We start from the raw sequence: 56,618 nt of genomic DNA, 5'->3' as shown, positions 1-56,618 counted from the left end.
GGGGGAGGGGGCGACCGGGGGTTGCGTCGGCCGAGAAGAGGGGCGCGCGGGATATGCGCGGCTCAGAGAATACCTCGACTTCGGGCGAACGAGTGGGTAATTCACAGTCACATATGAAACCTATTAAATGGTAGCTGAAGTGTTGCTTGGAGAGGAGGCTTCGTGACTGTCCGTAACATTTACCTACTCCGATCTAGAGCTAGTGACCGAAGTGTGGGTGTGCCGTGACGGAGCGTACTGATTCCCTGATCAGCGGGTTGGGCTGACCCCCCGATGATGGCGCTACCGCACACGATGCCGGTCCGTCGTGGCCGAGCGCAACGGCTCGACGGCCTCCGCATGACGCTCCCCGTCGCCAGCGGCGGCGCGACGTAATTGTCGCTTCACCGGGCGTGTCGGCCCCCGGTGTGGCCGCCCGTCCGCCGCCGGCCCGCACCGACTGACGTTACCCATCAGGCACCACGGTCAGTTACGCGACGTAGTCGGCTTGGAGATAATCCCAGGTCAGGCAATTACCTACGGTGAATCCGTCACCACCATCGGCCCTGGCTTGGCTCATCACCCGCCGCCGTCCGGGCCTCAGACGGGAGAAACACCATGCGTACCACCACACAAGCCCGAGCGTTCGTACTCGTGCTCGGTCTCGTCGCGACCGGGGCGGTGCTCGTCCCGGCGAGCCCGGCGTCCGCCGCGGTCCCCGGCCTGGTCCGGATCGCCGCGACGAGCGTCAGCAGCTCGGCCGACTTCCACTCCGCCACGGCCACCTGCCCGGGCGCCAAGGTGCTGACCGGCACCGGTTACGAGTTGAACGGTGTCACAGGTGAGGGTGTCGTCGACGACCTTCGCCCCAACGGCGGCGTCGCCACCGCCCCGACATCCGTGACCGTGGGCGCCTACGAGACGGAGGCGTTCGCCGGCAACTGGTCGGTCACGGCGTACGCGATCTGCGCCAACCCGATCCCCGGCCTGGTGCGGGTCTCCACGGTCAGCGTCAGCGACTCGGCCGACTTCCACTCCACCACGGCCACCTGTCCGGGCAGCAAGGTGCTGACCGGTACGGGCTACGAGTTGAACGGTGTCACAGGTGAGGGTGTCGTCGACGACCTCCGCCCCAACGGTGGCGTGGCCACCGCGCCAACCGCGGTCACCGTGGGCGCGTACGAGTCGGACGCGACGGCCCTGAGCTGGTCCGCGACCGCGTACGCCATCTGCGCCAACCCGCTGCCCGGCCTGGCCCGCGCGTCGACGATTGGTGCCAGCACCTCACTCGACTTCCGCAGCGTCGTCGCGGGCTGCCCGGTCGGCAAGGTGATGACCGGCGCCGGCTACGAGTTGAACGGTGTCACAGGTGAGGGCATCGTGGACGACTTCCGGCCCAACGGCGGCGTGGCCACCGCGCCGACGACAGTCGACTCGGGTGCCTACGAGGAGGATGCCGTCGCCAGCAACTGGTCCGACACGGCGTACGCCATCTGCGCCACGGCGTAACCAGTCATCAGGTGTTGCCGCCCCGCGAAAACGGGGCGGCAACACCCGTGACCGGTCAGCTCACGATCCGCCCTGGCGTTGGATCCGCCCATCGCCCGAGACCTTGGCTCGACCCAGGTCGCGCTCGGTGCCAGCGGACCCGGTCGCGGTACGGCGGTGACGTTGGTCAGGCGAGTGCTCCACGGTCGAACCCTGACGGCCCGGAGCGCCGCTGCCCGGATGCCGCCGACCTCGCGCCGATTCGCCGCCGCTGTCGTGTTTGTTCTGCTTGTGGCTACCCATGGATCGGGCGTACCCGGTCAGCGAGCGGCCTCACGGATTCCAGTAGACGAGGACGCTGGCCTCGTCGAAGCGCCGTTCCCTCAGGTCGGCACGCTGGATCACCCAGTGGATGCTCGCGCCGCCCTGTCTGCCGCCGTGGAACTCGGCCAGCAACACCCAGTCAGCAGCGTCGGTTGGCCCGTCCTCGCCGGCGTTGCCCGAGCGGTTGGCGCCCAACCAGGCGGGGTTGAAACCGTTGCAGTCAGTGCCGTAGCCGCCCAGCAGCAGCGGCGTCGTATGGCCGCTGTAGGAGAAGGCGCCGTCCGGCACGTCGCCCAGGACGTCCTGCCACACCTTGGTCAGCTCCTCGAACGGAGGATCGCCCGGTAAGGGCGGAGACCACGGCGGCCCGGGGATCGTCTTGACGTAGGGCAGGGAGATGTCGACCGTGAGGTGCAGATCGCCCTCCGGGATCTCCGCGTAGACCTCGGCACACTCCTCGTCGTCTGGAGAGAAGCCCGGCGGATGCCGCTCCCGCTCCTCGACGGCCACGCCCGCCGGCACGTACATCACCTGGCCGTAGCCGTCCTCCTCGGGCCAACCGAACAGCAGCAGGTGGCCGTCGGCCGGTAGCGGAAGGTCGGTCACGTCTGCCGGAAGGGCAGCGCAGTCGATGGTGGCGATCAGGGGGAACGTGGGGTTCTTCGCGTCGGCAGGAAGCAGCACGGGCCCACGGACGACGCCCACGACCGGCCCATCACCCTGCTGCATCAGGAGCACAGACGGGCGGGCGAGCCCCAGCCAGCGCTCCACCTCGACGGCGGGGATGTCGCGGCGCAGCGCCTCGGCACGGACCTGATCGAGAATCTTCTCGTTTCGGGGAAGCACGCGGACACCGTAGATCAACCGTGCGACGTTCTCCGTCCCTGCCGAGATGCGGTGTCGCCAGAAGGCAGGCCCCAGGCAATCGATACCGCGATTTCCCGTCGGCGGGCGGCAGGTGGGAGCGCCGGTCCATAGCGTCCGAACCACGGAGTTCCGCGAGCGCGCGATCTGAGGGAGGCCGCCATGACCGACGTTCTGGTGTTACCGGGTGAGCGGGCACCGGTCACCGTGGACATCAGCCGCTGGCGGGCCGGGCTGCCACCGGACACGTGGCCCGGCGCGCTGCCGGCGAGCGGCGAGGTCTGGCGACGCGACGTCTTCGCGGTGGCCGACGCCTACCGGGCCGGTTCCGCGAGTGCACGCCACCTGCTGACCGCCGTGCTGGTCTGGGCTTACGGACCCATCGGGTACGGCCCGTGGCGCGCCACCAGGTCACTCGACGCCGACCCCAACGGCAAACGCCTGGCGTACGCGCTGGAAGAGGTGTCCACGCCAGCGCCCGACGAGGGCGCGCTGCGCACGGCGTACCGCCGCTTCGGCGACCCCGACCACGCTAGCCTGCCCTGGTTGGGGCCGGGCCTGTTCACGAAGGTCCTCTACTTCGTCGGCTACCGGCGTGGGGTGGGCGGCGTGCAGCCCTTGATCCTCGACCGTGTCGTGGCCGGCCTGCTTCCCGCCGAGGCGGGTGTCGGCCGGCGCAACGGCTGGTCTTGCGAGGAGTGGCTGGCCTATCTGCGGTGGGCTGCCGAGCAGGCCCAGGCGCGAGCAGTCGAGGCGGACGAGGTGGAGATGACGGCTGCCGGCGGCGGTTGAGGTGGATCGCGCCGCGTGGAGGTGGCTATCGCGCGGCGCGGAGGCGGGCGTCGAGCGCGTCGAGGTCGGGGAGAAACCAGATGTGCCCACCCTGGTTCGACTCGTGCACCAGGGCGCGCAACGCGGCACTCTCCGCGAGCTGAGCCGAGATGTCGCCGACGACGGCCAGCCGCAGCCGGTAGTTGACGAACTTCTGCATCACGTCGCCGGCGAAGCGGGTGCCCAGCGAGAAGAAGCGTTCGTCGAGTCGATTGGCCGGCACGGCGACCACCTGGGCGCCGAGGAACGCCGCACCGATCAGGTCCAGCGCGTCCTGCTCGGTGGCCAGGGGTGGGCCGGCCGGGTCGCAGACCAACACCTGCACGCCGGCGCGTTCCTGGATCTCGTCAGGCATCGTGGACCTCCCGGTCGAGCAGGCCGTTGTCGGCGTTGAGGACGGCGTCGAGCAGGTGCAGCAGTTCGGCGGTGTCGGCCGGGGCGCCCAAGATGATGATCTTCATGCGGTGGCGTTGCTCGTCGTGCACCGTCTGCACCCGCAGCGGGTTGGCCTGGTCGTGGGCGGTGTTGGCGCTGGTGAGCACGAGCGTGCCGAGTCGGTCGGCGGCGGCCCGGTCGACACCGTCGATCTGCACGATGCTCGACACCTCCGCTAGCCCGGTGGCCGTGGGAGCGCGGGTCTGCCCGGTGAGCGCGTCGAGGTCCGGGGCGGCGATCCGGTACTGCTTGCCAATTCGGACGGCCCGCAGCCGCCCGGAGCGGATATAGCCGCGCACCGTCCGCACGTGCAACCCGAGCCGGTCGGCGACCTGCTCAACCGAGTACATGTCTTCCTTCATCGTTCCCCATGATACCGGGATAGGGAAGGTTAGGGTGTGATGGGGCCGCCCGGCGGGCGACGCCAGGCGCACCTGGGTTCTGCGCTGCCCGCCGGAGCGGCCGTCTGCCGTGGTCAGGTCGCCACGGACCGGAGGGTGTCCGCGACCGGACGGCGTGCGGCGGCCAGCGCGGGGATGGCGGTGATCAGGGCCACCGCGAGCAGGACTCCGAGTGCCGCGGTGAGGGCCCAGGAAGCGGGCGGATATCGGTCGCCGTCGAAGAACAGGTACAGCCCGGTGCCGACGGGGATCCCGGCGACGACGCCGGGCACTGCGGGTAGGAGCTGCGCCACCGCCATGCCCATACCGGCCTGGGCAGGTGTCGCGCCGAGCGCGCGGGCGACCGCCAGCGGGTGCCGGGTTTCGAGCACTGCCGTCCAGGTGCTCACGATGGCGTTGAGCAGCGCGAGGAAACAGGCCACCCCGGCGACGATGAGCATGGCCTGGAGGGTTCGCTCGTTGCGGGGGTCGGGGAGTTCCGAGTAGCCGAGATTCAGTGGGTCGTCGTCCTGCGCCAGGATCGCGAGGACGGCGGCGATCGCGGTCGTGGTGATCAGGGTGTTCATGGTGACGAGGCGGGCACGGTGCGGCCGTCGCGCGTTGATGCGTACGCCGATCAGGAGCGCGGTGGGCAGCCGGCGCGACAGCCAGATGACCAACCGTCGGCGGCGCGCTGGCGTGGGGGCGTCGGCCAACGCGTGGATGGTGCTGGTGGCCGCGGCGCGGAGCACCGGTCCCAGGGTCGCCGCGACGGCGATCGCGAGAGCGAACGTGGTGGCGGTGACCACCATGCGAAGCGGCGGGTGCACGTCGACGGAGCCGATGAATCCAGGGCTGGGACGAAACAGCAGGGGCGCCGCGAACCATCCGGTGGCCAGGCCGGCCCCGGCGGCGGCGAACCCGAGCACGAGGTATTCGGCCAGGTGCACGGCGGCGATCACGCCCGGCCCGGCGCCTACGGCCTTGAGCAGCCCCACCCGGCGACGCCGGGCGATGACTCGGCCCGCGACGATGCCGGCGACGCCGACGATCGCGAGGCCGGTCAGTAACCAACTGCCGACCGTCAGAGCCGTCTCCGCCTGCCTGTTCTGCCGGCCGCTGCTGGTGGCGATGTCGCCCGCTGACCGGAAGATCCAGCCGCGGAAACGGGGATCGTCGGCTGACCGTCCGACGACCTGGGCGCCGGCCTGTGGGTCGACCAGCTTGAGGTTCAGGGTGTACGACAGCGGCTGGTCGCCGGCGAGGGTGGTGATGTCACGGTGATCGACCCAGACCAGGCCGCCCTTCTCCACCAGGTTCCCGCCCGGAAAGTGCCAGTGGACCTGTGGGTACACGGCACGGGCGGCGGTGACCGCGAAGCCGGTCACCCGCAACGGGTGGCCGTTGATGGTGACCGTGTCGCCGGTGTGCACGTCGAGAGCCTCGGCGAAGGTGCGTTCGATGACGACGCCGCCGGGGCGTACCCAGGTGCCGTCGGTCACCGCGGGCCTGTCGACGGCGGCGGGCGCCTGGTCACGGCCCTCGACGATGACCCGGACGGTGGTGTCGTGGGCGGTCAGTGCCAGGAAGGCCAGCGGGAAGGGGCCGCTGTGCTCGGTGACGCCGGGCAGGGTCGCCAGCGGGGCGAGCGCGTCGAGGGCCTGCGGACCGGTGAAGCCCGGCTCCACCACCAGGTCGGGCCCGGCGGTGGCGGCCTGGGTGCGCTCGTACGGGCGGGTGACGAGTTCGTTGAGGGCGAGGCCGAGAGTCAGCGTCGCGGTCGCGGCGGTGATGGCGACCAGCAGCAGCACGTTCTCGGTCCGGTGCTGACGCAGGCCCCGGATCAGCAGCCGCCAGATGAGCAGCAGACGGCCAGCCACGTCAGCGCACCCCGCCGTAGACGGTGCCGGTGCCGGTGCCGGTGAGGAGGCTGTCGTCGGCGAAGGCTCCGTCCCGCATGGAGATCACCCGGTCGGCGACCGCCGCGATGCGGGCGTCGTGCGTGACCACCACGAGGGTCTGCCCGGTGGTGCGCAACTCCTCGAACAGTCGCAGCACCTCCAGGGTGGCGGCGGTGTCCAGATTGCCGGTCGGCTCGTCGGCCAAGACGACCTGCGGCTCGTTGCTCAGAGCGCGGGCGATGGCGACGCGTTGGCGCTGGCCGCCGGAGAGTGCCGAGGGGAGGTGCGTGGCGCGGTCGGCCAGCCCGACCTGGTCGAGCAGGTGCAGGGCGCGCCGCCGAGCGCGACCCGGCGACCACCCGGCCAGCAGGGCGGCCATCTCGACGTTCTCCACCGCGGTGAGTTCGTCCATGAGGTGGAAGGACTGGAAGACGAGACCGATGGTGTCGCGCCGCAGTCGGGCGAGAGCGCGCTCGCTCATCGTGTCGATCCGGCGGTCGGCCAGCCACACCTCGCCGTCGGTGGGGCGCTGTAGCCCGCCCAGCAGGTGCAGCAGGGTCGACTTACCGCACCCGCTCGGACCCATGATCGCCAACGTCTGGCCGGCGGGCACGTCCAGGTCGACCTCGTCGACCGCGCGTACCAACGCGTTGTCCCAGCCGTACCACCTGCTCAGCCCACGCGTCCGCACGGCCATCGACCCGGTCATGCCCCCGCCTTCCGTCCAGCTCGATCACGTTCGGACCACATGCGCTCACACGCCTCCAGCCACTCCAGATCAGCCCGCAGCCGCAACACGACGCCCTCCAGCAGCAACCCGGCAATCGGATCCACCGACCGCTCCAACGCCGCCCGTTGCGCGTCACGCAGCCGGCGCAGCACCTCACGACGTTGCGCGTCCACCAACGCCACCGGATCGGCCAACCGGGCAGCCGCGGCGGCGACCAGCTTCAGGTGGAACTCGGTGAGGTCCGGCTTGGGCCAGCTCACCTCGGTCAGCCAGCCGGCCACCCGCTGCTGTCCGGCCGGGGTCAACGCGTAGACCCGTCGGTCGGGCCGGTCCGGCAGGCCCTCGGCCTGCTCGGAGGTCACCAGGCCGGCCTTCGCCAACCGGGCCAGCGTCACGTAGACCTGCCCCGCGTTCATCGACTCCCCGAGCGGGCCGAGCGCGTTCCGCATCCGGCTGCGCAGCTCGTACCCGTGCGCCGGCTCCTTGGCCAGCATGGCCAGCACCACGTCCTGCACCCCGGCACACCCCTCGAATAGACCGCTAATAGATAACCGCTAGCTATGGCACTGTCAAATCTCGACGCCCGGTGTCGGAGGGTTCCAGTACCGTCTGGGAACCATGGACGCGCGGCGCGGCGACGCCATCATCGGGCGGGATCACCCCGCGGGTCTGCTGCGCGCCGAGCTGGACCGGGCCGCCACCAGCCACGGCGGCCTCGCCCTGGTCACCGGCGAGCCGGGCATCGGCAAGACGACACTTGTCACGTCGGCGGCGCGGGAGGCCCGGCAACGTGGCGCGCTGGTGCTCGGGGCCGCCTGCTGGGATTCCGACAGCGCCCCCGGCTACTGGCCGTGGGTGCAGGTGCTGCGCGGCCTACGGCGCTCCGCCGACGACTGGGCGGTGGCGCGGCAGGTCGCCGAGCCGGCCCTCACAGCGCTGCTCGGCGAGTCCGACGCCAGCAAGGAGCAGGCCGAGCGCCTGACCGGTTGGGCCAGCGTCGACGCCGGCCCGGGCGTCGCCGACCAGGAGGCGTTCGCCCTGTACGACGGGGTGACCGCCGCACTTGTCGCGGTCTCCCAGCACCGGCCGGTCGTGGTCATCCTCGACGACCTGCACTGGGCCGATCCGGCCTCACTGCGGCTGCTGAGCTTCGCCGCCCAGCACACCTGGTTCGAGCGACTCCTGCTGATCGGCACCTACCGCGACGCCGAGGTCGAGTCGGAGGAGCACCCGCTCCGTCCGCTGCTGATGCCGCTTGTCGCGAAGGCCACCACCATCACCCTCACCGGGCTCTCCCGGGACGAGGTGGCCGCGCTCATGACACGGACCGCCGGGCGGGAGCCGGACGCCGGCCTCGTCGACGAGGTGCACCAGCGCACCGGCGGCAACCCGTTCTTCATCGAGCAGACCGCCCGGCTGTGGCACGCCGACGACGCCGCGGACACGATCGCGCCCGGCGTACGGGAAGCGGTGCGGCGTCGCCTGGCCCAACTGCCGCCGCCCGTGGTCGAGGCGCTCACCGTCGCCGCCGTGCTGGGTCGCGAGTTCCACCGCCAGGTCCTCGCGGCCTGCGTGAGCGCCCCCGTGGCGCAGGTCGACAGGCTGCTCGACCGTGCGGTGACCGCCCGGTTGGTGGTCGCCCGGGGCGGCGGCCGGTTCGCGTTCGCCCACGACCTGGTCCGCGAGACGCTCTACGACGGGCTGACCGACGACGACCGGCAGGCCCGGCACGGCACCGTGGTCCGGGCGGTCGACGACCTGCGGGAGCTCACCGACCTGCTGATCCCGGCCGACCTCGCCCGGCACGCCTACCTCGCCGGCCCGGCGCTCGACCGGGCCCGGGTGGCCACGCTGCTGGTGGCCGCCGGCCGCGAGGCGTTCGCCCGGCTCGCCACCGACGAGGCCGCGGTGCACTACCGCCGGGCGCTCGAGGTCGTCGAGGACCTGCCGCAACGGGTACGGATCCTCGTCGAGTTCGGTGAGGCGCAATACCACCACGCCGGCCGGGAGGAGGCCGGGCGCCTGCTCACCGAGGCCGGGACGCTGGCCCGCACCCTCGATGACCCGGCCCTGCTGGCCCGGGTCGCGCTCATCGTCAACCGCGCCCGTCAGGTGGAGACCGCCGACTCGATCGAGGCGGCCGAGTTGGTCCGCGAGGCGTACCGGCGGCTGATCGGCGAACCGGGCCCCGACGCGTCGGTCGGCGCGCTGATCGCCGACCTGATCACCGCCACCGAGTCGATCGCCCGTCGAGGGCGCGACGACGAGGCGCTGACCTTCAGCCTCTGGGCCCGCCACGACACCACCTGGGGGCTGGGCACCGCGGCGACCCGTGCCGCGCTGACCGCCGAGATCCGCGACGTGGCGCGCCGGACGGGTGACCGCGAGACGGAGTTGTGGGCCACCTCGCTGCGCTGGGTGGCGTTGCTGGAATTGGGCGATCCCCGCTTCAACGAGGAGTTCACCACCTTCGTCAGCGTCGACCGGCGGGGCGACCTCGCCCGGCACCGGATGGCGGCGACCGTCGACAGCGGGATCATCGCGGCTTTCCGAGGGGACTTCGTCGAGGCCGACGAGAGGTTCGCCGACCTCACCGGCCTGGGTGATGCCGAGTTCGGCTTCATGGGCCATCACCTGCGGTGGTCCCGGCTGCTGCTGCAGGGCCGGCACGACGAGGCCGACACCCTGCTGGACGGCCTGGCCCCGGTCGACTACCCCTACCGGGAGTTGCTGCGGGCGATCACCGCGGCGGAGCGTGGCGACGACGAGACGGCGGTCCGGCTGACCGCCGGCATCGAGGCCGCCTGCATCAGGTACCCGCGCCCCGTGTCGCCGCTCTGGCTACGGTTACGCGCGCAGGCCGCCGCGGCGTCCGCCGACCCGCACCGCTGCGACGCCGCGCGGGCCGCGCTCGCCCCGCACCGCGGAGAGTGGACGGTGGGGTTGTTCGGCTGCGACATCAGCGGACCCGTCGACCACTGGCTGGCGCTTGTCGATGCCGCCGAACAGCGCTGGGACGACGCCATCGCCGGCTTCACCGCCGCGCGTGACTCCGCCAACCGACTGGGCTCCCGCCCCTGGTCGCTCATCGCCCGCGCCGGCCTGGCGAACGCCCTCGCCCGGCGGGGTGACCCGGCCGACGCCCCGATGCTTGCCGCGCTGCGCGCCACCACCGCCCGGGAAGCAACGGCTCTCGGCATGACGCAGGTGCTCCACCGGCTCGACCCGACCTCCACCGACGCGGCCGGGAGGCCCACCGCCACCGCACACCAGGTCGTCGCCCCGGGCCAGGCCGTCGGCCCGACCGCGGCCATCGGGCCAGGCCAGCATGTCGCGCCGGGTCATGGCGTCGGGCCGGGCCAGCATGTCGGGCCGGGCCAGCATGTCGCGCCGGGCCCGGGTGTCGGGCTGGTCGGCGCAGGCCGGGCCGCACTAGACGGGCCGGTCGACGAGGGGTACGAGTTTCGGCGCGACGGGCCGGTCTGGCAACTCGGGTACGCCGGGTCGGTGGTGCACCTGCCCGACGCCAAGGGTCTGCGTGATCTGCACCTGTTGCTGGGTCGGCCGGGCAGCGACGTGCCGGCGGTGGAGTTGCTCGACCCGGCCGCCGGCCCGGAGTTGGTCGCCGCCCGCCGGCTGGGTGCCGATCCGGTCCTCGACGACGAGGCGAAGGCCCGTTACCGGCAACACCTGGCACGTCTCGACGAGGAGATCGACCGGGCCGCCGCGCGCGACGACGACCGGAAGGTGGCCGCGCTTGACGGTGAACGGGATGCGCTGCTCGACGAGCTGCGCGCCGCGGCCGGGCTGGCCGGCCGGACCCGCCGACTGGGCGACGAGGCCGAGCGGGCCCGCAAGACGGTGACCGCGCGGATCCGGGACACGCTGCGCAAGCTCGACGAGCGGCATCCAGCGCTCGCCAGCCACCTGCGCGAATCCGTCTGCACCGGCACCACCTGCCGTTACCTGCCCTCCGAGCCCCTACCCTGGCGGCTCTGACCCCAGCCCCACCCGCCGCGATCTTGCACTTTCTGTCGTCGACTCAGGTGGATTCGTCACCCTTGTCGGGACAGTAAGTGCAAGATCGCGAAGGGCAATGCGGGTGAGGGTCAGCGGCGGTTGTACTTGTACATGGTCAGGCTGCCGAAGACGAGCACGAAGCCGGCGCTCCACAGCAGCAGCCACATCGTGGCCGTCGGGTCCGACTCGCCGCTCATCGCCCCGCGGATCGAGGCCACCAGCTGCGTCACCGGGTTGACCTTCACGAACGCCTGGAGCCAGCCGGGCATGGTGCTCGGCTCGACGAAGACGTTGCTCAGGAACGTCAACGGGAACAGCACCATCATGCTGACCCCCATCACCGACTTCTCGCTGCGCAGGATCAGCCCGAAGAACGTCCACACCCAGGAGAACGCGAACGAGAAGACCACGAGCAGCCCGATCCCGACGGCCGCACCGACCACCCCGCCGGCGGGGCGGAACCCGAGCGCCAGCCCCAGGCCCAGGATCACCAGGGCGGCGAGGATGTAGCGCAGCACGTCGCCGAAGATCATGCCGACCAGGGCGGCGGGACGCCAGACGGGCAGCGTCCGGAACCTGTCGAAGATGCCCTTCTCGATGTCGGTGTTGAGGCCGACACCCGTGTACATGGTGATCATCACGACGCTTGTCACCATGATGCCGGGCAGGAAGAACTGCAGGTATTCGCGAGGACTGCCGGCGAGGGCGCCGCCGAACAGGTACGTGAACATCAGCACCATGATGATCGGGAACGCGGTCACGTCGAAGAGCTGCTCCGGGACGTGCTTGATCTTCAGCATGGCCCGCCAGCCGAAGGTGAGCGACGCGCCCAGCGCGCTCGGTCGGTGTGGTCGAGCACCGGGCGCGAGCACGGTCGCCAGCGCCTCGGCGGACGGGACGTAGACAGTCGGCGCCCGTTCGGTAGTGGTGGTCGTGGTGTCGCTCATCGGGCGGCCTCCAGCTCGTTGTCGCGCTCGTCGGCCGGCACGGCCGGGTGATCGGTCAGGGCCAGGAAGACCTCGTCGAGACTCGGCTGGCCGAGGGAGAAGTTGTCCACGACGATGCCGGCGCGGGCCAGCTCGCCGAGCGCGCGGGAGGCCTGGGCACTGGCATCGAGGTCGGTGCCGGCCTCGCCGACCCGGGCGGTCAACGCCACCGGATCGGCGGCGAGCTGCACGGGCACGCCGAGTGCCTCCCGAAGCAGCTTCTCCGCCTCGGGCCGCCGGTCGGGATCGCGCAGTCGCAGGTGGACGGTGCCGGAGCCGACCGACGACTTCAGCTCACCCGGGGTGCCCTCGGCGATCACCCGGCCGTGGTCGACGACCGCGATCCGGCCGGCGAGCTGGTCGGCCTCGTCGAGGTACTGGGTCGTCAGCAGGACCGTCGTGCCGTGCGACACCACCGCCCGGATGATCTCCCACACCTGGTTGCGGCTGCGCGGGTCGAGGCCCGTCGTCGGTTCGTCGAGGAAGAGCAGGTCGGGGGTGTTGAGGATGCTGGCGGCGATGTCGATGCGCCGCCGCATCCCACCCGAGTACTTCTTGACCTGCCGGTCACTCGCCTCGGTCAGACCGAACGCGGCGAGCAGGGCCGCCGCGCGCTCCCGGGCGGCCGGCTTGCGCAGGCCGAGCAGCCGGCCGAGGAGCACCAGATTCTCCGTACCGGTCAGGTCCTCGTCGACGGAGGCGTACTGGCCGGTGAGGCTGACCCGGGAACGGACCTTGTCGGCATCGGTGACCACGTCGTGGCCGAACACCCGGGCCGAGCCCCCGTCCGGGCGCAGCAACGTCGCGAGTACCCGGACTGCTGTGGTCTTGCCCGCCCCGTTCGGGCCGAGCAGGCCGTAGACAGTGCCGGCGGGCACCTGGAGGTCGATGCCGGCCAGCGCCCGGGTGTCCCCGAACGAGCGGGTCAGTCCCTCGGCCTCGATGGCCAGGCCGGTGGTGCGTCTACTCATGATTCGTACCTTTCGGTGTGATGTTCTCTTCAGGAGACGTACGGCCGGGCGGCCCGGCCGTCGCGCAGGGCCAGACCCCACCAGCGGAGCTGGTCGAGCAGGACGCCGGCGTCGCGGCGCACCTCGTCGGTGCGCTGCGGCGCCGGCTCGTCGGCGAGCAGGTCGATCCCAACGACGTCACGTACCGTCATCGCGTGCAGCGCGGTGAAGACCACGCGTAGCTGGTCGACCGCGTGCCGACCGGTGGACCGACAGCCGTACGCCACGAAGCCGACCGGTTTGGCCTGCCACTCGTCGTACGCGTAGTCGATTGCCTGTTTCAAGGGTGCCGGGAAGCTGTGGTTGTACTCGGGGGTGACCACGACGAACGCCTCCGCCCGGCCCACCTCGCGGACGAACGCCCGGATGGACGGGGTCGGCTCGGCGGGGTGTCGGCCCGGGAAGTCGTACTCGGACAGGTCAACGACAGTCACCGCCAGGTCGTCGTGCCGCACGGCCTGGTCGACGAACCAGTGGGCGACCCGGTCACCGGCGCGCCCCTCCCGGGTGCTGCCGATGATCACGGCGACCCGCAACGGTGTCGTCATCGCCACCTCCTCCCACCCACAGGGCGCGAGACCGTCGCCAGCCGCCCGCTAGATCCGATCTAGCGGGCGGCGTTTCGGGGTGGAATGTCGGTGGGGATCGGCTTGACTGGGGTCGACGAACAGGGGAGTGGGATGGCTCAGGTACGCATCGACCCGTGGCGCGAGGAGGATCTCGACCTGCTGCGGCGGCTCAACACCCCGGAGATGCGCAGGCACACCGGCGGCCCGGAGACCGACGAGCAGGTGCTCGCCCGGCACGAGCGTTACGTGCACTTCGCCGACGACGGTCAGGGTTGCATGTTCGTCCTGGTCCTACCGGATGGCGCGCGGGTGGGCAGCGTCGCCTACTGGTCCCGGCAGTGGCGGGAGCAGCAGGTCTACGAGATGGGCTGGGCGGTGCTGCCCGCGTACCGGGGGCAGGGGCTGGCCACGGCGGCGGTGCGCGCGGTTGTCGACGTGGCCCGCGCCCGGCGGACCCACCGCCACGCCCACGCCTACCCTTCGGTCGACAACCCCGCCTCGAACGCGGTCTGCCGCAAGGCCGGGTTCACGCTGCTCGGTGAGACCGGTTTCGAATACCCGCCGGGGCGGATGATGCGTGCCAACGACTGGCAGCTCGACCTGACCGCACCACCGACCGGGAGGTGAGGTCGGCGGTGCGGCCGGTGACGGGTCACCAGGTGGTGTCGAGGCGGTGCCGTTGCTCGGCGGTCAGCTCCAGGTCGACAGCTGCCAGGCTCTCCTCGAGCTGCGCCACCGAGGAGGCGCCCACAAGCGGGATGGACGGCAGGTCACCGCCCAGCAACCAGGCCAGGACCACCTGGTTGACAGTCGCGCCGGTCTGCCCGGCCACCTCCCGCAACACGGCCAGCCGGCGGGGTGCGCTCGGCAGGTCGTACGCGGCGGTGAGCGGCTTGTCCGCCCGGGTGAACGCCCCCTTGAGCAGCGGCGAGTACGCCACCAGGGTCAGCTCGGGCTCGGCGCGCAGATAGCTGAGCAGGTCACCGCCGACGCCTCCCGGCTCGCCGTCCGGATCCAGCTCGCTGACCAGGTCGGTGCGGTTGGGCAGGTAACTGCGGTGATACTGGAGCACCTCGTACCCCGGCAGGCCGGCGGCGGCGGCGAGCGCGCGAGCCCGCTCCACCCGCCACGCGCGGTGGTTGCTCGCGCCCAGCAGACCCACAGTGCCCTCGGCGACCAGCTCGGCGAAGCCCTCCACGGTCTCCGCGAGCGGCACCGTCCGGTCCTCGATGTGCGCGTAGAGCAGGTCCAGCCGGTCCACGCCGAGCCGGTCGCGGCTGCGCTCCGCCGACTCGCGGATCACCTTCGCCGACAGGCCCTCGGCGTTGTCCAGGTAGCTGGTGCCGGGGGCCAGCGGGCGGGCGCCCAGCTTGGTGGCGATGACGATCTCGGTGCCGATGCCCCGGCTGCGCCGCCACCGGCCGAGCAGCTCCTCACTCTGGCCGCCCTGCGACCCGTCCACCCAGAACGCGTAGTTGTCCGAGGTGTCGATGAACGTGCCGCCGGCCTCGACGTACCTGTCGAGGATCGCGTACGAGGTGGCCTCGTCGGTGGCGCTGCCGAACAGCATGGCCCCGAGGCTGAGCACGCTGACCTCGCGCCGGGTCGCCGGGTCGGTGCCGATCGTGCGGTACCGCATGGGGATCTCCTTCCGTGCGCCCTGCCGGTGGGCGCCCGAGGATCACCCTGACGGCTGGAGTGCGCTCCAGGTCAAGCGTTCGGTCACCAGGGCAGCACCCCGTAACCACCGCCGGCGTCCATCTGGAAACCCCAGAGCAGCCCGGTCGGGCCGTCGGCCGGCAACGTCGCCAGGTGCGTGCTCACCTCGGCGCCCTGCTCGGCGCTCCGGAAGCCGTGGTGGCTGTTGAAGTCGGTGGCGCAGTAGCCGGGGTTCGCCGCGTTCACCTTGATCGGGGTGTCCCGCAGCTCCTTGGCGTACATGGCGGTGAGCATGTTCAGCGCCGCCTTCGACGACGGGTACGGCACGGAGGTCAGCGCGAACAGCGCGCTCGCCGGGTTGGTCATCGCCGCGATCGAGCCGACATCGCTGGAGACGTTGACGATCCGGGCCGCGGGGGACCGGCGCAGCAGCGGCAGCAGCGCGTTCGTCACGGTCACCACCCCGCCCACGTTCGTCTCGTACACCCGCAGCAGCGTCGCCACAGTCGTGTCGCTGGGCAGCCCTCGCTCGCCGTCGGCGAGGACGATGCCGGCGTTGTTGACGAGGACGTCCAGCCGGCCGTACTCCGTCTCCACCAGTTTCGCGGCGGCGGCCACCGACTCGGCGTCGGTGACGTCCAGCGGCACGAACCGCGCGTCCGCGCCGCCGTCGCGCAGCTCCCGTTCCGCCGCCCGGCCGCGTTCGGCGTCCCGCGCGCCGACCAGCACGGTCATCCCGAGGGCGCCGAGCTGGCGGGCGGTGGCGAAGCCGATCCCCTTGTTGGCCCCGGTGATCAGGGCGATCATGTTCGTCATGCCGTCGAGCCTGTCCCCGCCGGCGGGTTCCGGGGAGGGACTCCCCGAGGCTGGTATCAGCGGTACCACCCTTGTGGACCCGTTCCGGTGCATGCTGGAGGCATGTCGAGCAACGGCCTGCGGCGCGACGCACTGGCGGCGTTCCTGCGCGCCCGCCGCGCCCGGCTGAGCCCCGCCGAGGTCGGCCTTCCCGACGGGGTACGCCGACGCACTCCCGGCCTGCGCCGGCAGGAGGTCGCCCAGCTCGCCGGGATGTCGATCGACTACTACATCCGGCTGGAGCAGGGCCGCGGGCCGCACCCGTCCCGGCAGGTGCTCGCCTCGATGGCACGCGCGCTGCTGCTGAGCCGCGACGAGCGCGAGTACCTGTTCCGGATCGCCGGGGAGAACCCGACGCCGGTGCGTGGGCCGAGCCGGGAGGTGCCGCCCGGCCTGCAGCACCTGCTCGACGCGATGAGCGAAACTCCGGCGTACCTCGTCGATGCCGCGTACCACGTGCTGGCCTGGAACCGCCTGGCCACGTACTTCGTGGGGGATCTCGCGGCCGTGTCGGACGCGGACCGCAACATGATCCGCTGGACGTTCCGGCAGCCGACGACAAGCGCGCACTGGACCGACGCCGAGGTGATCCGATTCGTGCGCGGCACGGTCGCGGACCTGCGGGCCGCCTACGGGCGCTACCCGGCCGACCCGGCGATCCGCGACCTGGTCACCGAGCTGCTCGGCACCTCACCCCGGTTCGCTCAGCTCTGGGCGGAGCACGACGTCGAGGAACGTCGTCCGGTCGTCAAGCGGGTGCCGCACCCTGACCTGGGGCCGTTGGAGTTCGAGTGCCGCGTCCTGCTGGTGCCGGAGACCGACCAGCGGATGATCGTCTACGTCGCCGAGCCCGGATCGCCGACCCACGCGGTGTTCCGCCGCATCGCCGAGCGCGTCGGGTCCTGACCTCGCCGGTGAGCGCCATACCGCAGAGCCACGTGATGGCCCTGCGGTATGGCGCCGGCGGCTCGGGTCAGTTGGGCAGGTAGGCGAAGGTGTCCGGGTTCGGGCCGGTCCGCCCGGCCTCGCCCTTGTCCAGCGCGGTGATCCGCTCCATCGCCGTGTCGTCCAGCTCGAAGTCGAAGATCCGGGTGTTCTCCTCGATCCGCTTCGGGGTGGTCGACTTCGGGAAGATGATGTCGCCGCGCTGCACGTGCCAGCGGAGCACCACCTGTGCCGGGGTCCGGCCGACCTGCTCGGCGAGGTCGACAACCGTCGGGTCGTCGAGCACCTTGCCCTGCGCGATCGGCGACCACGCCTCGGTGAGGATGTTGTGCTCGCGACCGTAGGCGCGGACCTCCTCGTTACCGAAGTAGGGGTGCGCCTCGATCTGGTTCACCGCCGGCACCACGCTCGCCTCGTCGGCCAGCCGCCGCAGGTGGGCCACCTGGAAGTTCGACACGCCGATCGAGCGGGCGCGGCCGTCGCGCTGGAACTCCTCCAGCACCTTCCAGGTCGAGACGTAGTCACCGTCGTACAGGGTCGGCAACGGCCAGTGGATCAGGAACAGGTCGATGTAGTCCATCTTCAGCGCCGCGAGCGTCGAGTCGAACGCCCGGCGGGCGTCGTCGGGGCGGTGGAAGCCGTTGTTCAGCTTGCTCGTCACGTAGACCGAACCCCGATCGAGGCCGGACACGCGGACCGCCTCGCCGACCTCGGCCTCGTTGCCGTACATCTCGGCGGTGTCGATGTGCCGGTAGCCCGTCTCCAGCGCCGTCGTCACCGCCGCGACGGTGTCCTTCGGCTCGATCTGGAACACGCCGAAGCCGAGCTGCGGAATCGTGGTGCCGTCGTTCAGGCTGATGTCAGGAATGGTGTTGGCCATTGCGGCTCCTCCGCGTCGTCTTCGTTGCCTGTCATCCATACCCGAGTGCAGGCCGATCCACCGGCCAACCCGGGGTGACGAGGGCAACGCCCGACCCGTTCACCCGGTCGTGTCGAAGAGCACCGGCCAGGGCCGGGCCGCCGGCACCGGCGCGGGCGCGGACGCGACGGGCTCGGCGTCGGCGAGCACCTCGGCGGCGAGCTGCCCGAACATCGACGCCGCCGGGTGCGCCGACCGGTCCGGCCAGGCCGCCGAGGTACGCCTGACCAGCGACGCGCCGGTGACCGGCAGCCAGGCGATCCGGGGCTCCCGACGCGCCACCGCCGCCGGTTCCACGGCCACCGCGCCTCCGGCGAGCACCAGCCCGAAGAGGAACTCCGGGTTGCGGGCCGGCCGGACCCGGGCCGGGCGCCAACCCTGCTGGCGGCACACCGTCAGCAGGTGGTCGTGCCAGCCGGGCGCGGTCGCCCGGGGCGCGGTCACCAGATCCAGATCGGCAAGCGACGCCAGTGCCACCGTACGGCCGCGGGCCAGCGGCGAGGCACGCGGCAGCAACACCCCGAGGGGTACGTCCACCGGAGTGCCGAAACGCAGCCCGTCCGCCGTCACCGGGTGGTGCACGAGCCCCACGTCAAGCGTCCGCTCGCCGAGCATCCGGGCCTGCTCGGCGGTGGTCAGCTCGTGCAGCTCCACGTCCAGGCCGGGCGCCCGGGTGGTGAGCCCGTCCAGCAGCGCGCGCAGCGTCACCGCGGGCGTCTCCGGCGGCACACCGGCCCGGAGTACGCCCAGCTCACCCGCGCGGACCTGCCGCATCAGATGCCGCAGCCGACCAGCGCCGGCGAGCAGTTCCTCCGCCTCACCGAGGAGCAGCTCACCGGCCGTGGTGAGGCGTACCTGGCGGCGGGACCTGTCGAACAGCTCGACGGTCAGCTCCCGTTCCAGGCGCTGGATCGACTGGCTCAGGGGCGGCTGGGCCATCCCGAGCAGCTCGGCGGCCCGCCCGAAGTGCAACTCGTGTGCGACCACCACGAAGTGCCGCAGGTGCCGGAGCAGATCCACGGCCGGACCCTACGCCAGCGCCGGCCCGGTGCCGCTGGATACCGTGCTGGCGTGGACGTCAGCGAGCGCATCGAGGCCATCTTCGCCGCCGTGGGGGTGACGGCCAGCCTGCACGCCGTCGACCTGGACGCCGCGGACCTGACCGTCGGACTCGGCGTCGGCGGCAGCGGCGACGGCGACGGCGTCGGCGTCGGCAGCGGCGACGGCGGTCCGGAGGTCGGGGTGCGGGCCGACGAGCAGGTGGTGATCGCCTCGATCTTCAAGATCCTCTTGGTGCTGGAGTTCGCCCGGCAGGTCGAGGCCGGCCAACTGGACCCCACCGAACGGGTCCTGGTCACCGCCGACGACCGGCTGGGCGGGTGGGGCCTGGCCGGCTGCGCCGACGACGCCGAGGTGTCGCTGCGCGACCTCGCGTACTTCGCCATGTCGGTCACCGACAACACGGCCGCCGACCTGCTGCTGCGCCGGGTCGGACCGGACCTGCTGCCGATGCTCGCCGCCGAGTTGGGGTTGACCCGTACCCGTGTCCTCGGCGGTCCCCGGGAACTGGTCGAGATGATGCTCACCGACGTGGGCGCGCGGACCGAGGCGGACTTCGCCCGGATCTTCCCCACGTTGTCGGCGGACCGGGTCCGGGCGATGCGGGTCTTCGACCCCGAGCGCACCACCTCCAGCACGGCCCGGGAGATCACCCGGCTGCTCACGTTGATCTGGCGGGACGAGGCCGGGCCGGCGGCGGCGTGCGCGATGGTCCGCACCTGGATGGCCCGGCAGATCTTCTGGACCCGGCTCGCCGCCGGGTTCCCGCCCGGCGTCCGGGTCTCCGGCAAGACCGGCACGCTGCCCGGCCTGCACCTGGAGGCCGGGGTCGCGGAATACCCCGATGGCGGCCGGTACGCGATCGCCGTCTTTGCCCGCGCCGACCGGTTGGCCTCGCGCCGCATCGACGTGGACCTGGCGATGGGGGACGCCGCCCGGACGGCTGTCGAGGCGCTGCGCGGCGACTGATTTCACACCCGCCGCAGCCTCGGCGCACCGAGGCTGAGCTGGCCCGATATCCGGCGACGTATCGGAGCCGACCGCCTCTGATCTTGGACCGGAGCCGGGCGGCGCTGGTTGGCTCGTGCTCGACAAACCGCCCGACCATGGGGGAGCCATGCCCAGTCTCGACCGCCGTCGCTTCCTGCGCGACGCCGCCGCCACCACCGCACTCGTCTCCGCCGGGGGCCTCGCCGCCGCCACCCCGGCCCAGGCCGCCACCCCGGCCACGACCCCGGCCGCCGTGCCCACGCCGAGCGCCCGCCGCAGGGGCGCGGTCAGCTTCCGCTGGTGGGGTACGGCCGGCTGGCGCGTCGACATCTCCGACCGCACAGTTCTCGTCGACCCGTTCCTCAGCCGGATCGACACCGGGCTGTTCACCGGGGCGTTCAGGACCGATACCCCGTTGACCGTGCGCGCCGACGTGATCGATCCGCGCGTCGACAAGGCCACGACGGTGCTCGTCACGCACACGCACTGGGACCACTTCATGGACGTGCCCCACATCGCCAAGCGCACCGGCGCACGGGTGTTCGGCACGCTCACCGCGTACCACCTGGGGTTGGCCTACGAGGTGCCGTCGACGCAGCTCAGCGTCGTCAAGGGTGGGGAGGTGCTGGACTTCGGCGACCACAGCGTCGAGGTGGTCGGCTCGCTGCACAGCCGCAACCCGTCGTACTCCGTGGCCTTTCCCGGGGTGCGGGTGACCCAGCCGCCGCAGCCGGCGACCATCGCGGACCTGCCCGAGGGCGACACGCTCGGCTTCCTGCTGCGGGTCGACGGCGGCCCGTCGGTTTACTTCACCGGGGCCAGCGACGTCGCCGAACGCAACCTCACCGGGCTCGCGCCCGACGTGGCGATGGTGGCCATGCAGAGCGCCACCACCACCGGCGACTACCTGCCCCGGCTGCTGGCCGGCCTGGACTACCCGAAGGTCATCGTGCCCGTGCACTACGACAACTTCGAGACGCCGCTGGAGAACCCGCCGACGGTCGCCGAGACCGACCGCACCCGGTTGACCGAGATGATCGCGGCGGTGCGCCGGATCTCGCCGCGCAGCCGGGTGCTGGTGCCCGAGTACGAGACCGCGTACCACTTCTGAGCAGCACCGGTGGGGTCGCGAGACCGCGGCCCCACCGGGTCAGGAGGCGGCCAGCTCCGCCAGGGCGCGCACCGACTTCCAGTTGCGGGTGGTGGCCACCACGCCGAGCTTCTTCTCCAGGTACGCGTTCGTGAACTTCGACCGCCCGTAACCGCCGTCGGCGAAGTGCAGGAAGACCTCCCGGCCGGTCACCGTGAACGACACGTTCTCCCCGCCGGGCACGGCGAGAGCGTCCACCATGGACGTCTTCGGTGCGGTGGCGAGGAAGGCCACGAGCAGCCGCGTCGGGTCGTCCTCCCGGTCGGCGTACGGGTTGCCGCCGGCCACCGCCGCCAACTCCCGGCCGCTGCGCACCAGCACCGGCACTTTCAGTGCCAGCTCGTCGGCGAGCGCCCGCTCGATCCCGGCGGCCAGCTTCCCCGCGTCCCGCACCGTGCTGCCGAAGGCCACGTTGCCGCTCTGCAGGTACGTCTTGACCTCCTCGTGCCCGAGGTCGGTGACGATCCGACGCAGGTCGGCCATCGCCAGCCGGGTGGTGCCGACGTTTACCCCGCGCAGCAGGGCGACGTACCGGGTCATTGCTCCTCCTCGGGTGCGGGTCGACCGGCTCAGCGTAGGCCGCCCGGCCCCACCAGCCCCGTCTCGTAGGCGACGATGACGAGTTGCGCCCGGTCCCGCACCGCCAGCTTGGTCAGCAACCGCCCGACGTGCGTCTTGACCGTCGCCGGGCTGAGGTTGAGCCGCGCGGCCAACTCCGCGTTCGACAGGCCGCGGGCGATGAGCGTGAGCACCTCCCGTTCCCGCTCGGTCACCCCGTCCAGGTGGCGCGGCAACGGTCGGGTCGGCTCCGCCCGCCGGGCGAACTCGTCGATCAGCCGGCGCGTCACCGTCGGCGCGAGCAACCCCTCACCCGCGGCGACCACCCGGATCCCGGTCAGCAGGTCCGCCGGTGGGGTGTCCTTCAGCAGGAACCCGCTGGCGCCGGCGCGCAGCGCGCCGTAGACGTACTCGTCCAGGTCGAACGTGGTCAGGATGATGACCCGGGTGTCGGCCGTCGCCGGGTCGGCGCAGATCCGCCGGGTCGCCTCGATGCCGTCCATCTCCGGCATCCGGACGTCCATCAGCACCACGTCCGGACGATGCTGGCCGGTCAACGCGACAGCTTCCACGCCGGTGCCCGCCTCGCCAACCGTCGTGCAGTCCCCGGCGAGATCGACGAGCAGCCGGAAGCTGCCGCGCAGCAGCGCCTGGTCGTCGGCGATCAGCACCCGGATCACGCGGCCACCCGGTAGGGCAGGCTGGCCGTCACCGCGTAACCGCCGTCGGCGCGTGGACCGGCCCGGAACTCCCCACCGTGCAACGCCACCCGCTCCCGCATGCCGATCAACCCGTGCCCCTCGCCGCCGAGCAGGACCGGACGGCGGCCGTCGTCGGTCACCTCCACCCGTACCTCGTCGGAGGTGACTGTCACCAGAGCCCGGCAGGCGGCGGGCGCCGCGTGCTTCACCACATTCGTCACCGCCTCCTGCACGATCCGGTACACCGCGAGGCCCACCGACTCGGGCACCGTACCGTCCGGTTCGTCGCGTCGGACGTCGAGCTGGACGTCGACGCCGCCGATCGCCGCCTGCCGGGCGAGCGCGGGCAGCTCGTCCAGGCCGGGCGTCGGTGCGTACGGGGTGCCCTCGCGCAGGACGCCGAGCACCCGGCGGACGTCGGTGAGCGCGTTGCGGCCGGTCTCCTCGATCACCCGCAGGGCGGCTCCCGCCTCCCGGGGATCGGCCTCGGCGACGTGGTTGGCGACGGCCGCCTTCACCACGATGAGGCTCAGCGTGTGCGCCACCACGTCGTGCAGCTCGCGCGCCACCCGCAGTCGTTCCTCCGTGGCGGCCTGATGGACCCGCTGGTCACTCTGCCGGGCGGCGAGGGCGCGCCGCTCCCGAAGCAACCAGCCGATCAACCAGGCGGGCGCGATCATGACGGTCGCGTAGGCGACGCCCCCGGCCCGGGACCACAGGTCACCCGCGGTCAGCACCAGGCCGACGCTGACCAGAGCGAGACAACCGACCGCGCAGAGCACCGACCGGCGCGTGGCCGTCGACACCGCCACCGTGTAGAAGGACAGGCCGATGGCGAACGCCGGTGCGGCGGCGGCGAAGTTGGGAATCACCCCGGTGGCGAGCGCCACTGTGGTGCCGCCGCTGATCGCCACGGCGACGCTGATCGGCCACCGGCGTCGGACGGCCAACGGCAGCCCGAGGGCGAGCCCGGTCAGGATGGACACCCAGAGCGGCTCGCGTACGCCACCGTGCAGCGGCGACGCCAACGCCGCGTACGGGCAGAGGAGCCCACCGACGGCCAGGGCGAGCACGGCGTCCACCAGGTACAGGTCCACCGGCCGCAGTCGCCGGGTCAGCAGGAGGGTGGGCACCTGCCCGACGGTATCGGCCGGCCGGGTCGGCCGCGTCCACCCGTGGGTGGTCATCACCGAGGACGACGGGCAGGTGTTTCCGGGCCGCCGCCTCCACCCGGAGGACTGCCGGAAAGTGCCCGCTCCGGCACGACGCGCGACACCCCGGGCAACCGGCACCGTAGCGGTCATGACCACACACACGGTGACCCTGACGGGGCTGCGCGCGGTGTACGGCGCCGGAACCCGGCGGGTGACGGCGCTCGACGGCGTGAGCACGAGCTTCGCGAGCGGCACGTTCACGGCGGTGATGGGCCCCTCGGGCTCGGGAAAGTCCACCCTGCTGCACTGCGCGGCGGGGCTGGACAGCCCGACCGAGGGGGTCGTCACGATCGACGGCACGCGCCTGAACGACCTCGGCGAAGACGAGCTGACCCGGCTGCGGCGCGACCGGATCGGCTTCGTGTTCCAGGCGTTCAACCTGGTGTCCACGCTGACCGCCGCGCAGAACGTCGAGTTGCCGTTGCGCCTGGCCGGCCGCCGCCCACCGGCGCGGGACGTGACCGCCGCGCTCGACGCCGTGGGCCTGGCCGACCGGGCCGGGCACCGCCCGAGTGAGTTGTCCGGCGGCGAACAGCAGCGCGTCGCCGTGGCCCGCGCGTTGATCACCCGTCCGGCCGTGGTCTTCGCCGACGAGCCGACCGGCGCGTTGGACAGCGCGGCGTCCCGTCAGGTGCTCCGGCTGCTGCGCGCGCTCGTCGACGACCACGGGCAGACAGTCGTGATGGTGACCCACGATCCGGCCGCCGCCGCGTACGCCGACCGGGTCCTGCTGCTCGCCGACGGCCGCGTCGTCGACGAGCTGGACGGCCCGATCACCGCGGCGGTCGTCGCCGCCCGGATCGCCGAGCGGGAGACGAGCCCGTCCGCCCACGCGCCCGCGGAGCAGTCGTGGTGAGCATCCGGCGGTCGGCCAGCGCGTTCGTGGCCGTCGCCATCGGGGTCGCGCTCGTCGCGGCGGCCACCCTGCTGCTCGCCTCCGGCCGTCCACAGGTGCCGGACCGGTTCGCGCGGGCCGCGGTCGTGGTGCAGAGCCCCGAGGCGGGCGCGTCGGCCGACTCGTTCCTGCCGACCCGGCCCTGGTCGGCCACCGCGACGGCGGGACTCGTCGACCGGCTGGCCGCCCTGCCCGGTGTCGCGGCGGCGGTGCCGGATCGGACCTTCTACGCCCAGCCGCTCATCGACGGCCGTCCCTCGGGCGCCGACACCCGGCGGGAGGACGCCCACCAGGGACACGGCTGGTCCAGCGTCCGGCTGGGCGGACTGCGCCGGACGGCCGGCGAGCCGCCCCGCCGGCCCGGCGAGGTGGTCGTCGACCAGGCGCTCGGGCTGCGTCCCGGCGCGCAGATCACCCTGCTCACCGCGGCGGGATCGGAGCCGTACACCGTCAGCGGTCTTGTCGACGCGCCCGGCGTCCAGGTCGCGGACGAGGTGGCCCCCGCGCTCGCGCCAGGTGTCCGGGCCATCGGGCTGGTGCTCGCCCCGGGGGTCGATCCCGAGCGGGTCGCCGCCGCGGCGCGCGGTGTCGTCGGACCGGACGGACGGGTGCTGACCGGCGACGCGCGTGGCGCGCTGGAGCCGCGTACCGACGCCCGCACCCGCTGGATCGGGATGCAGGTGCTCACCGCCACGGCGGCTCTCGCCGGCTTCGTCACGGTGTTCGTGGTCGCCTCCACCTTCGCGTTCACCATCGCGCAGCGCCGCCGTGAGCTGGGCCTGCTGCGCGCCGTCGGCGCCACCGGACGCCAGGTCCGGCGCATGGTGTACGCCGAGGCGCTCGTCGTCGGCGTGGCGGCGGGGGTCGTCGGTCTGCTGGTGGGCGCGGCGCTCGCCCCGCTGCTGGGTCGGCTGCTCGTCGATGTCGGCTTCGAACCTGCGACCTTCCAGGTCCGGTACAGCCCGTGGCCGATCGCGCTCTCGCTCGTCGCCGGGCCGGTGATCGCGCTGGTGGCCGTCTGGTCGGCGTCGCGCCGGGCGGCACGGGTCCGACCGATGGAGGCGCTGCGCGAGGCGGCGGTGGAGCAGCGGCCGATCGGGCGGCTGCGGGTCGGTGCCGGCGCGCTGCTCGTCGCGGCGGGGATCGCCCTCAGCGTCGGGACTGCGACCGCCGACGAGGCCCGCATCGCGGCCCAGTACGCCCTGTACGCGGTGATGGCCCTGGTGGCCGGCGCCACGGTGCTCTCCCCGGCGGTGGTCGGGCCGGTGGTGCGACTGCTGCGCTCTCCGATCCGGCGTCGTGGTGGCGCGATCGGGATGCTGGTCCGGGGCGGGGCGCTGACCGCGACCCGACGCACCGCGTCCACGGCCGCCCCGGTGTTGCTCACCATCGCCTTCGCGGTGCTGGTGTCCGGGATGGTGCGGACCACCACGGCCGCGTACGCGGCGGGTCGGGCGGACAACGTGAACGCCGGCTGGATCGTGCTGCCCGACCGGGCGCCGGGCCTGTCGGACCAGGCGGTCGTCGCGACAGGTGGCACCGCCCTCCTGCCGACCACTGTCTTCCGTACCGACCCCGCGACGGTGCCGGCGGACCAGCCACTGACCGCGCTCGGTGTGGACCCGGTCGGCTTCGCCGCCGCGAACCGGGCGCTCACCGTCGTCGCCGGCTCGCTCGACGACCTGCGCGGCAACGACACGGTGGTGGTGACCGCCTCGGCGAACCTGCGGCCGTCCGAGCCGTACGCGGTGGTCTTCGCCGACGGGGAACTGGTGTCGCTGCGCGTCGTCGCCGTGGTCACCGACGACTCGCTCCCCGGCGATCTGCTCGTGCCCCGGGCGGTGGTGCGTACGCACGACCCGTCGGCCCTGACGTCCACGGTGTTTGTCCGGGACCGGATCGATCCTCCGGTCGGCGCGCGGGTCGTCGACGTCGCCACCTGGGCGGCCGAGGCTGACGCCGCGGAGGACCGCCTCGTCTGGCTCTTCACGCTGCTGCTGATCGGTGTGTCGGCCGGCTACGGGGCCATCGCGGTGGCCAACACGGTGTTGCTGGCCGCTGCCGGCCGGGCTGCCGACCTGCGGCTGATCCGCCTGGCCGGGGCGACCCGGCGGCAGGTCATCTGGTTGGTCACGGCCGAGTCCGCCCTGGTGGTGCTGATCGGCGCGCTGCTCGGTGGGACGGTCGCCTTCGTCGGTCTGCTCAGCATCCGCGCCGGCCTCGCCGAGCAGGTCGGCGCGCCCGTCGACCTGGTGGTGCCGTGGTCGGTGATCGCCGGGGCGGTGGGGCTGTGCCTGCTGCTCGCCGCGGTGGCCAGCATCCTGCCGACGTGGCGGCTGCTGCGGCACCGCCCCGCACGGTCACCTGTCGGCATCGTCGGATGACGGCGGCACCGTCCCGTGCGGGCACCGGTCGGCACCGCACGGCGCCCCCGCCCCCGGGCACCGGTCGGCACCGCACGGCGTCCCCGCCCCCCGCGAGAGCGACCGGGCCGCTACCGTCCACGGATGCGATCCGCGCGGCCGCTCGGGCTGCTGCTCTCCTGCGCCGCCGTCGTGCTCTGGGCGTTCGGCGTGACCGTGCTGCAACCGCTTACCGAGCCGATCGGCCCGTGGTCGGAGCGCCTGCCGGGCAACAACACCTACTGGGCGCGCGACCTGCGGTTCATGGCGATCATCGCGGTGGCGCTCGGGCTGGTGCTGGCCGGTCGGGGTCTCCGGCACTGGAGCCGTACGGCTGTGGTGCTCGGTGGTCTCTGGGTTGCCGCCGACCTCGCGATCGACCGGGTCGATCCGATCGGCGTCCAGGCGACGGTGCTGCTCGCCGTCGGCGGTTGCGCGGTTCTCGGGGTGCTGACGGTGGCCCTGGTGGGCTGGGAACGCGGCCTGCCCCCGGACGTCGATCGGAAGGTCGTGACCGGCGCGGCGTCTGTGGCCGGGGTGCTGACGATCGTGGCGGCCGGCATCGAGTCGCCCACGGACCGGGAGCCGGAGTTGAACCAGGGCGCCCTGGCCACCGCGGCGCTGCTTGTCGTCCTGACCGTCGCTGCCGCGCTGGCGGCGGCCCCGGCGCGGTCGGGGTCCCGCGTCGGGCTGGCGGCCGGCCTCACCGTCGCGGCGCTGCTCGGCGTGGGGCTGGTCCGTGCCGTCCCGCCCGGGACGCGACTCCTGCCGGAGATGGCCCTCGGGGCGGTGCTGCTCACCGGGGTCACCCTGCTGGCCTGGGACTGGCCGGACGACCGGCCGGTGTGGCGGCGGCACGCTCTGGCCGCCCTCGCCGCGCTCGTGGGACCGGTGGCGTTCCTCCTGGTCGCGGCCGTTCCCCTGCTGTTCCTGCTGCCGGTCGGGGCGACGTTCACCGAGTTGGCCGGCAACAGCCCGATCAACTCGGCCGACTCCGACCTGCTGGTCTCGCTGTGCGGGCTGCTCTCCGGGCTCGGGATGGCCCTGCTGCTGGCCTGGCCGACCGCCGACAACCGGCCGGTAGCCGGACAACCAGCCGGTAGCCGGACAGCCGGCCGGTAGCCGGACAGCCGCCGGCGGCTCACTCGACGACCGGCAGCACGACCTCGTTGCGGCGCAGGAACCACGGCTTCCACGGCAGGTCGAAGCGCACGTACCGGATCGCGCCTGTCGGTTGCAACCCGGCCGCGGTGACCGAGCGGCCGAGCATGGTGGCGCGTTGGCTGAACGCCTGCTCCGTCCACCGCCCGGAGAACCGCATCGCCGCCGCCAGTTGCGGCGGCACCTCGCGGGTCCGCACCCTCGGGTCGACAGGTTCGGGCAGGGTGGCGGCGGTGAAGGCGACCGGCATCACGAACTGGATCAGGTACGCCCCCGGCCGCTCACCCTCCACCTGGACCACCGGAACGGTCATCGCGATCTTCTCCGAGCCGCTGGCCGCGGGCAGCGGCGGCGCGGCCGTCCCGATCGGGTGCCGGGCCCGGTTGGCGCCGCCGAGGTACGCGGCCAGCGGCCGGAACGCCTCGATCGGCGCCCGGGTGAACGACGCCTGGATCTGCATCTCGGCCACCAGGTGGGCCGGATACCGACGCAGCTCGAAGCCGGGGTGTCGGGACACCACCCGGTACGGCTGCTGTTCGGTCATCGCGCGGCTCCCAGGATCTCCTGGGACAGACGCTACCGCCCGTCCGGCTCCCGCTCGGCCGAAGTCGGCTGCTCGGGCCCGGCGGCGACGGCCCGCGGGGTCAACCGCCAGTACTGCCGCTTGCTCTCGTCGCGCAGCACCACCCCGAGCCGGCCCAGCTCGCGGCGCAGTTCCCGGGCGTCGTCGCGGCGGTCCCGTTCGATCGCCCGCTCGCGGGCGCGCAGCAGCGCGTCCGCCCCGGCTGGCACACCGGGCAGGTCGGGCACCCACAGCCGGTACGCCGACCGGTGCGGGTCGTCGTCCGCCCAACCCCAGCCGTGGGTGCGGAACGCCTCCGCCAGTTTGGCGGCCGGCAGGTCCGTCGACTCCCGCACCAGTTCCGCGCCGTCACCGTCGAGCAGCACCAGGTGCTTGTCGGCGAGGAAGACCACCCGGGTGTCGGCCCGCGCGACCGTCTGGTCCTGGTCGGAGCGGCGCAGCCGGACCTGCGCCGCGTCGACGGTGACGATCAGCCGTTCGGCGGTGCCGATCCCGGCGACGACCAGGCCGGCCAGGACGCCCACCGCGACCGCGCCGGCGGTGGCCTGCGGCTCGGGCAGCCGGTCCAGCCACTCGACCAGGTCACCGAACGGCACCCAGGGCAACCGGGCGAGCCAACCGGTCGTCGCCGCGAGGAGCCATCCGAGGCCCGCGCCGACAAGCGGGAAGCCGCCCCACATGACGGCCAGCTCTGTCGCGCCGCCGCTGACGACGGTGCGTGGTCGATTGCCGGCCATGTCCATGCTCAGGACACCTCGCGGCGCAGCGTCCGGAACAGGCCGGCGGCCAGCGGAAGGACCATCCAGACCAGCAGGGACACCAGTATCCGCCCCCACTGCCCGCCGGTGACGGCGTCGCTGCTGAACAACGGTTCCATCGTCTTGCTGGTGTCCAACCACTCGGACGGGCCGCGCAGCGGCTTGACCATCTCGCCGAGCACCCCCCAGAGGGTGGGCAGCAGGAAGTAGCCGACGATCGCCAACGGCGGGTTGAGCAGCAGCAGGCCGAAGGCCGCGCCCATCAACACGCTTGTGACCTGGATGACCACCGCGTTCAGCAGCAGCGACCAGTCGAACGCCCAGGTGCCCGCGCCACCGGTGGCGGAAGCCACGAGCGTGCCGACGGCGGCGAAGACGAGGCTGGCCAGCACCGAGGCGAGCGCGGTCAGCATCACGGCGATCAGTTTAGCGACGACCACCCGTTCCCGGCGGGGCACCAGGGCGTAGGTGGTGAGGGCTGTCCGCTGCGACCACTCGCTGGTGATCGACAGGATGCCGAGCACCGGCAGCAGCACCGACACCGGCAGCAGCGAGGGGACGAAGAAGTTGAGGAAGGTCTGGTCGGCCTCCTTCGAATAGATCAGTTGCAGGGTGACGATCAGGGCGGTGGCCAGACCGATGGTGATCAGCAGCCAACGGCCGGCCCGGGTGTCGACGAGCTTGCGCACCTCCACGGCGGAGAGCCGGAGCAGCGACGGACGGCGTACCGGAGTGTGGTGCCGGGGCGCGACGGCGCCGACGGCGGGCGCGGTGGTGGTGGTCATCGGACGGCCTCCTTGGTGGATTCGCCGGCGGTCAGGGTGAGGAAGAGCTGTTCGAGGCCACCGCCGCTGGCGGGCCGCAGCTCGGCCAGCGCGACGCCGGCATCGGCGGCGGCCTGGCCGACCGCCTCGGCGTCGGCCTGCACGAGCAGCCCCTCGGAGCTGTCGGCGGCGCTCAACCCGGCCGTCTCCAGCGCCCGGCGCAGCGCCGCGTCGTCGCGGGCCCGGACCACGGTGCCGCCACCGGCCAGCAGCTCGTCCTTGTTGCCCTGGGCCACGATCCGGCCGCCCCCGATCACCACCAGCCGGTCCGCGACCGCCTCCACCTCGCGCAGCAGGTGGGAGGAGAGCAGCACGGTGCCGCCCCGGTCGGCGAAGTCGCGCAGCAGGCCGCGCATCCAGAAGATCCCCTCCGGGTCCAGGCCGTTGGCCGGCTCGTCGAGGATCAGCACCCGAGGGTCGCCGAGCAGCGCGTGTGCCAGCCCGAGCCGTTGGCGCATGCCCAACGAGTACGCCCGTACCCGACGCTTCGCCGCCACCGCGTTCAACCCGACCAGGTCCAGCTTCGCGGCGACCTCACGCCGATCCAGACCCATCGTGTACGCGGACAGCGTCAACGCCTCGCGGCCGGTGCGCCCGGCGTGCTGGGCGGAGGCGTCCAGCAGCACGCCGACCTCCCGCCCCGGGTTGGGCAGCTCCCGGTACGGGTGCCCGGCGACGGTGGCGCGGCCGGCGCTCGGCGCGGTGAGCCCGCAGATCATCCGCATGGTGGTGGACTTGCCGGCGCCGTTGGGGCCGAGGAAGCCGGTGACGGTGCCCGGCTCGCACTGGAACGACACGTCGTCCACGGCCGGGTGTGGCCCGTATCGCTTGGTGAGGTTCTCTACCGTGATCATGCGGATCAGCCTGCCCGCGCCGCCCGGCCATCCGCTGCGGCCACCGGTCGGTGCCCCGTCGACCTTGGTCGACGGAGGGGTCTCGACTTTGGTAGCTGGTTGTCGGGGCCCGATCCTGCCTAGCATGGGTGCGTGAGCAGCGTCGCCGTCCCGGAGCACCCCTGGCTGCTGCCAGGGGAGCTGGCTGTGCCGGCCGGCCGTGCGCGCACCCATCCGCGCCGCACTACCCGCGACTGGATCGTGGACAGCGTCGCGTTCCTGGTCTCGCTGCTCTGGGTGCTGTTCGTCACCGCGGACGCACTGTCGCCGGATCCGGCGATCTCGGTTCCGCTGCCGCACGACTGGATGACAGTCGCGGACGCGCTGATCGGCCTGGCCTGCGCGGGGCTGCTCTGGCTGCGCCGGCGGTGGCCACTCAGGCTGTTGCTGGCCACCACACCGCTGACCATGTTCTCGCTGGCCGCCGCCATCCCACTGGCGATCCTGTTCTTCACCGTCGTGGTGCATCGCCGGACCGCCATCGCGGTGGCGGTGACCGGCGCGGGTCTGGTCACCAACCTGGTCTTCACCTGGCTGCGCCCGGACCCGGCCTGGCCATACTGGGCCACCGCGTCGTGGGGCGTGGTGCTCAGCTTCGCCGTGCTGGCCTGGGGGATGTTCGTCCGGGCCCGCCGGCAGTTGATCGTGTCGCTGCGCGAGCGCGCCGAGCGGGCCGAGGCCGAGCAGCAGCTCCGCGTCAGCCAGGCCCGCCACCTCGAACGCACCCGGATCGCCCGGGAGATGCACGACGTGCTGGCGCACCGGATCTCGCTGCTCAGCCTGCACGCGGGCGCGCTGGAGTTTCGCCCGGACGCACCGCCCGACGAGGTGGCCCGCGCCGCCGGGGTGATCCGGGGCAGCGCACACGCCGCCCTCCAGGACCTGCGGGAGGTGATCGGGGTGTTGCGGGCCGCGGGCAGCACCGACGGCGACGCCCCCGAGCCGCCGCAGCCCACTCTCGCCGACGTACCGGCCCTGATCGCCGAGTCGCGGTCGGCTGGCGTCAACGTCAACGTCATCGACACCGTGGACCGGTCAAAGGAGGTGCCGGCGGCGCTGGGCCGGGCCGCGTACCGGATCGTGCAGGAGGGGCTGACAAACGCCCGCAAGCACGCGGCCGGCGCGGCGGTCCGGGTGGACGTGGCCGGCGGGCCGGGCGCCGGGCTGACCGTGGCGATCGGCAACCGGTGGCCGGTCGGCGCACCGGCCGGCGGCACGCTGCCGGGCTCCGGCACCGGCCTGGTGGGCATCAGCGAGCGCGTCACGCTGGCCGGCGGTCGGCTCGCCTACGGTCGGGACGACGCGGGCGACTTCCGGCTGGCCGCCTGGCTGCCGTGGCCGGCGTGACGGGGCCGTCGGGTGTGGCGGGGCCGTCGGGTGTGGCGGGGCCGTCGGGTGTGACGGGGCCATCGGGTGTGGCGGGGCACGCGGGTGTGGCCGGGCCATCGGGTGCGAGGGCCGCGCCGTCGGGGCCAGAGTCGGTCGTGCCGTCGGTGCGCGTGCTGATCGTCGACGACGACGCCCTGGTCCGGGCCGGCCTCTCGATGATCCTCGGCGGCCTGCCGGACCTGACGGTGGTCGGCGAGGCGGCCGACGGCAGCGAGGTCCCGGCCGCCGTCGCCGCGTACGCCCCGGACGTGGTGCTGATGGACATCCGGATGCCGCGGGTGGACGGGCTGGCCGCCACCGAGGCGCTGCGCGCCCAACCGCACCCACCGGAGGTGCTGGTGTTGACCACGTTCGACGCCGACGAGCAGGTGCTGCGGGCACTGCGCGCCGGGGCTGCCGGTTTCCTGCTCAAGGACACCCCGCCGGCGGAGATCGTGCACGCCGTGCGACGGGTGGCGGCCGGCGAGGCGACGCTCTCCCCGACGGTGACCCGGACGCTCATCGCCCACGTGACCGCCGCCACTCCCGGTCCGGTCGGCCCGGACCCGCGCCGGGAGCGGGCGCTGCGGTTGCTCACCGGGCTCAGTGAACGGGAGCGGCAGGTGGCGGTCGCCCTGGGGCGGGGTCAGACCAACGCGGAGATCGCGGGAGAGCTGTTCATGAGCGTGGCGACGGTGAAGGCGTACGTCTCCCGGCTGTTGACCCGGCTCGACCTGAACAACCGGGTCCAGGTGGCCCTGCTCGTGCACGACGCCGGCCTGGTCTGAGCCTGCCGCCGGTCGTGCCGGGGCAACCGCCCATCGCGACAACACGTATGAGGTTACACTCAAACTTGGTTGTTTCATCGTTGGTTGTCTCAGGGGTGGTCGTGGACGGTTTTGTCGGTCGGGACCGTGAGCTTCAGCTCCTGAGCGGCATGCTCGCTCGGGTGCAACGGGGCGGCAGGGCTGGTCGGCCGGGTCGCGCACTCCTCATGCGCGGTCGCCGACGGGTGGGCAAGTCCCGGCTGGTTGAGGAGTTCGTGGAGCGCGCCGAGGTGCCGTACCTCTTCTTCACCGCCTCCGCGCAGCCGAGCGTCGCCGCCGACCTCGCTCTCTTCGTAGAGGAGGCGGCAGCCTCGACGCTGCCGGGCGCACAGCTCCTTCGCGAGCAGCAACCACAGACCTGGGATGCCGCGCTGAGCCTGCTCGCCGCCGCGCTGCCGATCGACCGGCCGAGCGTCGTCGTCCTCGACGAGATGCCGTACCTCATCGCGGGCGACCCGGGCTTCGAGGGGACGCTGCAGAAGATCTTCGATCGTGAGCTTTCTCGACGGCCGGTCCTGCTGATCTGTGTCGGATCGGATCTGGCGATGATGGAGGCCCTGAACGACTACGGTCGGCCGTTCCACCAGCGGGCCACCGAGATGGTTATCCCGCCGTTGAGCCCGGCCGACGTTCGCGTCATGCTGGACCTGTCCGCCGCCGACGCGTTCGACGCCTACCTGGTGTCAGGTGGTTTGCCGCTGATCCTCGACGAGTGGCCGACCGGCGTGTCGGTGCATGACTATCTGGCCGACGCCGTACGGGACCCGACCTCGGCCCTGTTGGTCAGCGGCGAACGGGCGCTGGCTGCGGAGTTCCCGCCCCAGTCTCAGGCGGGTCTGGTGCTGCGGGCCATCGGCTCCGGTGAGCGGACCTTCTCGCTGATCTCCCGCGCGGCGGGGGATCTTCCGCAGGCGTCGCTCAACCGCGCCCTGCGCCTGCTGACGCAGAAGCGGGCCGTGGAGGTCACCGTTCCGCTGTCCACCAGGCCATCGCGGGAAACCCGGTACACGGTGGCTGATCCGTACCTGCGCTTCTGGCTGTCCTTCCTGGGCCCACACCTTTCCGAGATCGAGCGGGGACGGGGTGATCTAACCCTGGCCCGGATCCTCCGGTCCTGGACGTCCTGGCGAGGGCGGGCCATCGAACCTGTCGTTCGTGAGGCGCTGCGCCGGCTGCCCGGCGAGCACCTGCCGGCGGAGGCAGCGACGGTCGGTGGCTACTGGACCCGGACAAACGATCCGGAAATCGACATAGTCGGTGCCGACCGGGAGCCCGTCGCTCGGCGCATCAGCTTCGTCGGGTCGATCAAATGGCAGGAGAACCGGCCGTTTGACGCGCATGACCTCGGCCGGCTGCTCCTGCACCGGTCCCAGCTGCCCGGCGCCGACGAGTCGGTACCCACACTTGCCGTGGCGCGCAGCGGCACCTGCGTCGACGGGCTGAACGTTTTGTCGCCGGAGGATCTGCTTAGCGCGTACCGGGATTGAACTTTCGTCGGGTGCCGGCCGTACCCATGGCCGAGGATGTCGGTGCGGTGAGTCCGCCGTACCGCTGCCGAGCTGCGGGAGGCCTGCCGTGCGAGTTGGTGAGCAGTCGACGGATCCCATCGATCAGGTACTGGGGGAGGTGCCAATGCCGGCACCGCTGACCCCGGAGGACGTTCGGCTCGCGGTCCGGGCGGTGGTCGTGCACACCGCCGAGGAGTGGCCCACGGGGCCGCTGTGCCGCAACGACGGCGCCTCCTACCCGTGCCGCCTGCACCGCTGGGGGCGACGGGTGTTGGAGACACACGGGCTCAACGAGCGGCAGATCGAGGCGGTGATCCGGCACGGCAACCCGTTCGTGCACGTGCCCTTCCCCTTCACGGCGACCGGGCCGTCGCGGCAGCAGGCCGCGCGGGCCGTCCCGCCCGGGGTACGGCCCACCGCCGCTGGCCGGCCGGTGACCCGCCCGGTCACCGCGCCGCGCTGGCCCCGGGCGAGCTGAGCACCCGTCCGCCCGACCCGGGGCGACAGGACGCCGGCCCGGCGCGAAGATCCCCTCCGCGTCGGGCCGACGTCACGCGCGTGGCGGACGGCTCAGTTGCCGACCCCGCAGTCCGGCGCTGACCAGTTCGTCGTGTTGGAGGTGTCGTCGCTGTTGTTCTCCCGCCGCGAGTCGACGTGCACGTGGTCGTCGTGGTCGGGATAGCCCGGCCCGTAGATCCCGCTGAAGCCGTTGCTGCGGGCACTGCGGGCGGCCTGGCACAGCGTGGACGACCGCGGGGTGACGTCGGCCGCCATGCCGTACAGGTGCTGGCTGTCGGACGCGCCGCCGACCTGGTTGTTGCAGGCACGGCTGCGGAAGCCGCTGGACACGTCGAGTGGTTTGTCCCCGAGGCTCTTGCGCAGCGCCTCCAGCTTCCACATGGTGCGCAGCGCGTTCTGCCGGGTCTGGGCCGCCGAGAGCGGGCCACCGCTGTAACCGGACCCGCCGCACCCGTCATCCAGTTCGCTGTGGCTGAAGTGCGCGGGCGTGCAGTCGTTGTCCTGTAGCTCGTACAGCCTGGTGTAGGTCTGCGGGCCGGCGACGCCGTCGGCACGCAGCCCGTACGCCTGCTGGAACCGCTTGACCGCGGCGGCGGTCTTCGGCCCGAAGAGGCCGTCGTTCTCCACGATGTCCCGGTAGCCGGCCCAGCCGGCGATCCGGATCTGCAACTGGCGGACATCGTCGCCCGAGCGTCCCTGGTACAGGTTGCGGTTCCAGGTGTAACAGCCGTCCGCGTGTGCCGCTGGCGCGGCGACCACCGTGGCGATTGCTGCCCCGGGCAGCGCCAGGGCGAATGCGACGGCGACTCGCTTCAAGGTGTTTACGCGCACAGAAGTCCTCCCGATAGGAGAGCGAATGGGGTGGCTCCAGGACATCGACCGAGAAGTCCCGTGATTTCCACCCTGACACTCATCGGGGCCGTTGGAGGTGATTAACGAGAATCGTCCTCACAAACTGTCGTCCCTGGGTATTGGCTGGCAATTAGGCTGATTTACGAAACAGCCATTCCCCACCGATCGCCCCTGCCGGGCCCAACCATGGCCAAGCACACCGAACGTCGCAATCAACTACACCGAGGGTGATGTTCCGTGGCCATCGGCGGGCGGTAACGTCAGCCCCGGACGGCGGACTGGCGGAGGTGCACGTGGCACGCGGTGGCGTCTTCTGCGTCGAGGGTCAGTGGCACCGGGACCTCAACGAACGGGGTTCCGTGTTGCCCACCCTTGAGCTGCTGGAGCGGCTCGGCAAGATCCGCTTCATCCACAAGGACGCGGCCACGCGCGACGAGCTGTTCTACTTCCTGGACCGCTGGCTGCTCAAGCAGTACGCCGACCACCGGGTGGGCTTCTTCGCCATGCACGGCGAGCCGAGCCGGCTCTGCCTCACCGACTGGCAGTCCGTGGAGCTGAACGAGGTGGCCGACCTGATGGCCGGCCGCGCCGAGGGGCGCCGACTCTATTTCGGCAGCTGCTCGGTGCTGCGCGCCTCGGACGCGGTGTTGCGCGAGTTCCTGGAGATCACCGGGGCGGCGCTGATCTGCGGGTTCAGCCGCGAGGTGGACTGGGTCGAATCGGCGGCCTTCGAAACCGTCCTGCTCGACGTGCTCGCCAACGGTCAGCGGCACAATGCCGCCGAGCTGCGGATGGGCTCCGCCCACTGGGCGCCGCTCGCCTCGTACCTCGGCTTCCGGGTGATCTATGCCAACGGTCGGTCCTGGCGTCCCTCCGGCCGCCCCCGGGTGCCCACCCAGGCGGCGCGCCGCTCCACGGCCCGGCCCCACTGACCCGCCGCCGCCGCTCCGCCCGCGCCCTGGTAGGAACGGGGAATGGCGCGCAGCATCGCACGGAACACCCGGGTCGACCGGGACAGCCTGCTCGACTTCCTCCGGCCGCGTCACCGCGTCCTGCTGATGACCACCCGGGCCGACGGTCGCCCGCAGTCCTCCCCGGTCTCGGCGGGGATCGACGGGCAGGGCCGGCTGGTGGTCTCGACCTACCCCGAGCGGGCCAAGGTGACGAACATCCGCCGCGATCCGCGGGTCTCGGCGTGCGTGCTCAGCGACGACTGGAACGGCCCCTGGGTGCAGATCGACGGCACCGCCGAGGTGCTCGACCTGCCCGAGGCGGTGGAGCCGCTCGTCGACTACTTCCGCAGCATCTCCGGCGAGCACCCGGACTGGGACGACTACCGGGCGGCGATGGTGCGCCAGGGCAAGTCACTGATCCGGGTCACCATCGACGCCTGGGGCCCGATCGCCACCGGAGGTTTCCCCGCCCGCCTCGCCGACTGAGGTCGACCGCGCTTGGTAGGCCAGCGCGCCCCCCGATCACCTCGACCACCGACCACCGCGGACACCCGAGGCGGAGGTCATGGGGTGCGACCGTCGTGCTGTAGAGCTGCCCCGGATATGGGGCGGCCGGTGGCGGCAGGTCGCTCGCCGCGCTCGGGGTGCGACCGTCGTGCTGTAGAGCTGCCCCGGATATGGGGCGGCCGGTGGCGGCAGGTCGCTCGCCGCGCTCGGCGTGCGCCGCGCTCGGGGTGCGCCGCGCTCGGGGTGCGGCGCGCTTGCCGGGATAGCTGGCCGCCGCGTGCCCCACATCTGGGGCAGCTCTACAGCGGCGGCGACACACAGGTCGGGTCGGCACGGCGTCGCTGCCGCCGGTCCGCGAAGGTCCGCGCCGAGCGGCCCGGCGGTCGTACCGGTCAGTCGACCAGGGCGGCGTAGACGAGTTGGCGCAGCTGGGATCGCAGCGGGTGGGTGCTCGACGGCATCAGCTGGGCGAACAGCAGCGCGGTGACCTCCTCGGCCGGGTCCACCCAGAAGGCGGTGCTGGCCACCCCACCCCAGTAGAACTCGCCGACGCTGCTCGGCACCCGGCTGGGGATCGGGTCCTCGACCACCGCGAACCCGAGGCCGAAGCCGATCCCGTCCAGGGTCGTCTCCGCGAAGCCGCCGGTGGACAGCGTGCCCAGATCCTGGCCACCGGGCAGGTGGTTGCGGGTCATGAACCGCACCGTACGCGGCCCGAGCAGCCGGACCCCGTCCAGTTCCCCGCCGCGCAGCAGCAGTTGTGTGAAGCGGTGGTAGTCGGCGGCGCTGGAGATCAGACCGCCACCGCCGGAGAACAGGGTCGGCTTGCGGTACGCGCGGGCCCCGACGCTGTCGTGCCGGACGGCCCGGCCGCTGCGCGGGTCCGGTACGTAGAGCGCGGCCAGCCTCCCGGCCTCGTCGCCGTCCACCCACCAGCGGGTGTCGGTCATGCCCAGCGGGCCGAAGATCCGGTCGGCGAAGAACGCGTCGAGGCTCTGCCCGGAGATCACCTCGACGAGCCGGCCGAGCACGTCGGTGGCGACCGAGTAGCCCCAGGCGGAGCCGGGCTGGAACAGCAGCGGCAGCTCGCCGAAGGCCGCACAGGCGCCCGCGAGGTCGACGTCGTCCGGCGGGTGCAGGTCGTAACCGGCGGCCCGGTAGAGCCCGTCGACCACCGAGGTCTGTAGGAAGCCGTACGTCAGCCCGGCGGTGTGGGTGAGCAGGTGCCAGACCCGGATCGGCTCGGTCGCCGGCACGGTGAACGGCTTGAGCGCCGACCCCTTGGAGTAGACCCGCAGGTCGGCGAACTCCGGCAGCCAGCGGCTGATCTCGTCGGTCAGCTCGAACCGGCCCTCCTCCCACAGCATCATCGCCGCGACCGAGGTGACCGGCTTGGTCATCGAGTAGATCCGCCAGAGCGTGTCGGCCTCGACCGGTGCGCCCGACTCCCGGTCGGCCAGCCCGTACGTCGAGGAGTGCGCCACCTCGCCACGACGGGTGACCACCACCTGCCAACCGGCCAGCCGGCCGTCGTCGACGTACCGGCCGAAGTGCTCGTCGATCCGCGCCAACCGCGTCGGGTCGAAACCGATCTGATCCGGGTCCGTGCTTCGCGCCACACTCACGTCGCCGAACCTACTAGCCGGTACGCCGAGACCGGAAGGGGGCCGCCACCGGCCGCACCCGCGCACCTGTCGACGCCTGTGCCGATTAGCCTGGCCGGATGCCGGAGCTGACCGAGGACGTGACCTTCCGCGACGAGGACTGGTACGGCGAGGAGTTGGTCGACAGGCACTTCGTGGGTTGCGAGTTCTTCGGTGTGGACCTGACGGAGGCGGTGAGCCGGGGCGCGGTCTTCACCGGCTGCACGTTCGGCAACGTGCTGTTCAACGCCTCCCGGCACGTCGACTCCGCCTTCACCCGTTGCGTCTTCCGGCGGTGCAACTTCTTCGAGGCCGAGTTCGTCGGCTGCAAGCTGGTCGGCAGCACCTTCGTCGGGTGCGACACGCGTCCGATGGTGGTGGACGGCGGTGACTGGTCGTTCGTCGCGCTGCCCGGCGCCGACCTGCGGGGCGTCCGGCTGACCGGGGTGCGGATGCGCGAGGTGGACCTGACCCGGGCCAATCTCACGGGCGCCACGGTCACCGGCGTCGACCTGTCCGGCGCGCAACTGCTAAACGTCCGGCTCGGCGGCGCCGACCTGCGCGGCAGCGACCTCACCGCGCTCGACCCGACGGTCGTCGAGCGGGAGGGCGCCATCGTCGACGCCGAGCAGGCCATCGTGATCGCCCAGTTGCTCGGCTTCCGGATCGGCTGACGCGGGAGGCGCCGGCGGTCCGGCCCGTACGCCGTTCGAGCGGGCCGGGCCGTCCGGCAGCGTCCGGTCGCGGGCTGGACACGTCCGGCGCTCCGGATCTAGCGTGTCGTCCACACCGGTGCACACGTGAAACGGCCCACAGTGGACGGCACGGCTCGCGACGGTCGATGGCAGCCGGGGCGGTGGAGGTGGAGGGGTCGGTGGCGGACGACGACCACACGAGGACGCAGACCCGCGCCGGGCTGCGCCGGGTCGCCCGTGCCCGGCAGCGGCGGCGTTGGGCGGTGGAGGGCGGCGCCGTACTCGTCTGCCTGGTGCTGTTGGTCTCGTACCTCGCCAGTCGGTCCGACCCGGAGCCCGGCGACGACCAGGCGGGCCGCGCGGGGGAGGTGCCCGCCGGTGCCGCCCGTTCCGCCGCGCACCCGGCCACCGACGGGCGCACCGGAGACGCGGGGCCGGCGATGCCGGGCCTGCTTCCGCGTCAGCGCCCACCCTCGCCCGACCCGCCACCCCCTACCAGCGCGCCCGCCGCACCGCCCGCGTCACCCGCGTCACCCGGGTCCCCGGTGCTGTCGGTGACCCAGGCGGAGATGCCCGCCGAGGTCGACCTCACCGCCGTGGGCGCCCGGGACTGGATGCACTGGGGGTCGCGCGGTGGCACCTCGACGGTCCGTAAGCGCGCCGGCTCTGGAGAGATCGTCGACGCGGGCGGCGCTGGCACCCGGGTCGGCTGGGACGGCAACCAGGAGTACGTCCGCTGGTCCGACGGCGCGTCGCAGCGGTCGGAGAACGACAGTTCCGAGGGCGTCTACACCTGCGGTGCCGGCAACGGGTTCAGCGTCGCCGTCGCCGGCAGCGGCGAGCCGCGCACGGTCCAGGTCTACGGCGGCACCTGGATGGCTCGGGGTCGGCTGGTGGCACGCCTGTCCACGGGGGGCCCTGCCCGCACCGCCGTGCTGGAGGACCCGTACACCAGTCGGAGCGCCCAGTTCACCGTCCGGTTCGCCGCGCCGAAGAACGCCCGACTGGTGCTGACCTGGACCGTCGACAAGGTCTTCACCCCGCACTGCGGCAACGTCGGCCTCCAGGCCGTGGCGGTGCGCTGACCGATCGATCGCACAGCGGGACAGTTTGTCCGTCTCGCACTGTCGAAGAGGTCGTAACTTTCTGCTGTCCCCATCCGACGATCCAATGTGGAGGCAGCGGAGATGAGCAGCAGCACCGTCCACCGCGTCCGTCGCGCCGCCAGGTCCGGTGCTGATGAAGCGTCCAGGGAGGTGCTCCGCGACATCCCCCTGCCGCCGTACGTGACCTGCGAGGACACCCAGTTCGCGGTGCGGGCGGTGGTGGTGCACGCCCCCCAGCGGTGGTCCGGCGGCGTGGTCTGCCGCAACGATGCCAGCCCGCACCCGTGCCGCCTGCACCGCTGGGGCACCCAGGTGCTCACCCTGCGCGGGCTGCGGGCTGCCGACATCGACGCGCTGATCGAGCGCGGCGACCCGACGGCGGCGGTCCCCCCACCGGACCGTCCGGCCTGACCGTGCGACCGGCCGGGAGGCGCGGACACGCCTCCCGGCCCTCGCTCAGCAGGTGATCGGCTTGACCCAGGAGCACTCGACCCCCTCCGGGGTCCGGGGCGTCTCCGGCACCGCCGGCGGTGCCATCCGCCCCGTGGTGGCCGCCCCGTCCTCGCGGTATCCCGCCAACGCCACGGCGATCTGGTCCTCCAACGGCTTGACCGACGCCGCCAGGTAGTTGTTCAGCAGGATGGAGAACGCCAACAGCCGGCCGTCGGCGCTTGTGACGTAGCCGGAGAGCCCGGAGACACCTGTCAGACTGCCGGTCTTGGCGTGCACGTTGCCCGCCGCGGGCGTGTTCGCCATCCGGCTGCGCAGTGTGCCGCCGACGAACCGGTCGGGTTGGCCGGCTATCGGCAGTGCCGAATACCAGGTGGCGAACCACGGTTCGGCGCGGATGGCGCTCAGCAGGTCGACGAACTCCGCCGCGGGGACCAGGTTGCGCCGGGACAGCCCGGACCCGTCGCGCTGGCGCAGTTGCCCGGTGTCCAAGCCGGCGTCGGCCACGTACTCGCTGATCGCGGTCAGTCCGGCCGTCCAGGTGCCCGACCCGGAGCGGACCCGGCCGATCTCCTTGGTCAACACCTCGGCGTGGCCGTTGTTGGAGAGCTTGAGGAACGGCGTCATCAGCTCACCCAGACTCATCGACTCGTGCCGCGCCACCGGGTCGGCCGTCTCCGGGGTGGGCTGGCCGAGCACGGTCCGGCCAAGCACCCGGACGCCGTGCCGGTGCAGCGCCGCCCGGAACACGTCGGCCGCGTAGCCGGCGGGCTCCTCGACGGTCACCCAGTCGCTGGCGGGCTCGTCTCCGACGGCGATCTGACCGCTCACCACGACCGTGTTGTCGCCGTGTTCGCGCTCGATCGAGATCGAGGTCGCGCCGTCGGTGACCGTGCGGGCGCGGTTGTCGATGCGCACGTACGCGGTGGGCGGGGTGGTGCTGATCACCGGTGCGGCGCCGGCCCGGGTTGCCGGGGCGGCGTGCACGATCACGGTGCCCGCGTCGTAGTCGGTGCTCGGCGCGACGGTGAGCGCGGACACCTGGGCGGCGTAGTAGTAGGGCTCGTCGTCCCAGGTCCAGTCGGGGCCGAGCCGGGTCTGGTCGTAGCGGGTGTCGTCGGCGACCAGGTTGCCGCCGACCACGCGCACGCCGTCGGCCGCGACCTGCGCGGCGAGCGCGTCGTAGTCAGTGGCGAGCATCGTCGGATCACCTCCGCCGCGAAGGTAGAGGTTGCCGGAGAGCAGGCCCGCGCGGCGCTTGCCGGTGGCGCGTACGTCGGTGCCGAAGCGGTGCCCCGGGCCGAGCAACTCAAGGGCCGCCGTCGAGGTCAGCAGCTTGGTGTTCGAGGCCGGGATCAGCCGACGGTCACCGTTGCGGTCGTAGAGCGTCTGGCCGGTGCTGGTGTCGACCACGACCACCGACGTCTGCGCGCCGGCAAGCCGGGCGTCGGCGAGGATCGTGTCGATTGTGGCGTTCAGTCGGGTCGTCGCGGGCGTGGGCGACTCGGCCGTGGCGCCGGGCGCTCCGGCGGTGGCCGCGACGGCGACGAGCGTGAGCAGCGCGAGGGCCCGAGGAAAGTGACGGCGATGCATGCGCCGATGCTGTCATGAGGCGTGTTCGCCGGAGAAGGGCCTCGGGCGTCGGTCCTCTCCGGACTACGTCGGCCGGCCGACCGACTTGTCGTGACCACCCCAGTAGTGCCGCTGGGCGCCCATCACCATCGGCGCGACAAGCGCGGCGAGCGCCCCACCGAGCAGCGGGAAGACGATGAACACCCAGAGCTGCCGCAGCGCCACGCCACCCTCGAAGACCGCCGGGCCGAACGCGCGGGCCGGGTTGACCGCGGCGCCGGTGAGCGTCACGCCGATCAGCTGGGTCGCGGCGAGGGCCAACCCGATGGCCAGACCGGCGGTGCCCGGATTCTCGCTACGACTGGTCACCACCAGGACGACAAGCACGAAGAGGAAGGTCAGGACGACTTCCAGCACCGCTGCCCCGCCCCGGTTGATGTGCGCGCCGTAACCGTTCGTGCCCAGCGCCCCGGTCTGGTCCGCGACGTCACCCCAGCGGGTCAACGCCCAGAGCACGAAGCCCGCCACTGTCGCACCGACGAACTGCGCGATCCAGTACGCCACCGCGCCGATCACCGAGATCTTTCCGGAGAGCAGCACACCGAGCGTCACCGCCGGATTGACGTGGCTTCCGGACAGTGGGCCGATCGTGTAGACGAGGGCGACCATCACGAAGCCGAAGGCCAGGGCGACCACCACCACGCCGCCCTGGACCCGTGCCGCGACGGCACTGCCGACCCCGAAGAAGACCAGCAGCAGAGTGCCGAGGAACTCGGCCGCGTACCGACGGAAGTCGCTCATGTATTCAGCGTAAGCGCAGGCCAGGTGCCTGTTTGTGGAATGGCCGTCTGTGATCGACACGACGGCAGGAACGGGCACAGCGGTGCTCACCGGGACGTTGCACCCGAGGTGGACACCCACTCCGCGGACGTCGTGGTGATCGGCGCCAACCGGGCCGGCCGTGCCGCCGTCAACGAGATTCGCGCCTGGTTGGCCCCGGCCCCCGCTCTCGACTGACCTGGCTCTATTTGACGGATGACCGGCCAGCGGGCACGGTGGAGGTGACGGGGCCGTCAGCTGCCCCGATTCGATGCGACGGCGACGACCGTCCGCCCTTCTGTCGCCTCCCACGTGTGCTCGTACGCGAGCCGACCGTCCGGTCTGTGCGTCACTGCGACCGCGAGCCGAGAATCCACGAGGAGTTCCGCCCATGCTCACCATGACCGACAACGCCGTGCTCGTCATCCGCGACCTCGCCAACCAGCAGGACGTCGCCCAGGACGGCGGCGTCCGCATCGCCGCCGACACCGAGGCCGGCTCGCTGACCGTGGAGTTGGTGCCCGAACCGGTGCAGGGCGACCGTGTGGTCGACAACCAGGGTGCCCGGATCTTCCTGGACGAGGACGCCGCCGAGCTGCTCGGTGACGCCTCGGTCGACGCCACCGTCGACGACGAGGGCGTCATCCAGTTCGGCTTCACCGAGCGGCAGTAGGCGCGCGCGGTGCTGGGGACAGGAGCGCGCGGCGCCGCTTCGACAGTTGTCGGAACGTCGCCGCGCTCTGGCCGTCTCCCACCATCGCAGCCGTTCGGCGGTACGCCGGCGGGGACCTGGCTCGACCGGCTCTTGGTGCCGGTCCGCGTACTCGATCCCCGGCCGGCGCGGATCCAAACCCGCCGACCGTGGGGAATTCCGCCATTCGCGAGTCCCGGCACCTCGACGTCTTCGCCATCCGTTCAGTCCCTGCGTGACGCGCCGACGTACGGGGTATGAGCGTGGTCATGGAACATTTCACGATCGCGACAGTCGCCGAGAAGAGTCCGGATTTCCGGCGGGTGCTGTGGACAGGCGAGCACAGCCAGTTGGTCATCATGACCATCCCCGAGGGCGGGGAGATCGGCGAAGAGGTGCACGAGGACGTCGACCAGATCCTGACCTTCGTCAGTGGCGTCGGCGAGGCCCGGGTTGCCGGCTCGAAGCGGAAGGTCGTCTCCGGCGACCTGGTGGTCGTACCCGCCGGGACCAAGCACAACTTCGTCAACACCGGCCCCAACCCGCTGGTGCTGTACACGGTCTACGGGCCGGCGGAGCACGCCGCCAAGGCCGTCCACCGGACCAAGGAGGAGGCCGACGCGGCCGAGGCGGCGGGCAAGGACGAGCCCCCCACCGAGTAAGGCGGTCTGATCCGGGCCGATGCGGGTACCCGCGGCGGGTGGAGCAGCAGCCGGCGATCTCCGACTACGGATTCCTCTCGGACTCCCGTTCGGGTGCCCTGGTCGGCAAGGACGGCTCGATCGACTGGTGGTGCCCGCACCGGTTCGACGGGGCCTCCGTGTTCGGGCGGCTGCTCGACCCGACCGCCGGGCACTTCCGGCTCGCTCCGGTTGGCGCCGGTGGGCCGGGGCACCGGGTGCAGCGCGCGTACCGGCCGGGCACACTCGTGCTGCGCACGGTGCACCACACACCCCACGGCAGCGTGGCGGTCACCGACGCGCTCGCCGCGGAGGTCGGCGCCCGCGCCCACGAGCTGGGGATGAACTCGCCCGCCGTGCTGCTCCGGGTGGTCGAGGGGCTGTCCGGCCGCGTCCGGATGGAGCTGGACTTCGCACCCCGACCGGAGTACGGCCTGCTCACGCCGTACCTGCACGAGCAGCCGGACGGTGGGGTGCTGGCCGGCGCCGGCCCGGTGGTGCTGGTGCTGCGCGCGCCGGGCCTGCGCCTGCGCGCGGGCCTCGACCGGGTGACGCACGAGTTCGAGGTGTCCGCCGGTCAGGTGGTCGGGGTGGACGTGGCGTACGGCGCCGCCTACGGCGACCCACCGGCCCGACTGGACCCGGTGGCCGCGCTCGCCGAGACGACACAGGCCTGGGACGCGTACCGGGACGTGCACGAGTACTCCGGCCGGTACCCCGACCTTGTCCGGCACAGCGCGACGGTCCTGACCGGCCTCACGTACGCCCGCAGCGGCGCGGTCGCCGCGGCGCTGACCACGTCGCTGCCGGAGCGGATCGGCGGCGACCGTAACTACGACTACCGCTACTCCTGGCTGCGGGACTTCTCGTTGACCATCCGCGCGCTCTGGGTGGCTGCCTGTCCCGACGAGGCGTCCCGGCTGTTCGCCTGGGCGTCGCGCTCGATCGGCCGGATCGGCGACCAACCGGTGCCGGTGCTCTTCGGGCTGGAAGGTGAGCGTGACCTCTCCGAGCACCACTGCCACCACCTGCGCGGATACCGCGACAGCAGGCCGGTCCGGATCGGAAACGACGCCTGGCAACAGCGGCAGCTCGACGTGCCGGGCGAGGTGATGTCGGCCGTGTGGCGGCTGCGCGACTACCTCGGCACGTCGTTCGAGGGCGAGTTGCGGGAGATGGTGCTCGGGTTGACCGAGCAGGTGGCGGCGACCTGGCACCTGCCGGACCGGGGCATGTGGGAGACCCGGGACGAGGAGCGACACTACCTGTCGTCGAAGGTGATCTGCTGGCTGACGCTGGACCGGGCGGTGGGCCTCGCCGACCGGCTCGGCGAGAGGGCCGACCCACGCCGCTGGGCCGCGGTACGCGACGAGATCCGCGAGACCGTGCTGCGCGAGGGGTGGAACGACCGGATCGGGGCGTTCACCGGCGCGTTCGGTTCGGCGGAGCTGGACGCCTCGGCGCTGACCCTGCCGGTGGCGCACTTCCTGCCCGCGACCGATCCGCGGATGCGCTCGACGATAGCCATGGTGGAGCGGGAACTGGGCACCGACGACGGGCTGGTCCGACGGTGGTCAACCGACCCGGGCGGGTTTCTGCTGTGTTCGTTCTGGTTGGTGGAGTGCCTGGTCATGGTGGGTGAGCCGGAGCGAGCCGAGGCGCTGTTCGAGCGGGTGGTGGGGTACGCCAACGACGTGGGGTTGTTCAGCGAGCAGATCGACCTGAGCAGCGGGGAGCAGATCGGCAACACCCCGCAGGCGCTCTCCCACGTCGGGCTGATCAACGCGGCCTGGCGGTTGACCGCGCCGGACAGCTACTGAGCTGACCGCGCCGGGACAGCTACTGAGCCGCCCGCCGGGTCACCCCAGCACGGGTACGCCGGACACGTCGACCGTGTCCGGATACTTCAGCCCCGCCCCGGTGTTGAGCACCACCACCCGCTCGCCGGCCCGGATCCACCCACCGGCGCGCAGTTGCCGCGCCGCCGTCAGGCAGGCCGCCCCCTCCGGGCAGAGCAGCAACCCCTCCCGGCCGGCGAAGTCCCGAAGGTCGGCCAGGAGGTCCGCGTCGTCCACGGCGACGGCCGTGCCGGAGGACTCCCGCAGCGCCGCCAGGATCAGCTCGTCGCCGAGCGGCGCCGGCACGGTGATGCCGAACGCCACCGTGTGCGCGTCCGCCCAGGGCCGCGCCCGGTCCTCGCCGGCGGCGAACGCCCGCACGATCGGTGCGCAGCCGGTCGACTGCACCGCCACCAGCCGGGGCAGCTTGTCGCCGACCCAGCCCAGCTCGCGCAGCTCGTGCAGTGCCTTGTGGATGCCGATCAGCCCCACACCGCCGCCGGTCGGGTAGATGATCACGTCGGGCGTCTGCCAACCGAGCTGCTCGACGATCTCGTACCCCATCGTCTTCTTGCCCTCCAGCCGGTAGGGCTCGCGCAGCGTGCCGGCGTCGAAGATCGCCCCGTTCGACTCCGCGATCAGCTCGGCGACCCGCCGGCCGGCGTCGCTGATCAACCCGTCGATCAGGCGCAGGTCGGCCCCCGCGGCGACGCACTCGCGCCGGCAGATGCTCGGGGCCTCCAGCGGCATGACGATCGTCGCGCCCATGCCGGCCCGCGCGGCGTACGTCGCCCAGGCCGATCCGGCGTTGCCGTTCGTGGGCATCGCGATCCGCTCGACCCCCAGCTCACGGGCCCGGCTCACGCCGACCGCCGCGCCGCGCGCCTTGAACGAGCCGGTCGGGATCAACCCCTCGTCCTTGACCATCAGGTCCGCGATGCCGATCTCGGCACCGTAGGCCGGGGCGCGCAGCAGCGGCGTCCAGCCCTCGCCGAGCGTCGTGACGTGCCGTGGGTCGCCGACCGGCAGCAGCTCCCGGTAGCGCCACAGGTCGGCCGGGCGCAGTCCGAACCGTTCCGGGGTGACCGCCTTCGCCACCGCCGGCAGGTCGTAGCGGGCCAACAGCGGGGAGCCGCACGCGCAGAGGTTGCGCAGCTCGTCGGCGGAGTGCTCCTTGCCGCAGCGCGGGCAGTCCAGGTGGGTCAGGTACACATCGCTCCTCGCCGTTTCAGACCGCGTCGATGCTCAACCAGCCAGTGCGCACCCATTCTGCGGCACATGCGACCGATGCGTTGGATGCCGGAGTGTCCGGTTCGCTCGGCGGCGGAGGGCTCGGCGGGGTAGAACGGACCTCATGGACCTCACCGACCAGCCCACCGCCCTGCTCCCGGGGGACGTAAGGATGCCCCTGCTCGGCTTCGGCACCTGGCAGGCCACCGGCCAGGCCGGTTACGAGGCGGTGCTGGCCGCGCTCGACACCGGCTACCGACACGTCGACACCGCCACGGTGTACGGCAACGAGCGCGAGGTCGGCCGGGCCGTGCAGGAGAGCGGGCTGCGCCGGGAGGACCTCTTCCTCACCACGAAGCTCCCGCCGAACCGGGTGGGCCAGGAGCGCGCGACGTTGGAGGCCAGCCTGGAGGCGCTCGGCGTCGACCAGGTGGACCTGTGGTTGATCCACTGGCCGCCGTCGTCACCGTCGGACAGCATCCCGCTCTGGCGGGAGCTGCTGGCGGCCCGGGACGAGAACCTGGTCCGGGCGGTGGGTGTCAGCAACTACAGCACCGGGCAGATCGACGAGCTGATCCAGTCGACCGAGGAGAACCCGGCGGTCAACCAGATCGAGTGGAGCCCGGCGCTGTACGACCGGCAGCGGCACGCCGAGCACCGGGACCGGGGCGTGGTGCTGGAGGGTTACAGCCCGTTCAAGACCAGCGACCTCAGCGACCCGGTGTTGACCAGGATCGCTGCCGCGCACGGGGTTTCCCCCGCGCAGGTGGTGCTGCGGTGGCACATCGACCACGAGATCGTGGCGATCCCGAAGTCGGTGACCCCGGAGCGGATCACCGCCAACTTCGACGTCTTCCACTTCGCGCTGACGGCGGAGGAGATGCGCGACATCGACGCGCTCGGCGACGTCTGAAGCGGCGAATTCCTTCATTCAGCGACCCGGTGATGAAGGGTGTCGACATTCACGTACGTGACGGTATAGCGTGCCCGTCATCACGTTCGTCGATGCGTTGGTACCCGACGTCGCTGGAGGATCGCCATGGCCCGAACCCCGTCCGTCCGTCTGCGCCGCCGTGGGGTGCTCGGCATCCCCGCCCTGGTGGTCGCCGCGCTGACAGTCGTCACCCGGCCCGCCGCGGCGAGCGCCGCGCCGACGGCCGAGTGCCTCGCCGACCTGCTCCAGGACGCCTGATGGCGACGATTGGATGGCTGGTCGACGTGCTGCGTGCGGCCGGAGTCCAGGTCGTCGTCGAGGGGGACTGGCTCAACCGGATGCGACCGGGCTCCTTCGACCCGATCGGGGTGCTCTGGCACCACACCGCCTCGACGTCCAGCGCCAGCAACCCGCACCCGGCGCTCGGCATCTGCATCAACGGCCGGTCCGACCTGCCCGGCCCGCTCTGCCAGGCGCTCGTCGACTACAACGGTGTCTTCCACGTCATCTCCGCCGGCCGGTGCAACCACGCCGGGGTCAGCGGCGGCAGTGGGCCGATCCCGGCCGGGGACGGCAACACCCTCATGATCGGGTGGGAGATCGACTACAACGGCGTCAGCCAGGAGATGACCGCCGCGCAGTACAACGCGTCGCTCGCCGCCACCGCCGCCGTGCTCACCCGCCTCGGCCGGAACAGCAGCTACGCCCGGGGGCACCGGGAGACGAGCACCACCGGCAAGATCGACCCGTCGTTCATCGACCTGAACGTGATGCGCGCCGACGTGGCGGCGAGGATGGCCGGCGGCACGGCCTGGTCCTCCACCGTGGACAACACGACAAGCGGCCGGTTCACCGCCAGCGCCAACTGGGGCGTGTCGTCGTACTCCAGTCAGCGCTACGGCGCCGACTACCGGTACGCCGGCCCGGTCGCGGCCAGCGACCCCGCCTGGTACCGGTTCAACGTGCCGGCGGCCGGCAACTACCGGGTCGAGGCCTGGTGGCCGGCGAACTCGGGCTACAACAGCGCGGCCCCGTACATCGTGGCTACCAGCACCGGCAACCAGACGGTACGGGTCGACCAGCGGGCCACCGGCGGGCAGTGGCGCGTCCTCGGCACGTTTGCACTCCCGGCGGGCGACGCCAACCGGGTGGGCGTGAGCCGGTGGAGCAACGCCGCCGGCCTGGTCATCGCCGACGCCGTCCGCCTCACCCGGGTCTGACCTCGGCCGCCCGCGCTTGACCTCCGAGGTCCGGGTCCGACCGTGGCCGTCCGGGCTTGATCGACTCGACTTTCCGGAAGTCGGGGTGTCCCGGGCGCGATGATGCCCCGACTTCACGTAACCCGAGTGAATCATGACGGTGGCTGATGCCCAGTACGAGGATTTGTCGGATGAGAAGCCGAGGTGGGGCGCTGTCCCTCCTGGCACGGCCGGTGACCGCGTCGGTCAACCCCGCCGGGTAGCGTTCTCCGCCTGCCTGGGAAATGGCGACGGGGCGTCCAGTATTCGGGATTAGCGGCGGCCGGCCAGTCATCGATACGGGCGTTGTCGCAGGTGGGAGGCGTGTCGACTCGTCAATTCGTAAACCTGTGAGTAGCCGATTGACCCGGGGTCCGATCGGGTAAGGGCTGCTTTCGCCGCCGACGCCACTGGGGACCGCACGAGGCCATGCGACCCGAATGGAGTTGCGGACACGGTCCACTGTGGTGGTTGAATTTCTGCCGGCCGGACGAATGTTTTCGGCCTTCGATTGTCGGGCAAATGCTGGTTGACCAGGGCTGGCGGAGGGCCGCCGGCCAACCCGCGCTGAGCAGGGAAGACTCCACTGTGTCACCGGCTTCGGCGAAAACGGTGGATTGTCGCCTTCGTCCTCACTGTTTGTGACGCTACTTGTGCGTAGAGCGGGCTTCTCCCTACAGTCCCGATCGATATCAGGGACACACGGGGGAGGGGTTCGTGGCAGGTCGAAAGACTGCCACCGTTCGTTCATGCCTTGCGGCAGGTGTTGCCGTGCTGACGGCGGTCGCATTGGCTGGCATATCGGGCGAACCGGCGGAGTACCTCGCCGCCGGGCCCGATGGCGTAACGGGTGGCGTACAAAACAAGTCCGACGAGGCGGTTTCCGCACGGACGGCGCGTAAGACCGGCAAGCCGGTGCAGGTCAAGAGCCTCACCTCCGAGACCACCGAGGTGTTCGCCCTGCCCGACGGGCAGTTCCGGGCGGAGCTGTCCCTCGGGCCGACCCGGGTCCGCCGTGGTGACGACTGGGTTCCGGTCGATCTCACCCTCCGTCGCGACGCCGACGGCACCGTCCGTCCCGCGGCACACCCCTTCGACCTCACGATCTCCGGCCCGCAACCGGAAGGCACCCACGAGCTGGCAGTGGTCGGCAAGGGTGACGACCGGGTGGCGGTCAACTGGGTCGGCGCGTTGCCCGAGCCGCAACTGCGCGAGGACCGTGCCACCTACGTGGACGCGCTTCCCGGCGTCGACCTCGTCGTCCGGGCGAGCCGGATCGGCCAGGAGACGCTGTTCGTGGTGAAGACCCGCGACGCCCTGAGTCGGGTCGCGACGCTCTCGCTGCCGGTGACCGGCCCCAACGTGGCGGACATCCACCGCGGCGTGGGCGGCGACCTCGCCATCAAGGACGCGACGGGCCGCACCATCGCGACGACCCCGGCGCTGAAGATGTGGGACGCGCGGGTCGACGCGCAGGGTGAGCCCACCAGCAAGACGCCTGTCACCTCCGCCGTTGCCAAGGTCGCCGGAGCCGCCACGAGGGGTGGCCTCGCGCTGACCCTCACGCCGGACCAGAAGTGGCTCGCGGCACCGGAGCGGAAGTATCCGATCACCATCGACCCGCAGATCAATCCTCTGTCCACCACCTTCGACACCTTCGTGCAGGCCAACGAGAGCACGGACCGGGGCGGCGAGGCGGACCTGCGGCTCGGCAAGCTCGGCACGACCGGCCCGATCACCAGGTCGTTCGCGCGCTGGGACACGACCGCCCTGGTCGGCAAGCAGATCAACACGGCGACCATCTCGCTGTTGAACTGGTGGGGGGTGCAGTGCGCCGCACGCTCCTGGCAGCTGTGGACGACCGGCTCGATCTCCGACGGCATCGTGTGGAGCAACCAGCCGGCCTGGAGCCAGTTGGAGAGCACCTCCACGGCGTCGGCCGGCTACGACGAGTCGTGCGACGACAACTGGGTCGGCGTCACCGCCACCAGCTTCTTCCAGCGGGCGGCCAACGCCGGCGACACCCGCGCGGACATGGGCCTGCGGGCGACCGATGAGACCGACTCCACGGCCTTCAAGCAGTTCCGGTCCCGCAACTACTCCGGCACCACGAGCGTGCCGAAGGCCAGCGTCACGTACAACTCGTACCCGGCGGTGACCGCGAGGTCGACAGTGCCGGCCACCAGTTGCGTGACCGGCTCCGGTCGCCCCACCGTCAACACGGTGACCCCGCAGCTCAAGGCCACCGTCTCCGACGCGGAGGGGACCGCCATGACGGTCTCCTTCGAGTGGTGGGCGATGAACGCCGACTCGCCGATCGGTTCGGCCGTCTATGCCAACGTCGCCAACGGGGCCACCGCAGCGGCCACGGTTCCGGCCGGCGCCTTCGCCGACGGCGGCATCTACCGCTGGCGGGTCAAGGCGTCCGACGGCGTGACGGGCAGCGACTCCTGGTCGTCGTTCTGCGAGATGCAGGTCTACACCACGGTTGCGCCGGTGGCCGGCTGCGCCAACGGCACGGAGAGTGACTTCAACGGCGACGGCGTCGCCGATGTCGCGATCGCCGACCCCGAGGCCACGGCGAACAGCCAGATCCGCGCCGGGCAGGTGCACGTCAGCTATGGCGGCGGGTCCACAGTGCAGACCCTGCAGGAGGGCGTCGACAAGGTGCCCGGAGCGCCCGAGCCGGGTGACCGCTTCGGCACCTCGATCTCCTCGTACGACGCCAACAACGACGGCTGCACCGACCTCGCGGTGGGTGTCCCGTTCCAGGACGTCTCCGGCCTGCAGGACGCCGGCGTCGTGCTCGTTCTGCTCGGCTCGCCGGCAGGGCTGGCCAAGGGGCCGGCCTCGCTGACCTACCACCAGGACGTCGCGAACGTGCCGGACGCGGCCGAGGCCTTCGACTGGTTCGGCTACGCGGTAGCCGGCAGCCGGACCGCCAGTGGCCAGCCGTACCTGGTCATCGGCGCGCCCGGTGAAGCCCTCGCGGCCCCGGTCACCGGCATCGTCCACTACATCCGGGGCAACGTGAACGTGGCGCTCAGCCAGGGCGCCGGCCTCCCCGGCGTGGCCGAGATCGACGACCGCACCGGCTACGCGGTGGCCGCGTCCAAGTACCACTGGGCCGTCAGCTCGCCGGGTGAGGCGATCGGCACCGAGGTGTTCGCCGGCGCGGTGAACGTCTTCAGCCACACGCTGACCAGTGGGCTGCCCACGCTCGCCGCCGAGCTCAACCAGGACTCCGCGACCCTCTCAGAGACCGCCGAGGCCAACGACAACTTCGGCAAGTCGATCGCCCTTGCACCATACCGCCCAGTCGGATCGGCGCAGGGCACCCCGGATTCCCTGCTGGTCGTCGGGGTGCCGGGGGAAGACGAACTGGGCGTCCGACCGATCGTCAACGTCTCGGACGTCGGCACGGCGCATGTCTTCCATGTCACCGGGGCCAACACCTACTCGGCGATCAAGTCCTACGGCTACAACGGCCGGATGCCGAACCTGAGCAGCGGCGACTACCTAGGCGAAAAGGTTGTCGTGGTGAACACCAACCCAGCGGCCGAGAGCACCGCTTCGACGATGTTCGTCGGCCTGGGAGTCCCCGGTCAGGAGACCGTCTACACCGCGTCAGGGGACGGCGGCGCCCAGTCTGCCCAGGGCGAGGGAGTCCCGATGGACACCGGTCAGGTGTGGGTCTTCTCCGTACTGGCGGAGCAGACCATCCCCACCCCGGTCAGGATCGAACGCAACGGGACGAGTCTGCCGGGCAGCCCCCGAACGAATGAGATCGTCGGCACCTCGCTCGGGGCCACCTCGAAGCGGCTCCTGGTGGCGACCCCGTACGGCACCGACGCCGTCTACGGCTTCAGTTGGTCGAGCCTGGCCAGCGGGTCGTCGGCGCCCACCGAGACCTGGCAGCCCGGCGTGAACGGGTTCCCGGCCAACGTGAGCACGTTCGGGGCGGCGGTCAACTGATGAAGAACACGAATGTGCGCAGTTCAACGGGGGAGGACCTGACGGTGAGCCGTCGTACGAGAAAGCGGGGTCGGCTCTTCACGCTCGGCCTCACGGCCGGCCTCGCCGGCCTGCTGGCCGGGACCGCCTTCGTGGCCGCTCCCGAGCCGGCCCCACCGACCGCGCCGGTGGCCGCCCTCGAGACCGACCCGGTGCGCGACACCGAGGCCGAGGCGCTTGTCGCGGCGGCGGACCTCAACCAGCCCGTCGAGGTGCTCGCGCAGCGCGGCGAGTATCGGGACGTCTTCGCCCAGCCGGACGGGACGCTCATCGCCAACGAGTACAACCAGGCGGTGCGAGTCATCCGGGGTGACACCTGGGTGCCGGCCAGCGCGGCGCTCGTGGCCCAGTCGGACGGGACGATCACCCCGGCTGCGGCGTTGCTCGACATGCGTCTGTCCGGCGGTGGCACCACGCCCCTCATGGTGGTCCAGCGCGACTTCCGGGTCATGACCCTCACCTGGCCCAACTCCCTGCCCACCCCGACCATCTCGGGCGACCAGGCCACCTACCCGGAGGTCTTCCCCGACGTGGACCTGGTGGCCAACGTCACGGTCGACGGCTTCTCCCACGTCCTGGTGCTGAAGACCCCCGAGGCCGCGAACCTGCCCGAGCTGCGGGACCTCCGGCTGGGGGTGACCGGCGAAGGGCTCGACATCGAGGAGACCGCCGAAGGTGGCGTGGTCGCTCTCGACCCCGCGACCGGCAACCCGGTGATGGAGGCCGACGCCCCGACGATGTGGGACAGCGGCAACCAGGAGGGCGGCGGGGAGGCCCAACGCGGCGCCGCCGCGACCACCGAGCCCGCGGACCCGGACGACGCTTCGGCCCGGGGTCCCGGGGAGGACTCGCGGGTGGCGAAGGTCGGTCTCGACTACACCCAGGGCACGCTGCGTCTTGCCCCGGACGCCGCGATGCTCGCCAACCCGGAGACCACCTATCCCGTGTACGTGGACCCGGTGTGGCAGAGCAACACCAACAGCGCCTGGGCGATGGTCGACAGCGGATATCCGTCCGAGGAGTACTGGAAGTTCGACGCCAAGCGTCACGAGCGGATCGGTCTCTGCCCGAGCTCCTGCAACAACTCCAAGGTCAAGCGCGTCTTCTACCAGTTGGCCACGCCGTACGCCGGCAAGACCATCCTGGAGGCCAAGTTCCGGGTGACCCTGCAGCACGTCTACAACACCACCGCCCGCGCGGCGGCGCTCTACCTCATGCCCTCCGGGATCAAGTCCAGCACGAACTGGAGCAACCAGCCCGGCGGGTCGGGGTGGTCGGGTGCCACGCACCTGGCCAACAACTCGCCGACAAAGGTGCAGTCGTCGTGCACCGCGACGAACCAGAACACCGAGTGGGAGGCCAAGACCGCGGTCCAAACGGCGGTGAGCAAGGGCTGGAGCAGTGTCACGCTCGGCCTCCGGTCGGTCAGCGAGAGCGACTCCACGCACACGAAGCGGTTCTGCGACAACGGCGTGCTCTCCGTCCGCTACAACCGGGCGCCGGTGATCGCGAACGAGTCCGAGCTGACGATGTCGCCCGGCGGTGGCTGTGTGTACGGCTCGGCCGCGCCCTACTCGGACGTTCCGCCGCGGCTCAACGCCGTCCTGCGGGACCCGGACCACTCGTCCGCGCACACCGAGCAGGTCAAGGCCGAGTTCAAGGTCACCTGGACGCCGGCCGGTGGGAGCCTGCAGACCCGCAGCTACACCACGCCGTTGAAGGCCAGCGGCTCGGTGTTCAGCTACTACGTGCCGTCCGACATCGCGCAGAACGTGCCGATCTCCTGGGAGGTCCGGGCGAGTGACGGTGTGAGTTGGGGACCCTGGAGTTCCGACGGCGCGCGTAACGTCTGCCAGTTCCTGTACGACATCACCAGCCCCAGCGCTCCGGACGTGGACTCGCTGGAGTATCTGCCCGATGACGCGATCGACACGACGGCCGACTGTCTCGACGACGACCAGTGGCGCGGCTCCATCGGGGTCCAGGGCAGCTTCACCTTCGACTCGGCTGCCACCGACGTCGTGGAGTACCAGTACAACTTCAACGACAGCGCCACCGTGTCGGTCAAGCCGGCGACGAGCGGTGGCCCGG

52 protein-coding genes (1 of these 52 running past the window's edge) are annotated in these 56,618 nt (G+C 71.9%); 27 read left to right on the top strand and 25 right to left on the bottom strand.

What is annotated here, in order from left to right:
• Positions 1-597 precede the first annotated feature (597 nt).
• Entirely contained in the window at positions 598-1,488 is an 891-nt protein-coding gene (locus ACLQ29_RS00780) for a hypothetical protein (protein ID WP_425769740.1), read from the top strand.
• Between the two features lie 312 nt (positions 1,489-1,800).
• On the opposite strand, the gene ACLQ29_RS00775 is transcribed toward ACLQ29_RS00780, so the two are convergent.
• Positions 1,801-2,637, bottom strand: coding sequence for a hypothetical protein (locus tag ACLQ29_RS00775; RefSeq protein WP_425769739.1), 837 nt, complete (start codon positions 2,635-2,637; stop codon positions 1,801-1,803).
• A gap of 180 nt (positions 2,638-2,817) precedes the next feature.
• On the opposite strand from ACLQ29_RS00775, the gene ACLQ29_RS00770 reads away from it, so the two are divergent.
• Positions 2,818-3,447, top strand: coding sequence for a hypothetical protein (locus ACLQ29_RS00770; protein WP_425769738.1), 630 nt, complete (start codon positions 2,818-2,820; stop codon positions 3,445-3,447).
• Positions 3,448-3,472: 25 nt separating this feature from the next.
• Here the strand turns inward: ACLQ29_RS00770 and ACLQ29_RS00765 are convergent, their stop codons facing one another.
• The 5 genes from ACLQ29_RS00765 to ACLQ29_RS00745 form a co-directional block, all read right to left on the bottom strand.
• Positions 3,473-3,841 (bottom strand): DUF4180 domain-containing protein, encoded by a 369-nt coding sequence (locus ACLQ29_RS00765; protein WP_425769737.1) that lies wholly within the window; start codon positions 3,839-3,841, stop codon positions 3,473-3,475.
• Positions 3,834-4,283, bottom strand: coding sequence for a helix-turn-helix domain-containing protein (locus tag ACLQ29_RS00760; protein ID WP_425769736.1), 450 nt, complete (start codon positions 4,281-4,283; stop codon positions 3,834-3,836). Before ACLQ29_RS00760 ends, ACLQ29_RS00765 begins: the two co-directional genes overlap by 8 nt.
• Positions 4,284-4,396: 113 nt before the next feature.
• Positions 4,397-6,181: an FtsX-like permease family protein gene (locus ACLQ29_RS00755; RefSeq protein WP_425769735.1), complete on the bottom strand. Its 1,785-nt coding sequence runs from the start codon at positions 6,179-6,181 to the stop codon at positions 4,397-4,399.
• Position 6,182: 1 nt separating this feature from the next.
• Entirely contained in the window at positions 6,183-6,911 is a 729-nt protein-coding gene (locus tag ACLQ29_RS00750) for an ABC transporter ATP-binding protein (RefSeq protein ID WP_425769734.1), read from the bottom strand.
• Complete coding sequence (locus ACLQ29_RS00745; protein WP_425769733.1) at positions 6,908-7,447, bottom strand: PadR family transcriptional regulator; 540 nt, start codon at positions 7,445-7,447, stop codon at positions 6,908-6,910. Before ACLQ29_RS00745 ends, ACLQ29_RS00750 begins: the two co-directional genes overlap by 4 nt.
• Before the next feature lie 103 nt (positions 7,448-7,550).
• Between ACLQ29_RS00745 and ACLQ29_RS00740 the strand changes: the two genes are divergently transcribed.
• Complete coding sequence (locus ACLQ29_RS00740) at positions 7,551-10,931, top strand: ATP-binding protein (protein ID WP_425769732.1); 3,381 nt, start codon at positions 7,551-7,553, stop codon at positions 10,929-10,931.
• A gap of 110 nt (positions 10,932-11,041) precedes the next feature.
• Here ACLQ29_RS00740 and ACLQ29_RS00735 read toward each other — a convergent pair whose 3' ends face one another.
• The 3 genes from ACLQ29_RS00735 to ACLQ29_RS00725 are packed head-to-tail and all read right to left on the bottom strand — an operon-like array spanning position 11,042 to position 13,496.
• Complete coding sequence (locus ACLQ29_RS00735; RefSeq protein ID WP_425769731.1) at positions 11,042-11,899, bottom strand: ABC transporter permease; 858 nt, start codon at positions 11,897-11,899, stop codon at positions 11,042-11,044.
• The gene (locus ACLQ29_RS00730) at positions 11,896-12,909 is read right to left on the bottom strand and encodes an ATP-binding cassette domain-containing protein (RefSeq protein WP_425769730.1); all 1,014 of its coding nucleotides are present in this window, start codon (positions 12,907-12,909) and stop codon (positions 11,896-11,898) included. Before ACLQ29_RS00730 ends, ACLQ29_RS00735 begins: the two co-directional genes overlap by 4 nt.
• Before the next feature lie 29 nt (positions 12,910-12,938).
• Complete coding sequence (locus ACLQ29_RS00725; protein WP_425769729.1) at positions 12,939-13,496, bottom strand: NADPH-dependent FMN reductase; 558 nt, start codon at positions 13,494-13,496, stop codon at positions 12,939-12,941.
• Between the two features lie 132 nt (positions 13,497-13,628).
• On the opposite strand from ACLQ29_RS00725, the gene ACLQ29_RS00720 reads away from it, so the two are divergent.
• Complete coding sequence (locus tag ACLQ29_RS00720) at positions 13,629-14,144, top strand: GNAT family N-acetyltransferase (RefSeq protein ID WP_425769728.1); 516 nt, start codon at positions 13,629-13,631, stop codon at positions 14,142-14,144.
• 25 nt (positions 14,145-14,169) lie between these two features.
• Here the strand turns inward: ACLQ29_RS00720 and ACLQ29_RS00715 are convergent, their stop codons facing one another.
• Both ACLQ29_RS00715 and ACLQ29_RS00710 read right to left on the bottom strand, forming a co-directional pair.
• Positions 14,170-15,156 (bottom strand): aldo/keto reductase, encoded by a 987-nt coding sequence (locus tag ACLQ29_RS00715; protein ID WP_425769727.1) that lies wholly within the window; start codon positions 15,154-15,156, stop codon positions 14,170-14,172.
• 83 nt (positions 15,157-15,239) lie between these two features.
• A complete protein-coding gene (locus tag ACLQ29_RS00710) occupies positions 15,240-15,992 on the bottom strand; it encodes an SDR family oxidoreductase (protein ID WP_425769726.1) in 753 nt (250 codons plus the stop codon).
• Between the two features lie 102 nt (positions 15,993-16,094).
• Here ACLQ29_RS00710 and ACLQ29_RS00705 point away from each other — a divergent pair, with 102 nt between their 5' ends.
• On the top strand, positions 16,095-16,937 hold the full coding sequence (locus ACLQ29_RS00705; RefSeq protein WP_425769725.1) for a helix-turn-helix transcriptional regulator: 843 nt from the start codon (positions 16,095-16,097) through the stop codon (positions 16,935-16,937).
• A gap of 67 nt (positions 16,938-17,004) precedes the next feature.
• Here the strand turns inward: ACLQ29_RS00705 and ACLQ29_RS00700 are convergent, their stop codons facing one another.
• Positions 17,005-17,856, bottom strand: a complete 852-nt coding sequence (locus ACLQ29_RS00700; RefSeq protein ID WP_425769724.1) for an aldo/keto reductase — start codon at positions 17,854-17,856, stop codon at positions 17,005-17,007.
• 99 nt (positions 17,857-17,955) lie between these two features.
• Positions 17,956-18,915: a LysR substrate-binding domain-containing protein gene (locus ACLQ29_RS00695; protein ID WP_425769722.1), complete on the bottom strand. Its 960-nt coding sequence runs from the start codon at positions 18,913-18,915 to the stop codon at positions 17,956-17,958.
• Positions 18,916-18,966: 51 nt separating this feature from the next.
• On the opposite strand from ACLQ29_RS00695, the gene ACLQ29_RS00690 reads away from it, so the two are divergent.
• Together ACLQ29_RS00690 and ACLQ29_RS00685 are read left to right on the top strand one after the other, a co-directional pair.
• Entirely contained in the window at positions 18,967-19,923 is a 957-nt protein-coding gene (locus ACLQ29_RS00690; protein ID WP_425769721.1) for a serine hydrolase, read from the top strand.
• Between the two features lie 148 nt (positions 19,924-20,071).
• Positions 20,072-21,055, top strand: a complete 984-nt coding sequence (locus ACLQ29_RS00685) for an MBL fold metallo-hydrolase (protein ID WP_425769720.1) — start codon at positions 20,072-20,074, stop codon at positions 21,053-21,055.
• 39 nt (positions 21,056-21,094) lie between these two features.
• On the opposite strand, the gene ACLQ29_RS00680 is transcribed toward ACLQ29_RS00685, so the two are convergent.
• Genes ACLQ29_RS00680 through ACLQ29_RS00670 form a run of 3 tightly spaced genes read right to left on the bottom strand, consistent with a single transcriptional unit; the run spans position 21,095 to position 23,486 of the window.
• Entirely contained in the window at positions 21,095-21,634 is a 540-nt protein-coding gene (locus tag ACLQ29_RS00680) for a DUF1697 domain-containing protein (RefSeq protein WP_425769719.1), read from the bottom strand.
• Positions 21,635-21,663: 29 nt separating this feature from the next.
• Positions 21,664-22,332, bottom strand: a complete 669-nt coding sequence (locus ACLQ29_RS00675; protein WP_393366871.1) for a response regulator — start codon at positions 22,330-22,332, stop codon at positions 21,664-21,666.
• A complete protein-coding gene (locus ACLQ29_RS00670; protein ID WP_425769718.1) occupies positions 22,329-23,486 on the bottom strand; it encodes a sensor histidine kinase in 1,158 nt (385 codons plus the stop codon). The genes ACLQ29_RS00675 and ACLQ29_RS00670 overlap by 4 nt, the downstream gene beginning before the upstream one ends.
• 169 nt (positions 23,487-23,655) lie before the next feature.
• Between ACLQ29_RS00670 and ACLQ29_RS00665 the strand changes: the two genes are divergently transcribed.
• From ACLQ29_RS00665 to ACLQ29_RS00655, 3 genes are all read left to right on the top strand, one after another.
• On the top strand, positions 23,656-24,423 hold the full coding sequence (locus ACLQ29_RS00665) for an ABC transporter ATP-binding protein (RefSeq protein WP_425769717.1): 768 nt from the start codon (positions 23,656-23,658) through the stop codon (positions 24,421-24,423).
• Complete coding sequence (locus ACLQ29_RS00660; RefSeq protein WP_425769716.1) at positions 24,417-26,846, top strand: FtsX-like permease family protein; 2,430 nt, start codon at positions 24,417-24,419, stop codon at positions 26,844-26,846. The genes ACLQ29_RS00665 and ACLQ29_RS00660 overlap by 7 nt, the downstream gene beginning before the upstream one ends.
• A 123-nt stretch (positions 26,847-26,969) precedes the next feature.
• Positions 26,970-27,986 (top strand): hypothetical protein, encoded by a 1,017-nt coding sequence (locus ACLQ29_RS00655; RefSeq protein ID WP_425769715.1) that lies wholly within the window; start codon positions 26,970-26,972, stop codon positions 27,984-27,986.
• Positions 27,987-28,005: 19 nt separating this feature from the next.
• On the opposite strand, the gene ACLQ29_RS00650 is transcribed toward ACLQ29_RS00655, so the two are convergent.
• Genes ACLQ29_RS00650 through ACLQ29_RS00635 form a run of 4 tightly spaced genes read right to left on the bottom strand, consistent with a single transcriptional unit; the run spans position 28,006 to position 31,044 of the window.
• Positions 28,006-28,569, bottom strand: a complete 564-nt coding sequence (locus ACLQ29_RS00650; RefSeq protein ID WP_425769714.1) for an SOUL family heme-binding protein — start codon at positions 28,567-28,569, stop codon at positions 28,006-28,008.
• A 32-nt stretch (positions 28,570-28,601) separates the two neighbouring features.
• Positions 28,602-29,351, bottom strand: a complete 750-nt coding sequence (locus tag ACLQ29_RS00645; RefSeq protein ID WP_425769713.1) for a YqeB family protein — start codon at positions 29,349-29,351, stop codon at positions 28,602-28,604.
• Between the two features lie 2 nt (positions 29,352-29,353).
• Positions 29,354-30,151, bottom strand: a complete 798-nt coding sequence (locus ACLQ29_RS00640; protein WP_425769711.1) for an ABC transporter permease — start codon at positions 30,149-30,151, stop codon at positions 29,354-29,356.
• On the bottom strand, positions 30,148-31,044 hold the full coding sequence (locus tag ACLQ29_RS00635; RefSeq protein WP_425769710.1) for an ABC transporter ATP-binding protein: 897 nt from the start codon (positions 31,042-31,044) through the stop codon (positions 30,148-30,150). Before ACLQ29_RS00635 ends, ACLQ29_RS00640 begins: the two co-directional genes overlap by 4 nt.
• Before the next feature lie 132 nt (positions 31,045-31,176).
• On the opposite strand from ACLQ29_RS00635, the gene ACLQ29_RS00630 reads away from it, so the two are divergent.
• The 4 genes from ACLQ29_RS00630 to ACLQ29_RS00615 all read left to right on the top strand — a co-directional run bounded on the left by ACLQ29_RS00630 (position 31,177) and on the right by ACLQ29_RS00615 (position 35,264).
• Entirely contained in the window at positions 31,177-32,430 is a 1,254-nt protein-coding gene (locus ACLQ29_RS00630; RefSeq protein WP_425769709.1) for a sensor histidine kinase, read from the top strand.
• Positions 32,431-32,462: 32 nt separating this feature from the next.
• Positions 32,463-33,239, top strand: coding sequence for a response regulator transcription factor (locus ACLQ29_RS00625; RefSeq protein ID WP_425770145.1), 777 nt, complete (start codon positions 32,463-32,465; stop codon positions 33,237-33,239).
• Positions 33,240-33,340: 101 nt separating this feature from the next.
• Positions 33,341-34,765 carry an ATP-binding protein gene (locus tag ACLQ29_RS00620; RefSeq protein WP_425769708.1) on the top strand — a complete coding sequence of 475 codons (1,425 nt, stop codon included), beginning with the start codon at positions 33,341-33,343 and terminating at the stop codon, positions 34,763-34,765.
• A gap of 145 nt (positions 34,766-34,910) precedes the next feature.
• The gene (locus tag ACLQ29_RS00615) at positions 34,911-35,264 is read left to right on the top strand and encodes a hypothetical protein (RefSeq protein WP_425758044.1); all 354 of its coding nucleotides are present in this window, start codon (positions 34,911-34,913) and stop codon (positions 35,262-35,264) included.
• 92 nt (positions 35,265-35,356) lie between these two features.
• On the opposite strand, the gene ACLQ29_RS00610 is transcribed toward ACLQ29_RS00615, so the two are convergent.
• Positions 35,357-36,136, bottom strand: a complete 780-nt coding sequence (locus ACLQ29_RS00610) for a D-Ala-D-Ala carboxypeptidase family metallohydrolase (RefSeq protein WP_425769707.1) — start codon at positions 36,134-36,136, stop codon at positions 35,357-35,359.
• Between the two features lie 314 nt (positions 36,137-36,450).
• Here ACLQ29_RS00610 and ACLQ29_RS00605 point away from each other — a divergent pair, with 314 nt between their 5' ends.
• Together ACLQ29_RS00605 and ACLQ29_RS00600 are read left to right on the top strand one after the other, a co-directional pair.
• Positions 36,451-37,089: a DUF6642 family protein gene (locus tag ACLQ29_RS00605; protein WP_425769706.1), complete on the top strand. Its 639-nt coding sequence runs from the start codon at positions 36,451-36,453 to the stop codon at positions 37,087-37,089.
• Between the two features lie 42 nt (positions 37,090-37,131).
• The gene (locus ACLQ29_RS00600; RefSeq protein WP_425769705.1) at positions 37,132-37,596 is read left to right on the top strand and encodes a PPOX class F420-dependent oxidoreductase; all 465 of its coding nucleotides are present in this window, start codon (positions 37,132-37,134) and stop codon (positions 37,594-37,596) included.
• Positions 37,597-38,009: 413 nt separating this feature from the next.
• On the opposite strand, the gene ACLQ29_RS00595 is transcribed toward ACLQ29_RS00600, so the two are convergent.
• Positions 38,010-39,242: a serine hydrolase domain-containing protein gene (locus ACLQ29_RS00595; protein WP_425769704.1), complete on the bottom strand. Its 1,233-nt coding sequence runs from the start codon at positions 39,240-39,242 to the stop codon at positions 38,010-38,012.
• A gap of 98 nt (positions 39,243-39,340) precedes the next feature.
• Between ACLQ29_RS00595 and ACLQ29_RS00590 the strand changes: the two genes are divergently transcribed.
• From ACLQ29_RS00590 to ACLQ29_RS00580, 3 genes are all read left to right on the top strand, one after another.
• A complete protein-coding gene (locus ACLQ29_RS00590; protein ID WP_425769703.1) occupies positions 39,341-39,934 on the top strand; it encodes a pentapeptide repeat-containing protein in 594 nt (197 codons plus the stop codon).
• Between the two features lie 200 nt (positions 39,935-40,134).
• A complete protein-coding gene (locus tag ACLQ29_RS00585) occupies positions 40,135-41,040 on the top strand; it encodes a hypothetical protein (RefSeq protein WP_425769702.1) in 906 nt (301 codons plus the stop codon).
• A 102-nt stretch (positions 41,041-41,142) separates the two neighbouring features.
• A complete protein-coding gene (locus ACLQ29_RS00580) occupies positions 41,143-41,472 on the top strand; it encodes a hypothetical protein (protein WP_425769701.1) in 330 nt (109 codons plus the stop codon).
• Between the two features lie 45 nt (positions 41,473-41,517).
• Here ACLQ29_RS00580 and dacB read toward each other — a convergent pair whose 3' ends face one another.
• Positions 41,518-43,104, bottom strand: coding sequence for a D-alanyl-D-alanine carboxypeptidase/D-alanyl-D-alanine endopeptidase (gene dacB / locus ACLQ29_RS00575; protein ID WP_425769700.1), 1,587 nt, complete (start codon positions 43,102-43,104; stop codon positions 41,518-41,520).
• A gap of 63 nt (positions 43,105-43,167) precedes the next feature.
• Positions 43,168-43,884: an MIP/aquaporin family protein gene (locus ACLQ29_RS00570; protein ID WP_393366910.1), complete on the bottom strand. Its 717-nt coding sequence runs from the start codon at positions 43,882-43,884 to the stop codon at positions 43,168-43,170.
• A 409-nt stretch (positions 43,885-44,293) separates the two neighbouring features.
• Between ACLQ29_RS00570 and ACLQ29_RS00565 the strand changes: the two genes are divergently transcribed.
• From ACLQ29_RS00565 to ACLQ29_RS00555, 3 genes are all read left to right on the top strand, one after another.
• On the top strand, positions 44,294-44,575 hold the full coding sequence (locus ACLQ29_RS00565) for an adhesin (protein ID WP_355032899.1): 282 nt from the start codon (positions 44,294-44,296) through the stop codon (positions 44,573-44,575).
• 287 nt (positions 44,576-44,862) lie between these two features.
• The gene (locus tag ACLQ29_RS00560; protein WP_425769699.1) at positions 44,863-45,255 is read left to right on the top strand and encodes a cupin domain-containing protein; all 393 of its coding nucleotides are present in this window, start codon (positions 44,863-44,865) and stop codon (positions 45,253-45,255) included.
• Between the two features lie 38 nt (positions 45,256-45,293).
• Entirely contained in the window at positions 45,294-47,093 is a 1,800-nt protein-coding gene (locus ACLQ29_RS00555) for a glycoside hydrolase family 15 protein (protein WP_425769698.1), read from the top strand.
• 39 nt (positions 47,094-47,132) lie between these two features.
• Here the strand turns inward: ACLQ29_RS00555 and ACLQ29_RS00550 are convergent, their stop codons facing one another.
• Positions 47,133-48,323 carry a threonine synthase gene (locus tag ACLQ29_RS00550; protein ID WP_393366917.1) on the bottom strand — a complete coding sequence of 397 codons (1,191 nt, stop codon included), beginning with the start codon at positions 48,321-48,323 and terminating at the stop codon, positions 47,133-47,135.
• Between the two features lie 142 nt (positions 48,324-48,465).
• On the opposite strand from ACLQ29_RS00550, the gene ACLQ29_RS00545 reads away from it, so the two are divergent.
• The 5 genes from ACLQ29_RS00545 to ACLQ29_RS00525 all read left to right on the top strand — a co-directional run.
• Entirely contained in the window at positions 48,466-49,254 is a 789-nt protein-coding gene (locus ACLQ29_RS00545; RefSeq protein WP_425769697.1) for an aldo/keto reductase, read from the top strand.
• Between the two features lie 126 nt (positions 49,255-49,380).
• Positions 49,381-49,533, top strand: a complete 153-nt coding sequence (locus tag ACLQ29_RS00540; protein ID WP_425769695.1) for a hypothetical protein — start codon at positions 49,381-49,383, stop codon at positions 49,531-49,533.
• Positions 49,533-50,495 (top strand): N-acetylmuramoyl-L-alanine amidase, encoded by a 963-nt coding sequence (locus ACLQ29_RS00535; RefSeq protein WP_425769694.1) that lies wholly within the window; start codon positions 49,533-49,535, stop codon positions 50,493-50,495. Before ACLQ29_RS00540 ends, ACLQ29_RS00535 begins: the two co-directional genes overlap by 1 nt.
• Positions 50,496-51,230: 735 nt before the next feature.
• Positions 51,231-54,488: a hypothetical protein gene (locus ACLQ29_RS00530; RefSeq protein ID WP_425769693.1), complete on the top strand. Its 3,258-nt coding sequence runs from the start codon at positions 51,231-51,233 to the stop codon at positions 54,486-54,488.
• Positions 54,488-56,618 carry the 5' portion of a LamG-like jellyroll fold domain-containing protein gene (locus ACLQ29_RS00525; RefSeq protein ID WP_425769692.1) on the top strand. Its footprint extends 1,421 nt past the window's final position, so 2,131 of the gene's 3,552 nt are visible here — the first part of the coding sequence; it begins with the start codon at positions 54,488-54,490; its stop codon lies off the right edge, out of view. Before ACLQ29_RS00530 ends, ACLQ29_RS00525 begins: the two co-directional genes overlap by 1 nt.

This window comes from Micromonospora sp. DT228, from assembly GCF_049841595.1.
Classification (GTDB): domain Bacteria; phylum Actinomycetota; class Actinomycetes; order Mycobacteriales; family Micromonosporaceae; genus Micromonospora.
The sequence above is the reverse complement of the archived record's forward strand: the minus strand, read 5'-3'. Positions and strand labels throughout refer to the sequence as shown.

Bases quoted from the DNA above. Each gene is read 5' to 3' on its own strand.
- ACLQ29_RS00780 (WP_425769740.1), top strand. From the start codon at position 598: ATGCGTACCACCACACAAGCCCGAGCGTTCGTACTCGTGCTCGGTCTC.
- ACLQ29_RS00770 (WP_425769738.1), top strand. From the start codon at position 2,818: ATGACCGACGTTCTGGTGTTACCGGGTGAGCGGGCACCGGTCACCGTG.
- ACLQ29_RS00765 (WP_425769737.1), bottom strand. From the start codon at position 3,841: ATGCCTGACGAGATCCAGGAACGCGCCGGCGTGCAGGTGTTGGTCTGC.
- ACLQ29_RS00760 (WP_425769736.1), bottom strand. From the start codon at position 4,283: ATGAAGGAAGACATGTACTCGGTTGAGCAGGTCGCCGACCGGCTCGGG.
- ACLQ29_RS00750 (WP_425769734.1), bottom strand. From the start codon at position 6,911: ATGACCGGGTCGATGGCCGTGCGGACGCGTGGGCTGAGCAGGTGGTAC.
- ACLQ29_RS00740 (WP_425769732.1), top strand. From the start codon at position 7,551: ATGGACGCGCGGCGCGGCGACGCCATCATCGGGCGGGATCACCCCGCG.
- ACLQ29_RS00735 (WP_425769731.1), bottom strand. From the start codon at position 11,899: ATGAGCGACACCACGACCACCACTACCGAACGGGCGCCGACTGTCTAC.
- ACLQ29_RS00730 (WP_425769730.1), bottom strand. From the start codon at position 12,909: ATGAGTAGACGCACCACCGGCCTGGCCATCGAGGCCGAGGGACTGACC.
- ACLQ29_RS00725 (WP_425769729.1), bottom strand. From the start codon at position 13,496: ATGACGACACCGTTGCGGGTCGCCGTGATCATCGGCAGCACCCGGGAG.
- ACLQ29_RS00720 (WP_425769728.1), top strand. From the start codon at position 13,629: ATGGCTCAGGTACGCATCGACCCGTGGCGCGAGGAGGATCTCGACCTG.
- ACLQ29_RS00715 (WP_425769727.1), bottom strand. From the start codon at position 15,156: ATGCGGTACCGCACGATCGGCACCGACCCGGCGACCCGGCGCGAGGTC.
- ACLQ29_RS00710 (WP_425769726.1), bottom strand. From the start codon at position 15,992: ATGACGAACATGATCGCCCTGATCACCGGGGCCAACAAGGGGATCGGC.
- ACLQ29_RS00705 (WP_425769725.1), top strand. From the start codon at position 16,095: ATGTCGAGCAACGGCCTGCGGCGCGACGCACTGGCGGCGTTCCTGCGC.
- ACLQ29_RS00700 (WP_425769724.1), bottom strand. From the start codon at position 17,856: ATGGCCAACACCATTCCTGACATCAGCCTGAACGACGGCACCACGATT.
- ACLQ29_RS00685 (WP_425769720.1), top strand. From the start codon at position 20,072: ATGCCCAGTCTCGACCGCCGTCGCTTCCTGCGCGACGCCGCCGCCACC.
- ACLQ29_RS00680 (WP_425769719.1), bottom strand. From the start codon at position 21,634: ATGACCCGGTACGTCGCCCTGCTGCGCGGGGTAAACGTCGGCACCACC.
- ACLQ29_RS00665 (WP_425769717.1), top strand. From the start codon at position 23,656: ATGACCACACACACGGTGACCCTGACGGGGCTGCGCGCGGTGTACGGC.
- ACLQ29_RS00655 (WP_425769715.1), top strand. From the start codon at position 26,970: ATGCGATCCGCGCGGCCGCTCGGGCTGCTGCTCTCCTGCGCCGCCGTC.
- ACLQ29_RS00650 (WP_425769714.1), bottom strand. From the start codon at position 28,569: ATGACCGAACAGCAGCCGTACCGGGTGGTGTCCCGACACCCCGGCTTC.
- ACLQ29_RS00645 (WP_425769713.1), bottom strand. From the start codon at position 29,351: ATGGACATGGCCGGCAATCGACCACGCACCGTCGTCAGCGGCGGCGCG.
- ACLQ29_RS00640 (WP_425769711.1), bottom strand. From the start codon at position 30,151: ATGACCACCACCACCGCGCCCGCCGTCGGCGCCGTCGCGCCCCGGCAC.
- ACLQ29_RS00635 (WP_425769710.1), bottom strand. From the start codon at position 31,044: ATGATCACGGTAGAGAACCTCACCAAGCGATACGGGCCACACCCGGCC.
- ACLQ29_RS00615 (WP_425758044.1), top strand. From the start codon at position 34,911: ATGCCGGCACCGCTGACCCCGGAGGACGTTCGGCTCGCGGTCCGGGCG.
- ACLQ29_RS00600 (WP_425769705.1), top strand. From the start codon at position 37,132: ATGGCGCGCAGCATCGCACGGAACACCCGGGTCGACCGGGACAGCCTG.
- ACLQ29_RS00590 (WP_425769703.1), top strand. From the start codon at position 39,341: ATGCCGGAGCTGACCGAGGACGTGACCTTCCGCGACGAGGACTGGTAC.
- ACLQ29_RS00580 (WP_425769701.1), top strand. From the start codon at position 41,143: ATGAGCAGCAGCACCGTCCACCGCGTCCGTCGCGCCGCCAGGTCCGGT.
- dacB (WP_425769700.1), bottom strand. From the start codon at position 43,104: ATGCATCGCCGTCACTTTCCTCGGGCCCTCGCGCTGCTCACGCTCGTC.
- ACLQ29_RS00570 (WP_393366910.1), bottom strand. From the start codon at position 43,884: ATGAGCGACTTCCGTCGGTACGCGGCCGAGTTCCTCGGCACTCTGCTG.
- ACLQ29_RS00565 (WP_355032899.1), top strand. From the start codon at position 44,294: ATGCTCACCATGACCGACAACGCCGTGCTCGTCATCCGCGACCTCGCC.
- ACLQ29_RS00560 (WP_425769699.1), top strand. From the start codon at position 44,863: ATGGAACATTTCACGATCGCGACAGTCGCCGAGAAGAGTCCGGATTTC.
- ACLQ29_RS00545 (WP_425769697.1), top strand. From the start codon at position 48,466: ATGGACCTCACCGACCAGCCCACCGCCCTGCTCCCGGGGGACGTAAGG.
- ACLQ29_RS00540 (WP_425769695.1), top strand. From the start codon at position 49,381: ATGGCCCGAACCCCGTCCGTCCGTCTGCGCCGCCGTGGGGTGCTCGGC.
- ACLQ29_RS00535 (WP_425769694.1), top strand. From the start codon at position 49,533: ATGGCGACGATTGGATGGCTGGTCGACGTGCTGCGTGCGGCCGGAGTC.